Origin of the sequence: Kitasatospora phosalacinea (assembly GCF_000716545.1) — a bacterium.
Taxonomy (GTDB): domain Bacteria; phylum Actinomycetota; class Actinomycetes; order Streptomycetales; family Streptomycetaceae; genus Kitasatospora; species Kitasatospora phosalacinea.
This window is the reverse complement of record NZ_JNWZ01000018.1, coordinates 1-57,671: the sequence shown is the minus strand read 5'-3', so window position 1 is coordinate 57,671 and position 57,671 is coordinate 1. Positions and strand designations below refer to the sequence as shown.

Sequence of the window (57,671 nt, the reverse complement as noted above, 5' to 3'; positions counted from 1 at the left end):
CGGCCGTTCCCCGGCGGAGAGCACCGAGTTCGGCTACCACGAGTGGCTGCTGAACCTCGCGTTCGCCGAGTCCCCCACCTGGTGGCTGATGTGCCCCTACGACACCGCCGCACTGGAACCCGCCACGCTGGAAGCGGCCCGCCGCTGCCACCCCTTGCTCCTCAGCGACGGCACCCACGGCCCCAACGGCTCCTACGTCCAGGAGCCCTACGCCTTCCCCGAGTTCGCCCCCGCCGCCGACCACCCCCAGGAACTCCCCTACCAGCGGGGGCTGCTCTCGGCGGTGCGCGCCCACATCGCCGCCTGCGCGACCCGGCACGGCCTGGACGGCGCGCGCCTTCGCGAACTGCTGATCGCCGCCTGCGAGATCGCCGGCAACAGCATCAAGCACGGCGGCGGCCGGGGCGTCCTGCGGACGTGGGTGGAGGGCGAGGACCTGATCTGCGAGTTCCACGACTCCGGCCACCTCAAGGACCCGCTGGTCGGCCGGTTCAGGCCCACCGTCGACCAAGTGGGCGGCCGCGGGCTCTGGCTCGTCCACCAGCTCTGCGACCTCGTCCAGATCCGTTCCACCGCGGAGGCCGGCACCACCATCCGGCTGCACACCAGGCTGTTCCCGTGACCGCGGCCCGCCCCCTCCTCCGGTGTCCGCCCCGCCTCCTCGGGGTGCGAGCGGCCACCGGCACCGGGTGGGTCGCGGCGCCTCACGAGTGGCCGGGGGACGGTTCCGGTTCGTGCCGCGGTGTCCGGTCCGGCCGGGCGAGCAGGAGGGGTGCGGTCAGGGCGAGCAGTCCTACGACGGTGAGGGCGGTGCGGGGGCCGGTGGCGTCGGCGAGCAGTCCGGCGAGCGCGGTGAGGGTGGCGACGGACGCCTGCTGGCCGATCGACCAGGCCGTCAGGGTGCGGGCGACGAGGTGCCGGGGGGTGTGTTCGAGGCGGTGGGTGGCGAGTACCGGGGTGTACAGGCTCATGTTGACGATGATCGCGAGTTCGACGGCCATCACGGTGACGAGGCCGGGGGTGCCGGGGCGGACGAGTGCCAGGCCGATCAGCCAGATGCCGCGCAGGGCGCCGACGGTCCGGATGACCCGGGGCCGGCCGTAGCGGGCCACGACCCGGGGGGCCAGTCGGGAGCCGAGGAGTCCGCCGAGGCAGGGGGCGGCGAAGGCGAGGGCGTACTGCCAGGGCGGGAAGCCGAGTTGGCGCAGGAGCAGGACGGCGAGCAGCGGCTCGGTGGCCATGATCAGGCCGGAGACGAGCAGTTGGTCGAGGTAGAGCCGGCGCAGGCCGGGGTGGCCGAGGAGGTGTCGCCAGCCGTCGAGCAGGGCGTCCGCCCGGAGGGGGCCGCGGTCGGGCGGGTGCGGTGCTTGTTCCCGGTCGCGGATCGCGGTGATGCCCAGGGCGGAGAGCAGGTAGCTGAGCGCGTCGGCCAGCACGGTGACCACCGGTCCGAACAGGCCGATCGCCGCTCCGCCCAGCGGTGGGCCGATCGCGATGGAGCTCCAGTTCGTGGATTCGAAGCGGGAGTTGGCCACCAGCAGGTCGTCCGGTCGGACGAGGGCCTTGAGGTAGGCGCCACCGGCCGCGGTGAAGGCGATCTTGGCCGCGGAGGCCACGGCCGAGACCGCGAACAGCTGGACGAGGGCGAGCCGCTCGAAGGCGTAGGCGACGGGGATGGTCGCCATGGCGGCGAACCGGACCAGGTCCATCGTGATCATGACCGGGCGCTTGCGCCGGAACTCCACCCACGGCGCGAGCGGCAGCGCGATCAGCGCGCCCACCGCGGGGCCGACCGCGGACAGCGCGGACACCTCGGCGGGCCCGGCGTGCAGCACCAGCACGGCGATCAGCGGCAGCGCCCCGAACCCCAGCCCGGACCCGTACGCGCTCACCGCGTACGACGCCCACAGCCAGCCGAACCGCCGGCCCAGCCGCCTCCTGGCCACCATGCCCTGCACGCTCCCCTCGCAGCTCCACCCGGACAGACCGGCGTTGTGTGACGAGAGGTAAGCGGGTGGGGTGACGGCAGGTCAAACAAACGACCTGCCACGAATCCACAACCACCGGTTGTTCACCGAGGTGCGGCGCCGTGGATCCGTCCGGGCGCCTCCGTCACCGCCCGGTCCGGCCGGCGGTGGTGCGGGGGGCGTCCGCCGGCGCGAACAGCGCCCGGACGGTCGCGGTGGCGAGGTCGCGCAGCCAGGCGTGGGCGCGGTCCTCGTCGTAGCGCTGGTGCCACAGCAGGTGGAGGGGGATCCCGGGCAGTGGCAGCGGCACCGGCAGGGTGGTGAGGCCGAGCCGTTCCCGGGCGGTGCGGGTGACCGCGTCGGGGAGGGTGACGACCAGGTCGGTGTCGTGGGCGAGTTGCAGGGCGAAGGCCGCGGTGGGCCCGGCGGCGACGACGCGCCGTTGCAGGCCGCGGGTGGCGAGGGCGTCGTCGACCGGGTCGCGCAGGCTTCCGCGCCTGGAGACGGTGAGGTGGTCGGCGGCGGCGTAGCGCTCGACGCTCGGCGGGCCTTCGGCGAGGGGGTGGCCTGCCCGGACGGCGACGACGAGCCGGTCGGTGCCGAGGAGCCGGTGGCGGATGTCGGGGAGCGTCGGGGGGCCGGAGCTGGATTCGAGGTCGACCTCGCCCCGGCGCAGTTCGGCGTCGTCCGTGCCGGGTTCGGCCGGCAGGCGGAGCCGGACGCCGGGGGCCTGCCGGTGGACGGCGGTGAGCAGGGCGGTGCCGCAGGCGGCGGTCAGGGCGTCGTGCCAGCGCAGGGTGAAGACCCGGTCCAGGGTCGTCAGGTCGAGTTCCTGCCGCGCGGACAGCAGTTGGTGGGCCTGCTGGACGAGGGCGTGGACCTGGGCGTGCATGGCCAGGGCGCGGGTGGTGGGGACCATGGTGCGGCCGGTGCGGACCAGGATCTGGTCGCCGGTGGCCTTGCGGATGCGGCCCAGGGAGCGGCTCATCGCCGGTGCGGTGACGTGGAGCCGGGCTGCGGCGCCGGTGACGCTGCCTTCTTCCAGCAGCGCGTCCAGGGCGGTGAGCAGGTTCAGATCCAGTTGCATGGCGGTAACTCTACAAGTGAATAGCATGCACTTGTTGTTAACCATGGGGGAGCCTACCTTCGGAGTGCGGGCAGGGAACGAACCGCCCGCACCCACCGGATCCAGGGAGTCCCCATGAACGCCGCCACGCCTTTCGCCGCCGGTACCGCCCTCCTGCCCGAGGTGACCGCGGCGGTGGGGACCGCGGGCCGCACCCTGCGCGAGCGCCACACCACCCACGCCCGGGGCGTGAGCCTGGCCGAGATCGTCGCCGAGATCCACGCCAACGACGACGCGGTGCTGGACGTGCTGAAGGAGCCGCTGCTGCGGGCCCGTCCGGGATCGCGGTGGGTCGAGGACGAGCTGGCCGGCGGGGCGCTCCCGCCCGGCGAGTGGTGGATCGTCGACCCCGCCGAGGGCAACATCAACCACGTCCACGGCACGGACGACTGGGCCGTGACCGCGACCCTGGTGAGCGACAACCTGCCGGTGCTCACCGTCGTCCACCTCCCGCTGACCGGCGACACCTACACCGCCGTCGCCGGCGGCGGCGCCCACCTCGACGGCCGGCCCCTGCGGGTGTCCGCCAAGACCGACCTGGGCGCCGCGCTCGTCGGCACCGGCCAGGCCCGGCCCGGCGAGGACGAGCGCACCTTCCGGCGGATCGGCGACTCGGTCACGGCGATGCTGATCAACGGTCTGGTCGTACGGGTGTCGGTCCCCGCCACGATGCAGCTCATCCACGTCGCGGCCGGACGCACCGACGCCTTCTGGCAGTTCTCCGACGTCCGCTCCGGCCTGGTCGCCGGCGCACTGCTGGTCGCCGAGGCCGGAGGCACCGTCACCGACCTGGCGGGCGAGCCCTGGAACGCCGGCAGCCGCGACTTCCTGGCCGCCGCCCCCGGCATCCACACCGCCGCCCTCGACGTCCTGGCCGCGATCTGACCGCCCGCGACCTCCCCGCCCCGCCAAGACCCGCAAGGAGCACCGCCCCATGGCACACATCGGCATCCTGGGCGCCGGCCGCGTCGGCACCAACCTCGCCCGCGCCTTCGCCGCCGCCGGACACCACGTCACCCTCGGCCGCCGCGACGACGGCGAACCGGGCGCGCCGCCGGCGCACGGCGCCGGCATCCACCACGCCGACCACCGCACCACCGCCCGCACCGCGGACATCGTGATCAACGCCACCCCCGGCGACACCTCCCTGGAGCGCCTGACCGCCCTGCAGGCCGAACTGGCCGGCAAGATCCTCGTCGACGTCTCCAACGCCACCCGCGACGACGCCGACGGCCTGCCCGGCGACCTGTGCTACCCCGGCGGCAGCCTCGCCGAGCGGCTCCAGGCCGCCCTCCCCGACACCCACGTCGTCAAGACGCTCAACACCATGCTGTTCATGGTCATGACCTCCCCGGGCTCCCTGTCCACCCCGCCCACCGCCTACCTCTCCGGCGACGACGAGCGGGCGAAGAAGACCGTCACCGCCCTCCTCGGCGACCTCGGCTGGCAGCCCGGACGGGTCGAGGACCTCGGCGGCGTCACCACCGCCCGCGCCACCGAGGCCATGATCCTCGTGGTCCCCCACGTCCTGCGCCGGCACGGCTTCGAGCCCTTCGCCGTCTCCCTGGCACGCTGACCCGGCCGGGCCCGGACGGCGCGGCGTCACGACGTGCCCGGGGGAAGGTCCGGCAGCGGCTCCCCGGCGAGGATCGCCGTGACCGCGCGGGCGGCGAGGCGCTGCCAGGCCCCGGCCCCGGCGATCATGGCGTGTCCGCCCCGGGGCATCGCGACGAACCGCACGTCCGCTCCCGCGCGCCGGGCCCGGGCCGCGAGGGCGCGGGAGCCCTCCGCGCCGGTGACCCGGTCGGACGGGTCGTGGAGGATCACGAGGCGCCTGCCGCGCAGGTGCTCCACCGGGTCGCCGGGTCGGCACCACGGCGCCAGCAGGACGGCGCCGACGACCTGCGGGTGACCGGCGACGGCGAGCGCCGCCCGTCCGCCCATGGAGTGCCCGAGCAGCACCACCTTCGCGTCGGGTGCCTGGAGCGCGAGTTCTCGCAGGGTCCGGTGCGCGTCGGCGGCGGGGTGCGCGTGCGCGCCGTTCCACCCCCGGTAGCGGTAGTTGACCTCGATCTCCGCGAGCGACGGGTCGGCGGCCAGGCGCCGGACCGCCGCGCCGAAGGCCCGCATGCGGAGCCGGGCCAGCCCCAGGCGGGGCTGGCGGGCGAGGCTCTCGGCCCTGCCCCCGTGCAGGACGAGCAGCACGGACCGGGTGCCGGCGGGGAGGTGACGGGTGCGTGGGGGCATGGGACTCTCCGTCGTGGTGGTCGGCGTACCGGCTCCCGGGGGCGCCGCCCCGTTCCCGGGCACGTGGGGTCGAGGACGTGTGGCGCGTCGTCAGTTTCCGTGCCGTTCCGCGGGTCTGACGGTTCGGTCCGCGTCGCCGGGGCGGCGGGCGAGGATCTGGTCCACACCCATCCGCCCTTCGGAGAAGGCCAGCGAGCTCCCGGCCAGGTAGAGGTCCCACAGCCGTACCGCGGGCCGCCCCACCAGGGTGGTGAAGCGGTCCCGGTGCTGCGTGAGGGTGGCCCGCCAGGCGTCGACGGTGCGGGCGTAGTGCGGGCGCATCGCCTCGGCGTGCAACACCTCCAGGCCGGCGGCCTCGATCAGGTCGACGGTCTGCCCGAGCGGACGCATGTGCATGTCGGGTGCGACGTACGCCTCGATGAACGCGCCGCCGCCGGGCGCGGCGGCCCCGCGGGACATCTGCTGGACCAGCAGCCGTCCGCCGGGGCGCAGCAGCGCGTGCAGGCGGGCGGCGAAGGCGGGGTACTGGTCCTTGCCGACGTGTTCGCCCATCTCCACGCAGCTGACGGCGTCGTAGGCGTCCGGGACGATCTCCCGGTAGTCGCACAACCGGACGTCGACCAGGTCGGCGACGCCCGCCCCGGCCACCAGGGAGCGGGCGTGCGCGTGCTGGCGGGCGGAGAGGGTCACGGCGGTGACGCGGGCCCCGTACTGGCGGGCGGCGTGCCGGGCGAGCGCGCCCCAGCCGCAGCCGACGTCGAGCAGGCGCGTGCCGGGGCGCAGGTCGAGCTTGCGGCAGATCAGGTCGAACTTGGCTTCCTGGGCCTCCTCCAGGGGCTGTCCGTCGGAGGTGTAGTAGGCGCACGAGTAGGCCATGGCCGGTCCGAGCAGCAGGGCGTAGAACTCGTTCGACAGGTCGTAGTGGTGGCTGATCACCGCCCGGTCGCGGCTCCGGCTGTGCAGGGCCCCGCGCACCCGGGCCCGGCCGCCGGGCCCGGGTGGCGGCGGGCCGAGGACGCCGAGCCGCAGGGCGGCGGTCGCCAGGGCCGGCCAGCCGCGCGGGGAGGGGCGTCCGACCGTCCGTCCGGCGAGCCCCTGCCGGACGGCGGACAGCGCCTGCGCGAGGTCGCCCTCGACGTCGAGCTCGCCGCTGATCCAGGCGTCGGCGAGTCCGAGTTCGCCCGGCTGCCACAACAGCCGCCGCAGCGCCCGGCGGTGGCGCACCACCACCCGGGGCCCGTCCGCCGGTCCGGTCGTCGAGCCGTCCCAGAGCCGGAGGGCGAACGGCGGCGGCCCGCCGAACAGGTCGGCGAGGGCCGGTTCGAGCACCCCTGCCGCGCTCATCCGCGCTCCCCCGGCGGTCGTGGCGTCGTCGTGCCCGCGTTCGCGGTCATGGTTCCCCTCCGTGGGACGGGGCCGCCGGGCGGCCGTCGCGGTCGTCTGCCTACCGGCATTCGGAGCGGCGCCCGGCGCGGATCGGTCGTTCCTCGCGCCGTCGTCCCGGTCGGCCCCGCGTACGACCGGCGCACCACCGGCGGCGAGCGGTTTTCCGGCAGCCGCCGACATGGCCGCACCGGTCCGGGGCAGACGCCCCGGGCAGGTCCCCGCCCGTTCCCAGGAGGTGCACGTGCCCGCAGCCATGGTGTTGTTGCTGACTCCCCTCGCTCTCGCGGCGATCCTCACCGTCACCGCCCCCTCGCTGGCCCACCGCCACCGCCGCCCCCGCGCCGCCGCGCTCCGCGGCGAGCGGGCCCGCGCGCCGCGCCACGCCCGGCCCGGCACCGGGGCCGCGGAGTAGGCCGCCGCGCTCGGACCCCCCGTTCCGAGCACGTGATGCCGGGACGCCTTCTCCGCGCCGTACGACGCGGCGTCCGGACAGGTGCTCGGCCTGGTGGGCCGGACGGGGCGGACGGGCCGGACGGGGCGAACGGGGTGAACAGGGCCCGGAACGCGGAACCCCTCGCGGAGACCGACCGCCGCGGAACTCCGGCTCCTCGCCCCCGTCCTGGGTCCGAGCGAACCGAACCCGGTGCGGCCCGCTCCCCCGGCCCCCGGCGCCCGACGTCCGGTCAGCTCCGGGCGACCCGGACCGCCCAGGCGATCAGCGGCGCCTGGAGCGGCAGCCGGGCCAGGGCGGCCGCGCGCTGCGGAGCCGGGCGGTGGCGCCAGTCGTAGGCCATCTTCACGTTGGCGGGGAAGACCGCCGCGAACAGGCCCACGGCCGCCAGGCCGCCCGTGCGCCGGCTGCGCGGGTGGAGGACGGCCGCGCCGACGGCCAGTTCGGCGACGCCGCTCACCCGGGTCCAGGTCCGGGGCGAGCCGGGCAGACTGCGCGGGACGATCGCGTCGAAGGGCTTCGGTGCCGCGAAGTGCGCGATCCCGGCGGTCAGCAGCAGTCCGCCCAGTAGGCGGGCGGAACGGTCGGATGCCATCGGTGCTCCCGGTGCGGGTCGGCGGAGGGATTTGCTACCGAAGAGTAGCTTCGGCGGCTCGGGAGCGGAACACCACCGGGCCGCCGGCGCCCCGGCAGAACGCCTCCCGGGCCGGGGGCGCCTGGAGCGGGTCGAACCGCGGATCGGTGGCGAGGGCCTGGACCAGGTCGGTGCGGAGCCGGGATCGGCCATCTCGCGCACAGCGGGGACGGGACTCACCGGCTGGCGCCACGGGTCCCGTCCCCGGCCGTTCGAGGCCGGGCCACGTCACCGGCGGTCGTCGGCGGGCGCGGTGGCGGTGAGGACGAGGACGGCCTGGTCGTCGTCGGTGCCGCTGTCGCCGGTGAAGGCGCGGACCGCCTTCGTGATCGCCTCCAGGGCGGTCGGGGCGTTTCCCGGGGACGGGGTGAGGGCGTGGAGCAGGCGGTCCTCGCCGAACTGTTCCCCGTCGCTGTTGCGGGCTTCGGTGATGCCGTCGGTGTAGAGGACCAGGCTCTGACCGGGGTCGAGCCCGATCACCGTCGGCATCGGCCAGGCCGGCGAGGCGCTCCAGCAGGGACGCGACACGGCCGTCGACGAGCTCGCCACCGACGTCATGGCCCGCCTGGCGCCCGCCGACGGCTACGACGACGACGTCGCCCTGCTGCTGTACCGGCACCCCGCCCCGCTGGAGATGTCCTTCCCCGCCGAGTCCTCGCAGCTCGCCCCGGTCCGCAAGGCCCTGCGGGGCTGGCTCGCCCGGTGCGGCCTCCCGCAGGCGACGGTGCAGAACGTCCTCGTCGCCGCGGGCGAGGCGTGCGCCAACGCCGTCGAGCACGGCCACCGCGACGCCCCCGGGGACACCGTCTGCTTCCGCGCCGAGGCGCTCGTGGACGACCTGCGCCTCACCATCGTGGACACCGGGTGCTGGAAGCCGCCCCGGCCCGAGCGCGACGCCCGCCGGGGACGCGGCATGGACCTGATGCGCGCCCTGATGCACCACGTCAGCGTCACCCCCGGACCGACCGGAACCACCGTCGACATGCGCACGAGGATCGCCTGATGACCACGCCCCTGACCCTCACGCCCGGCCGACGGTCCGACGGCACCGCCGTGCTCGCCGCGGTCGGCGAGATCGACATGAGCAACACGCACGAACTGGCAGTGGCCATCGACAGCACGACCGGGCCCCTGGTGCTCGACCTCTCCGGGGACGAGTACCTCGACAGCGCGGGCCTGAGCGTGCTCTTCTCCCGAGCGGGCCGCATCGAACTCGTCGCCAGTCCCCTGCTGGACCCCGTCCTGGCGATCTCCGGCCTCACCGACCTCATCGCCAGGTCCGCCACCGGGAGGGGAGCCGGCGGGGACGCCGCCGGACCGGGGCGTTGACGCCCCGCCGACGGGCGCGGGCGGTGGAGAAGGAGCGGCGGGTGGTCCGGTCGACCTGCGCGGTGATCCGGTGGACGCCGTCGGCGACGAGGCCGCGGACGGCGACCGCCGGCGGGTCACCGGACGGTCAGGACCAGGCGGTCAGCCGGAGCACCGCGAGCAGGCCGACCGCCGCGATGGTCCAGCGCAGGCCGGCGGGGGGCAGGCGTCTGCCGTAGCGGGCGCCGAGCAGGCCGCCGACGGTGGAGCCGGCCGCGACCAGGGCGGCCACCGTCCAGTCGACGGAGGTGGCGCAGACGAAGACGACGGCGGCGACCAGGTTGACCGTCAGGGCGAGGACGTTCTTCACCGCGTTCAGGCGCTGGAGGTGCTCGGTGGTCAGCGCTCCGAGCAGGCCGATCAGCAGGACGCCCTGGGCGGCGCCGAAGTAGCCGCCGTAGACGCCGGTGCCGAGGACGCCCCACCGGAGCGGACCCGGGCGGGGGGCCCGGGCGGGGGGCGCGGCGCCGCGGCGGGAGAGCACCGGTTGCAGCAGCACCAGCAGGCAGGCCGCGACGACCAGCACCGGGACCACCGCCCGGAACCAGGTCGGGGGCAGGGCGAGCAGCAGCAGGCTGCCGACCAGCGCGCCGACGCCCGCCACCGCCGCGAGGCCGCGCACCAGCGGGCCCTGGCCGCGGAGTTCCCGCCGGTACCCGTACGCGGCGGCCCCCATGCCCGGGACCAGTCCGACGTTGTTGGACACGGTGGCGAGGATCGGCGGGTACCCCATCGCGACCAGGGCGGGGAAGGTGATCAGCGACCCCGAGCCGACCACCGCGTTGACGGCGCCCGCCCCCGTCGCGGCGGCGGTCAGCAGCCCCAGGTCCCATCCGTGGGCGGTCACCGCGGCGGCCCCGGCGGGACGGCGAGGGCCGGTTCGGCGAAGTCCGGTTCGGCGCCCAGGCGGCTGCGGCTGAACAGCAGGGCGGGCTCCTCCGACAGCGGGCCGAACGCCCGGACGGCGCCCACCAGGACGGTGTGGTCGCCGGCCGGGTGGACGGCGTCGACCGTGCAGTCGAAGTACGCGACGCCGCCGGTGAGGACCGGCGAGCCGGTGCCCGGGGCCGGGGCGTGCGCGACGCCGTCGAACAGCGAGCCGTCGCGGGCCCGGGCGGAGTCCGCGAACGCCCGGGCCACCGCCTCCTGGCCGGCGCTCAGCACGGTCACCGCGAACCCGTCGCCGGCCAGCAGCCGGCGGGTCGTCAGGGAGCGGTTGCCGAGCACCGCCAGGACCAGCAGCGGGTCGAGCGAGACGGTGCTGAAGGCGTTCACCGTCATGCCGTGCGCCTGCCCGTCGCGCACGCAGCTCAGCACCGTCACCCCCGTGGGGAAGCGGCCGGCCGCGCGCCGGAACTCCGTGGCGGGGAGTTCCGGCAGCCGCAGCCGGTCCGCACCGGCGGCCCGGGTCACCGGCCGGCGTCCGCGGTGGCCTCGCGCAGCCGGGCCAGCGGCCCGAAGCCCGCCACGACCTGCTCCCGGGCCACCCCGAAGTCGATCAGGCAGGCGATCTCGTCGACGTCGGCCTTGCGGACCCGCTCGACCACGTCGACGGCCTTCTCGACGGTGCCGAGCAGGCCGCCCTCGTCGAAGTACCGCTCGAAGGAGCGCTCGACCATGGCGTCGAAGTGCCGGGGGCTGAGCGTGGCCGGGTCGATCCGGCGGCCCTTCGGCCCGGAGGTCATGGTGAGCCCGGCGAAGCTGCGCAGGTAGGCGGTGAGCGGCGCCCGGACGGCCGCCCGGGCGGTCTCCTCGTCCTCGTGCAGGTAGGTGTGCAGCATCAGGACGACGTGGCCGCGGTCCTGCGGATCGCCGGAGCGGGCCGCGTACTCCTCGCGGTAGAGCGCGACCTTGTCGGCGAGTTCGTCCAGGCTCTGCCCGACCAGGTGGGTGAGCAGCCCGGCCCCGGCGCGGCCGGCGGCCCGGAAGGTCTCCGGGCCGCCGGAGCTGGTGATCCACACCGGCAGTTCGGCCTGGAGCGGGCGGGGGTAGGAGCGCACGTGCTGCTGTTCGCCCGCGCCGTCGAGCACGGCGAGCGTGCCGCCGCGCCACAGTTCGCGGACGTCCGCGATAGTGCGCTCCAGTTTCTCCTTGCGGTCGGCGAAGTTCTCCGGGCGCAGGGCGAAGTCCTGCGGGTGCCAGCCGGAGGCGAAGGACACGCCGACCCGGCCGCCGGACAGGTTGTCGACCACCGCCCACTCCTCGGCGATCCGGACGGGGTGGTGCAGCGGGGCGACCACGCTGCCCGCGCGGATGCCGACCCGTTCGGTGACGGCCGCGACGGCCGCCCCGAGCACGGCCGGGTTGGGGTAGATGCCGCCGAACTCGTGGAAGTGCCGCTCGGGCGTCCACACGGCGGTGAAGCCGTGGGCGTCGGCGAACTTCGCACCCTCCAGCAGGAGGCCGTACCGGTCGGTCGAACCGGTGTCCTCCTGCTCGTTGGCGAAGTAGAAGAGGCTGAACTCCATCGTCTTGCCGCCCTCCGTCAGATGTCGAGTGTCACGTCGTAGGCCGACAGCCAGCGGTTCAGCCACAGCGCCATCTCCAGGCCGCCGCGGCTGTACGGCAGGCTGGTGGCGCTCAGCGAGCGGTCCAGCACCTTGCCGAGCCGGGCCCGGTCCAGCAGCGGCAGCACCGGCGCGTTCGGGTCGGCCAGCACCTGGGCCATCTCGGCGCGCAGCGCGGCCTCGTAGCCGGGGTCCTGGGTGGCCGGGTACGGGGTCTTCTTGCGCTCCAGGATCGAGGCCGGCAGCAGGTCGCGGGCCGCGGCGCGCAGCAGGCTCTTCTCCTGGCCGTCGAAGGTCTTGGTCTCCCACGGGGTGTTGAACACGTACTCGACCAGGCGGTGGTCGCAGAACGGCACCCGGACCTCCAGGCCGACCGCCATGCTCATCCGGTCCTTGCGGTCCAGCAGGGTCTGCACGAACCGGGTGAGGTTGAGGTAGGTGACCTTGCGCATCCGCCGGTCGGTGTCGCTCTCGCCGGGCAGGGACGGGACCTCGGCGAGGGCCTCGGCGTAGCGTTCGGCCCGGTAGCCGGGTATGTCGAGCTTCTCCCGCAGACCGCCGTCGAGCAGCGAGGTGCCGCCGAAGTAGCGGGCGGAGCCGGAGGTGAGCCAGGGGAAGGTGTCGGCGTCGACCGCCTCGGGGCGGTGGAACCAGAGGTAGCCGCCGAACAGTTCGTCGGCGGACTCGCCGGACAGCGCCACCGTGGAGTGCCGGCGCACCGCGCGGAACAGCAGGTACAGCGAGGGCCACATGTCGCCCCAGAACGCCGGGGGCACGTCGGTGGCCCGCAGCACCGCGGCCCGGACCTCGGGCCGGGACAGGTCGGCGCTGTCCAGCAGGATCTCCTGGTGGTTGGTGCCGACGTGCGCGGAGAGGTCCCGGACGAACGGGGCGTCGGGCGCGCCGCGCACCGCGTCGGGTTCGAAGCTGTCGACCGAGCCGCGGAAGTCCACCGAGAAGGAGTTGACCCGGCCGCGGCCCTCGCGTTCGAGCACCTGGGCGGCGAGCGCGGTGATGGTGGAGGAGTCGAGGCCGCCGGAGAGCAGGGTGCAGACCGGGACGTCGGAGATCAGCTGGCGGGCGACGATGTCTTCCAGCAGTTCGCGGACGTGGCCGATGCTCTGCTCGCGGGTGTCGGTGTGCGGGGCGGCTTCCAGGGTCCAGTAGCGGGACCGGTGGATGCCGTTGGCGTCGACCCGGACGATCTCGCCGGGGATGACCTCGTGCATGCCGCTGAACACGGCCGCGCCGGGCGTCTTCACCATGTCCAGGGCCTCGCACAGGCCGACCCGGTCGACGGTGCGGCGGGCCTGCGGGTTGGCGAGGATCGCCTTGGGCTCGGAGCCGAACAGCACGCCGCCCGGCGTCGGGTAGTAGTGCAGCGGCTTGACGCCCATCCGGTCGCGGACCAGGACGAGTTCCTGGCTGCGGGCGTCCCAGATGCCGATGGCGAACATGCCGTTGAGGCGGGAGGCGAAGTCGGTGCCCCACTGCAGGTAGGCGCGCAGCACGACCTCGGTGTCGCTGTCGGTCCGGAAGCTGTGCCCGTGGGCGACCAGTTCGGTCCGCAGCTCGCGGTAGTTGTAGACCTCGCCGCAGAAGGTGAGGGCCGCCAGCGTGCGGTCGCCGTCCTGGTCGGCGACCATCGGCTGCTTGCCGCCCTCCAGGTCGATGATCGACAGGCGCCGGTGCCCGAGCGCGACCGGACCGGAGATCCACATCCCCTCCTCGTCCGGCCCTCGGCACTCCATGGTCCGGGTCATCTGTCGGACCAGTTCGTGCGAGCGCTCCAGTCCGCCGTCCCGGTCGTACCAGCCGGTGATTCCGCACACGTCGGTGTTCCTCCGTTCTTCGAGTGTCGTTACGCGGTGGTCGTCGCGCGGTCGCCGCGGGCGGCGGTGCTCACGCGGCGGGGGCGGAGTTGACGGCGGCGAGCAGCTCGCGGGGCGTCTTGGCCTCGGAGGTGATGGTGGCGGGCAGTTCGATGCCGCGGGCGCGCTCCAGCTTGGAGATCGCGTTGAGCAGGGTCAGCGAGTCGTAGCCGAGGGCGTCGTACGGCTCGTCGAGGACGTCCTCGGTCGGCTCGACCGGGTCCTCCCAGTCGTTGCACTCGTTGAGCAGCTCGATCAGTTCCGCGAGCGTCAGGTTCGCCATGGCGGGGCCTTCCGTGAGGGTGGGACCGGGGTGGGTCCGCGGGTGGGTTCGGTGGGTGGGTTCAGTGGGTCGGGCCGGGGCGGAGCACCTCGTCGACCGAGGCGACGAGGGCCCGCTGGAAGTCCGGGTCGAACGGCCCGTAGGTGCGCAGTCCGTCCGCGGTGCGGGGCGACATCAGGTGGCCCAGCCCCGGGTGGACGTGCAGCTGCGAGCGCAGGCCGCGCGCCAGCGCGGCGCGGTGCAGCAGGTGGGCCTGCCGGGTGGGGGTGGTCCAGTCCTCGGCGCCCACGTGGACGGCGAGCCGGCCGGTGATCCCGGCCAGGCGGCGGTACGGGGCGGGCTGGGCGAACCAGTCGCGCCAGAACGAGGCGGGCGCGGTCTCGTCCTTCCCGGCCAGCGCCGCGTCCTCCCAGGCGTCGTACTCCAGCGCCAGTTCGGCGCGCAGCACTTCGAGGCCGGCCTGCGGGCCGAAGCGCTCGACCAGGTCGAACGGCTCCCACCAGCCGCTGCGGCCGGTGGTGTCGGCCAGCGCGGCGGCGAGGTCGACGGTGCCGTCGGCGGCGGTGAAGCCCGCGGCCAGCCACTCCAGCCGCCGGTCCAGGCCCATCCAGCGCTGGAACACCGGGCGGGCCTCGGCGCTGGGCGCCACCACCACCAGGCGGCTCTCGCCGCCGAGGCGTTCGGCGGCGGCCAGCGCGACCTCGGCGCCCATCGAGACGCCCAGGAGCAGCACCCGGTCGGCGTCCACCGCGGGGTGGGCGCGCAGCTGCTCGACCGCCCGGACGGCGTCGTCGACCAGCCCGGTGAAGGTGAACCGGGGCGAGCCCGCGCCGCCGTGCGGGTCCTCGGTGAGGAAGCGGGTGTCGTAGGAGAGGGCGCCCGTCCCGGCGGCGGTCAGGGCGGTGCCGAGGTCGGCGAAGAGCCGGACCGGCCCGTTGCCGGAGGCCTCGGCGGGCAGGTAGGCGTCGCGGTCCCAGACCCCGTACGGGTGCAGCAGCACCACGGCCGGGGCGGGGCGGCCGTCGGGCCCGGCGACGGGCAGCCGCAGCCGGGCGGTGCGGCCCTGGTCGAGGGGGATCTCGTCGGTGCGCTCGGTGGCGTGGTCGTCGATCATGCCTGACACCGTCTCAGACCCGCACCAGGCTGCAGAACCACTGCATGCCGCCGGAGAGTCCGGCCAGCGCGACCAGGTCGCCGGCCTCCAGGTCCCCGCGCTCGTCGTACAGGCTCAGGCAGAGCAGTTGGTCGGCGCAGCCGACGTGGCTCAGCTCGGCGGAGAGGTCCGCGTTGGTGCGCTCCAGCGGGATGCCGGTGGCCTTGGCGACCCCGGCCAGCGAGTGCTGGTTGTCGTTCAGGTAGATCAGCCGCCGGATCTCCGACGGGGAGACCCCGGCGCGCTTGCAGGCGCGCTCCACGACGGCGGCGACCTTGTGGTCGACGTCCTTGACGAACTCGGCGAGCTGCTCCGGTTCGCGGCGGAAGTACTGGTGGACCAGGGCGAGTTGGTCGACCTCCAGGTTGGCGCCCTCCGGGGCCGCGCCGCCGCCGTACTCGACCCGGAAGAAGTCGACGTAGCGCGGGTCGACGATCTGGTCGGTGGCCAGCCAGCGCAGCCGCCCGTGTCCGCGCTCCAGCACCGCGGCCGCCGCGCCGTCGCTGCCCAGGCAGGTGTTGTTGCGCATCCGGTTGATGTGCGCCTCGCTGACCCGGTGGACGGCGACCAGCAGCACCCGGTGGACGTCCTCGCGGACCGCCATCAGCCCGGCGACCTGCTGCAGCGCCGTCACCGCGGAGGAGCAGCCCTGGGTGGCGAGCAGGGTCGGGGTGGGGCCGAGGCCGAGTTCGCGGGCGACGGCGGCGGAGGCGTCCCAGTTGAGGTACTCCGGCACGCCGCTGTCCGCGACCACGAGGTAGTCGATGTCGGCGGGGCCCAGCCCGGCGGCGTCCATCGCCCGCCGGGCGGCGTCGGCGGCCATCAGCGTCTGGCCGACGCCGGGGGCGGCCCGGTGGTAGGTGCGGTAGCCCCAGCGGATCACCCGCTCGGGGTCGTCGACGTACGAGCCGGCCGTGGCGGCCACGTCCTGGGGCTCGCCCAGGACGTGCGCGAGGGCGGAGATTCCGAGCGTCACGGGCGCGGTCATGCCGCGACCTCCTTGGCTTCGAGCTTGGGGGCGGACATCTGACGGGTCGCCAGCACGAGCAGCACGGTGGTCTGCGTGCCGGCGTTGACGATCATGGCGATCCAGGCGCCGGTCAGGCCCAGCGGCGTCAGGGCGAGCAGCGGGGCCAGGACGAGCTGCAGGACGGCGCCGGCGGTGGTGGAGGTGGCCAGGGCCTTGCCGTGGCCGCCGCCGAGGAAGATGCCGCTGAGCGTGACGTTGCACAGCAGCAGCGTGATGTAGACCGCCAGCCACGGGACCTGGCCGTGGGCGGCGCTGCGCACCGCCGCGTCGCCGGTGACGGCGTCCGCGGCGAGGCCGCCGAGGGTGAGCACCGCGAGGCCGCCGAGCAGCGACCAGGCGATGCCCAGGCGCACCGAGGAGGTGCGGCTGGCCGCCAGCAGTTCCTCGTCGTCGGCGCCCTTGGCCCGGGCGGCGATGATGGTCGCGGCCTGCCGCATCGCGTACGCGGCCATGGTGAGGAACAGCAGGGTGCGGGTCACGGTGCCGTACGCGGCGACCTGGTCGGTGCCGAACCGGGCCACCACGCCGACGATCAGCATCCCGGCGGCCATCCGCACCAGGAAGTCCACCCCGAGCGGGAGTCCGGCCGCCAGGATCTCGCGGACCGGGCCCTTCCCCGGACTCTCGGTGGCGGTCTCGGGCGCGGCGGCCAGCTGCGCGGCCAGCGCGGACCTGCGGTACAGCCACCAGGTCACCGCCAGCGTGACCGCCCGGGAGCCGACCAGGGCCAGCGCGGAGCCGGTCACCCCCAGCTTGGGCGCGCCCAGCCAGCCGTAGATGAGGACCGGGTCGGCGACCACCAGGATCAGGTTCGACAGCAGGGCCATCCGCATCGGCGTGCGGGTGTCGCCGTTGGCCTTGAAGGTGCTGTCCACCAGGTACTGGCCGTAGAAGACCGCGATGCCGGGCACGGTGACGGTCAGGTAGTCGACCGACAGGCCGACCGCGTCGTGCTCGTCGGAGCCGAGGATCAGCTTCGCCAGCGGTTCGCGCAGCACGAACAGCACCGCGCAGATCACCACGGTGACCAGCAGGGTGAGGCGGAAGGCGGCCCGCAGCACCGGGCGCAGCCGGGCGTGGTCGTTCGCGCCGACGGCCTGCGACAGCAGGATGGTGGTGCCGCCGCTGACCGCCAGGACGACGCTGGTCAGGACGTTCTCCAGGGTGCTGGCCATGGTGACGGTGGCCAGCGCGGACGCGCCGAGCCGGGCGATCCAGACCACCGAGATGATGCCGGCGATGACGCCCGACATCAGCTCGATGTAGACCGGCCAGGCGACCGGCAGCAGGCGCGCCGGGTCCAGCCGGCCGAACACCGTCCGGTTCTCGGCCGGTGCCGCGGTGGGTGCGGGTGGAGGTGTCATCGGGGGGTGCTTTCCTTCGCTGTGCGGAACCGTTCGGGGCTGAAGGCGGCGGGGACGGCGTCGGTGCCGGTGGCGACCAGGTCGGCGAGCAGGTCGGCCGTGAGGGGGGCCAGCAGGACGCCGTGCCGGTAGTGGCCGGTGGCCGCGTAGGTGTCCGGGCGGCCCGGGACGCGTCCCATGACGGGCAGGTGGTCCGGGGTGTCGGGCCGCAGCCCGACCCGGGTCTCCACCACCCGGTGCCGGGCCAGGGCGGGCACCAGGGCGACCGCGCTGCGCAGCAGTCCCTCGGTGGCCTGCGCGGAGGGCCGCACGTCGAAGCCGGTGTGGTCGAGGGTGGCGGCGACGACCGTCTCGTGGCCGTGGCGGCCGGCCAGGAACACCGGTTGCCCGTCCACCACGCCCCGGATGCCGTGCCGGAGCCCGGGGCCGCCGTCCGGGTCGCGCAGCAGCACGACCTGGCCGCGCACCGGGGTGACCGGCCACGGGTGCAGGTCGGGCGACCAGGACCCGGCGGCGACCAGCACCGCCCCCGCCCGCACCTCGTCCAGGGCGCCGACCCGGCCCGCGACGAAGCGAACCCCGGCCGCCTCCCCGGCCGTCCGCAGGGCCGCGCGGACGCGCTGGGCGTCCACGTGGTGGTCCTCGGTGACGAAGCCGCCGCCGTCCGCGTCGGGCGACAGCAGGGGTTCCAGGGCGCGCAGCCCGGCGGCGTCCAGGGCCTTCGGCGGGGCGTCGTGGCCCTCCCGGAAGGCGTACATGGCGGCGACCCGTTCGCGGTCGGACGGCCGGTGGGCGACCAGCAGCATGCCGTCGGCCCCGTACCCGAGGTCGGTGCCGCTCGCCTCGGCGAGTTCGGCGGCGAAGGCGGGCCAGCGGTGCCGGGCCCGGTGGGCGAAGGCCAGCAGTTCGGGGGCGGGGAAGTCTGCGGCGCTGACCGGCGAGAGCATGCCGGGCGCGACCGCGGAGGCGGTGCCGGGGAGCTCCTCGTGGTGCACCTCGACGGTCAGGCCGCGCTGCGCGCACCGCCAGGCGACGGACAGCCCGACCACGCCGCCGCCGATCACGGCGAGGTCCGGTCGGGGCGTCACCGGGCCCGCCCGGCGGGCTCGGGCGCGGGGCCGGTCGCGGGGCCGGTCGCGGGGCCGGTCGCGGGCTCGGGCTGGGAGATGGCCAGTCCGCGGCCCAGGCCGGTGAGGACGTCACGGACGGCGCCGGCCAGGTCGAACCAGCGCTCCCGGTCGAGGGCCTGGTCGGCGTCGCAGAGCGCGGCGGCCGGGTCGGGGTGGATGTCGACCAGCAGTCCGTCGGCGCCGGCCGCGGCGGCGGCCAGCGCCATCGGCTTGACCAGGTGGCGGTGGCCGACCCCGTGGCTGGGGTCGACGATGACGGGCAGGTGGCTGCGGTGCTTGACGACCGCGACGGCGCCCAGGTCCAGGGTGAAGCGGGTGGCCGGTTCGAAGGTGCGGATGCCGCGCTCGCAGAGCACCACGTCGGGGTTGCCCGCGGCGAGCACGTACTCGGCGGCCTGCAGCCACTCGCCCACGGTGCAGCCGAAGCCGCGCTTGAGCAGCACCGGGCGCCCGGCCCGGCCGACGGCCTTGAGCAGGCTGAAGTTCTGCGCGTTGCGGGTACCGACCTGCAGCACGTCGGCGTGCTCGGCGACCAGGTCGACGGTGGCCGGGTCCAGGACCTCGGTGACCACCGGCAGTCCGGCCGCCCGCCCGGCCTCGGCCATGATCCGCAGGCCCTCCTCGCCCAGGCCCTGGAAGCTGTACACCGAGCTGCGCGGCTTGTAGGCGCCGCCGCGCAGCGCGACCGCGCCGCCGTCCTTGGCCAGCCGCGCCGAGGCCGCCATCTGCTCGGCGCTCTCGACCGCGCACGGCCCGGCGATCAGCGCGAAGTCGACGCCGCCGACGGTGGCCTGGCCGCCGAGGCGCACCAGCGAGCCGAGCGGTGCGGCGGCCCGGTCGGTCAGCGGCGCGTCCGAGTGGTCGTCCAGCACCTGCTGCACCAGGCCGGAGTCGTGCAGCACCTCGGCGGCCACCGACCGGCCGTCGGGCACGTGCACCAGCAGCCGGTCGCCGACCCGGCAGACCACCGCGCCGTGCGGGGTGGGGACGCGGGCGTGGATCCGCTCGCGCACCGCGTCCTCGTCGACAGCCCTGCAGATGAACAGCACCGGAACTCCTTCGTGTACTGGGGAAGTTGGCTGGGCGGGATGGTGCTCAGTGCAGGAAGCGGCCGCCGTCGACGACCAGGGTCTGGCCGGTGACGCCGGTGGCCGCGCCGATCGCGAACACGGTGTCGGCGACCTCCTCGGGCGTCACCACCCGGCGCAGCGCGGTGGAGGCCAGCAGCCCGGCCAGCACCTCCGCGGGCAGCGAGTCGGTCATCGCCGAGGCGACCGGGCCGGGCGCGACGCAGTTGACCCGGATGCCGCGCTCGCCGAGCTCGCGGGCGGCGGACCTGGTCAGGCCGACCACGGCGGCCTTGGCGGCGGCGTAGTGCGGGCCGAAGGCGCCGCCGGTGAACGCGGCGACGCTGGAGAGGTTGACCACCGCGCCGCCGGCCGCGGCCAGCGGGCCGAGCAGTTCGCGGGTGACGGTGAACGGCACCTCGACGTTCAGCTGCAGGGAGTCCCGCCAGGCGGCGGTGCCCAGTTCGCCGAACGGGGTGGCCCGGGCGCCGCCGACGCAGTGCACCAGCAGGTCGACGCCGTCCCACGGGACGGCCGCGGCGAGTTCCGCGGGGCCGCCGTCCGCGGTCAGGTCCACCCGGACCGGGGTGACCGCGGGGTGGGCGACGCCCGGCGGCCGGGAGTGGTACTGGGCGAGGACCTCGGCGCCCGCGGCCACCGCCCGGGCGACGACGGCGGTGCCGAGGTCGCCGGACGCGCCGGTGACGACCACGTGCTTCATGTCAGGGGCTCCTTGTCGGAGAGCAGCGCCTTGGGCTCCAGCAGGAAGTCGAGCAGGCTGCCGTCGTGCGGTAGTTGGGGTGCGCCGGTCCACGGCGGCGCGCCGCCGACGACGACCCGGCGCACTCCCGGTTCGGCGAGCGCGGCGTCCGGCAGGTCGGGGTCGTCGCTGTGCAGGGAGAGCACCAGGGTCCGGCCGAACTGCCGCGGTCCGGCGGCGGGCGCGTAGGGCGCGACGACGACGAACGGGAACGGCAGTTCGGTGCCGATCGCCGGGTGGTCGGGGTCGCCGGTGCTGAGCACCACCGGGCGCCCGACCCAGGTGCCGTCGGGCAGCGGGGCGGGGCCGTCGGCGGCGGTGTGGCGGCGCAGCCCGGCGCGTTCCAGGTCGGCGAGGGTCTGCCGGAGCCGGGCCGCCTGGGTGGCGGGGAACACCGGCAGGACGGCCTCGGGGTGGGTCGCCGGGTGCGCGGGCAGCGCGTCGAGCCGTTCGGCGAGCGCCTCGGCGGCCCGCGCCGGGGATCCGGTGGTGCGGATCACCGAGGTGTTGGCGCACCGGACGCCCGCGTCGGCGGCGACCGCGCGGGCGAGGGCGTCGAGCAGGTCGGGCGTCAGCGGCCGGTCGAGCAGGGCGGCGCTGCGGCCGGGCCCCCGGGTCAGCACCCGGGGCCGGTCGGCCCAGCGGGCGACGGCGCCCGGGCCGCCGTACACGATGCCCAGGTCCGTGGTCTCCAGCAGGCGTTCGCCGAGGGCGTGGTCGCCGGGCAGCACGGCCAGGGCGGCCGGGGGCAGTCCGGCCGCCAGCAGGGCGGCGGCGAGCCGGAAGGGCGTGAACGGATCCCGGGTGCCGGGCCGGACGACGACGCCGTAGCCGAGCGACAGCGCCCGGGCCCAGGTCAGGTGCGGGTCGACGTGGTTGGACGGGGTGACGACGCCCAGCGTCCGCCCGCGCGGCAGCCAGCGCACGCCCGGGGCGGGCGCCGGGAGTTGGCGGGCGTTGCTCTCGGCCAGCCGGGCCAGTCCGGTGCGGACGCTGTGCAGCCCGGCGGCGACCACCCGCTCCGGCAGGCCGGTGGCGGCGACGGTCCGGGCCCGGTAGGCGTCGGCGCTCTCGCCGGCCAGTTCGGCCTCGGCGAACAGCGCGCCGGCCCGGTCGAGGACCTCGGGCGGGACGGCCGCGCCGCGCAGGCGCCGCACCGCGAGGTGCAGCAGCAGGGTCGGGGCGGCGCCGACCCGGGCCAGCGGGGTGCCGTCGGTGGCGGGCAGGTCCACGGTCTCGTCGCAGGCGAGGTGTTCGCCCGCGACGAGCGGTTGGAGGGTGGGTGCGTCCACTAGTACACGCCCTCGATCACCTGGGTGTCGGCGGTGGCCCGGTAGGGCTGCACGTCGGCGAGGTCGTCGCCGGGGAGGTCCGGGTCGTCGGGGACGATCCGGACCGCGGTGTCGCGCTCGGCGACGTTCGGCAGGAACAGGTCCTCGGTGAGCAGGTGGACCAGGACGCGGCCGCGTTCGCCGGGGGCGACCCGCTCGCCGGTGGCGGGGTCGACGACCTCGACCACCGAGCGGGGCCGGAAGGTGCGGAAGACGCACGGGTGGGTGTCGCCGGGCCGCGGCGGGCGCTGCGGGGCGATGCCCATCAGGCTGTTGCCGTAGATGCCCCGGACGCGGGCGTTCGGGAAGAACTCGGTCTCCAGCAGGCGCAGCGCGGTGCCGCTGATGCTGGTGCCGCTCCAGATGATGCCGGTGAGGCGGTCGGCGAGCAGGCCGTACAGCCGGTCGCGGGCGCACAGCGCCTCCAGCACGGGCGGGGTGACGAACAGCACCCGGACGTCCTGGGACTCGGCGATCGTCTCGACCTGGTCGAGGACGTGCTGCACGTACTCGTCGGCCAGCGGGCGGCGGTCGGTGCGGATCAGCAGCTTCACCCAGCGCGGGTCGAAGTCCACCGTGAGGAACTTGGCGCCGCGCAGCTGGGCGAGGCGGCGCACCGAGCGGCCGACGATGTGCGGGCCGGTGGGACCGATGTGCAGCCAGTGGCCGCCGCCGTCGAAGTCGGGGAGGACCGTCTCGACCCAGTCGACGCCCTCCTGCCGGGAGAGGTGCTCGACGACCCGCTTGGGCGCGCCGAGCGTGCCGCCGGACTCGTAGACCTCGAAGGGGAGGTGGGCGGAGCCGGCCGGCACCAGGTCGTCGACCGGGACGGTGCGCAGTTCGTCGCTGAGGTCGGGGAACTTCCGCAGGTCGGCGAAGTCCCGGACGTCGCGCAGCGGGTCGAAGCCGAGGGAGTCCAGGCGCTTGAGCCAGAACGGCGAGCCGGTCTCGGGGCCGAAGTGCCACTCCAGCACGGAGCGCAGGTGCGCGAGCGCTTCGGTGTCCCGGCGGCCGCTCACGCGAGCACCTGCTCGGCTGCCTGCAGCGCGTTGGCCACCATGTCGAAGCCCCTTTCGGTGAACAGCGATTCGGGATGGAACTGCACGCCTTCGATGGGCAGTTCGCGGTGGCGCAGTCCCATGACCTCGCCGGTGTCGGTCCAGGCGGTGACGACCAGTTCGTCCGGTACGGAGTCCGGGTCGACGGTCAGCGAGTGGTAGCGGGTGACCTCGATCGGGCTGGGCAGCCCGGCGAAGGCGCCGACGCCCCGGTGCGTGACGGGGCTGAGCTTGCCGTGCATCGGCACCGCGGCCCGGACCACCCGGGCGCCGAACGCCTCGGCGATGCACTGGTGGCCGAGGCAGACGCCGAGGATGGGCACCCGGTGGCCGCGGTCGCGGATCAGGTCGAGCGAGATCCCGGCGTCCTGCGGGCCGCCGGGGCCGGGCGAGATCAGCAGCAGGCTCGGATCGAGCCGCAGGACCTCTTCGGCGGTGAGCTCGTTGTTGCGCACCACCCGGCACTCGCGGCCGAGTTGGCCCGCGTACTGGGCGAGGTTGTAGACGAAGGAGTCGTAGTTGTCGATGATGACGATCACGGGCGCACTCCCGGTCCGAGGCTGACGTCGGCGGCGCGGGCGGCGGCCCGGAGCTTGGCCACGCACTCCTCGCGCTCGGCGAGCGGGTCGGAGTCGTGGACGATGCCGCCGCCGGCCTGCAGGTGCAGTTCGCCCCGGTGCAGGACGAGGGCGCGGATGGTCAGGTAGAGGTCGGCGTGGTGGGTGCCGAAGGAACCGACCGCACCGGAGTAGAGGCCGCGGCCGACGGGTTCGAGCTCGTCGATGATCTCGATCGCCCGCAGTTTGGGGGCGCCGGTCATGGTGCCGGCCGGGAAGCCGGCCCGCAGCAGGTCGTCGGTGCGGCACTCGGGGCGCAGCAGGCCGTGGACGTCCGAGGTCAGGTGCATGACGTGGGAGTACCGTTCGACCTCCATCAGCCGCGGCACCCGGACGCTGTGCGGCACGCAGACCCGGCCGAGGTCGTTGCGGGCCAGGTCGACCAGCATCCGGTGCTCGGCCAGCTCCTTCTCCGAGGTGACCAGGTCGCGTTCGGCGGCCAGGTCGGCGGCCCGGTCCGCGCCGCGCGGCCGGGTGCCGGCCAGCGGGCGGATCAGCACGTCGCCGTCGGTGAGCGTGACGCACGGCTCCGGCGAGGCCCCGACCACCTCGAAGTCCCCGCCGCGGTACCAGAAGTGGTACGGCGAGCGGTTGAACTCCGCCAGCCGCCGGTAGAGCGTCAGGCCGTCGGCCTCGCCCGGCGCCGAGTACCGGACCGAGAGCACCACCTGGAAGATGTCGCCCGCCAGGATGTGCTCCTTGGCCCGGCGCACCGACTCCAGGTACTCGCCCGGCTCGTGCGCGAACGCGCCCCGGCCGACCCGGGACTCCGGGGCCGGGAAGCGCCCGGCCCGGGCGAGGGTCCGCTCGGTGCGCTCGGCGGCGGCGCGGGCCGCCGCGGCGGTGGCCCCGCGGCCGATCACCGTGGTCCCGGTCGGGCCGAAGCGGACCAGCACCTCGGGCAGGAACAGGTCGTAGGTCGGCAGCGTCGACGGCTGCAGGACGAGCCGTTCGAAGCCGGTGACCGCGTCGTAGCCGATGCACCCGTACCAGCTGGTCTCGTCCGGCTCCGCCCCCGTCCCGAACTCCAGTCCGGCCAGGAAGTCGACGGCGGCCGTGACCGGGTCGGGCAGCTCCGGGGCGGCCCCGGCCCGGTGGACGACGGCCAGCTCGCCGACGGCGAGCAGCACGACCGGTCCCGCCCCGGTGGCCCGGCTGCTGAGCATGGTGCGCTCCGAGCCGCGCAGCGCGGCCGCGGCGGCGACCGGGTCGAGGTCGGGCCCGGGCAGCTCGTGCCGGTGCACGAGGTCGCCGGCCCGCAGCCCGCTGCGCAGCGGGGCGGGCGGCTCCACGGTCACGGTCATCTCAGCGACCCGCCCCGGGCACGGCCCCGTCCGGGTACTCCACCGCCACGACGCGGGCCGGCGCGGCCTCCACGTCGGACACCTTGATCGGCAGCGCGATCAGCTGCACCACCGACTGCTGCAGCTCGTGCAGGTTGGTGACGTACTCCAGGATCGGGATGCCCGCCGCCAGCAGCGCGTGGTGCACCGGCGACTCGGCGTCGCCGGGGCGCTCGGTGAGGCAGTCGAAGCCGACCAGCGAGGCGCCGTGCTCGATCGCCCACTGCGCGGCCGACGGCGTCATGTACGGCGGGCGGTCCCAGTAGTCCTCGGCGCCCCAGTTGTTGCGCAGGTAGTCGGTGCGGATCAGCAGCCGGTCCCCGGGCGTCCACAGGTCGCCGACCGTCTTGTCCAGGTCCTCGCCGGTCACCGGCTCCAGGTCGCCCTTGTGCGAGAGGTCGGCGACGCAGGCCCGGCCGATCAGGGTCTCCAGCGGCACCTCCTCGATGCCCTCGGTGCCCGGGTAGAAGTGCAGCTTGTACTCCACGTGGGTGCCGTTGTGCGGGAAGATGTGCAGCGTGGAGAAGGTGCGCTGGGTGCCGTACGGGTCGGTCTGGGGCGTCATCGCCCGGTCGTAACTGAACTGCGGGAACCAGTCCGCCGGGTAGGACGGCATCCCCTCGTAGAAGCCGTGGGTGAGGTCGACAATGCGCATGGTTCAGCCGTTCTGCTCGTGGTGTTCGACGTCGTAGAAGCCGGCGCCGTCGAGGTACCTGACGGTGTTGAGGTCCCGTTGCAGGACGCCCTCGGACTCGTGGTGCAGCGTGACGGTGAGCGGGTAGGTCAGGTCGTCGACGGTGGGCCGCAGGGTGCCGCCGGGCTCGACGAAGGTCCGCAGCCCGCGGAAGCTCTCCAGCGCCTCGATCCGCTCCACCCCGCGGTAGCCGCGGAGCGTGCCGTGGTACGGGGAGGCCAGCGCCGCCCAGGCGAAGTGGCGCCCCAGCCGGTACGGCGCACCGCAGCGCTCGTCGAAGCGCTCGGGCCGGACGTAGCTGTCGACGGTCCAGTCGAGCTGGGACTCGCCGATCGCCTCGGCCGCGTAGTAGGGCAGTTCGCCGCCGGAGATCCGGGCGCCGACCTCGACCAGGCAGGGGCCGTCCGGGGTGAGCTTGATCTCCAGGTGGGACGGCCCGAACCGGATGCCGAGCGCGTCCAGCACGTCGAAGGCGTAGCGGGTCAGCTCCGCCAGCCCGGGCGCGTCCGCCTCCAGCAGGACGCTCTCCACCAGCAGGTCGGTGACCCCGTTGACGGACAGCCGCCCGGAGCCCCAGCAGTCGGTGACGTGGTGCCGCCCGGCCCGGCTCACCGTGTTGACGATGTACTCGGCGCCGACCAGGTACTCCTGGGCCACCACGCCGTGGTTGGGCAGCGAGAAGATGTTCTCCCGGCCCATGATCTCCACCAGGGCCGCGGCGGACTGCTCGGGGGTGTCGCAGAACGTCACGCCGTCGCCCGCGGCGCTGCGCAGCGGCTTGACCACGATCCGGCCGCCGTGCGCCCGGTGCCAGGCGGCCAGCTCCTCCGGGTCGCTCAGCTGCGCCTGGCGCGGCGCGCGCAGTCCGGCGGCGGCCACCTGCTCGATCATCCGGAACTTGTCCCGGCGGGTCTCGCTGAGCTTGGTGCCGTTGCTGTCCAGGCCCAGCGACTCGCTGATCTCGTCCGCGAGTTCGACGCCCAGTTCGCTGCCGGTGAGGACGGCGACCGGCTCGTACCCGGCCAGTTCCGCCAGGGTCTCGCGGACGTCGCCGCGGTGCACCACGTTGGCCACGTAGCCGTCCAGGTCCAGCGGGCCGCGGTACACCAGCGGGATCTCGGGCGTGCTCTGCAGGCGCACGCAGCGGTACCCGGCCGCCAGGAAGGCGGGCGGCAGGCCCCGGGCGGGGGCGTACGGATCGACCAGCACGACGTGCTTCATGCGACGTCTCCCACGGGTTCGGCGCTGACCCGGAAGTCAGCCGCGGCGGTCCGGATGGCGTCCTCCACCGTCCGGCTGGTGGCCCCCCGGAACCGGAACCGGCCACCCACGTGCTCGTAGTAGGCGTCGGCGAGCGGCAGCACCTCGCCGGGCTCCAGCAGCGCCTCCGCGTACAGCCCGGGGACGGAGCCGGCCAGCGGGGTGACCTCGGTGATCCGGCAGGGGCGGCTCGCGGGCGAGGGAGCCAGCAGCCAGCCCGCCACCTCACGGCCCGTCAGGACCGGCGGCTGCACCGGCTCCCCCAGCTGGACGCGCAGCGCCGCCGCCATCAGGTCGTAGCCGTGCACCTCCCGCCACAGGAACGGGATCTCGCTGCCGCCGACCCGGGCCCCGACCTCCAGGAAGGCGCACTCGACGGCGCCCGTCGCGGGATCGGTCCCGACGAACAGCTCCAGGTGGAACACCAGCGGATCGGTGTCGAAGGCGGCGAGGAAGCGCTCGGCGGCGGCGCCGACCGCGGCGACCACGGCCGGGTCGTCCTCCTCGACCGACCCCAGGTAGGCGCCGGTCCGGAAGTCCAGGCAGGTGTTGACGTACCGGGAGGTGCGGAACGCGGCCAGCCGGCCGTCCAGGAACACGCCGTCCACGTGGTGGATCGGGCGCGGGTCGTAGACCTGGGCCAGCATCGGCCGCGCGGAGAAGTCGACCCCGTCCGCGTCCTCGGGCCCCTCCAGCCGCACCACGCCGTCGCTCGAACTCCCGATCCGGGGCTTGACGATGACGGGCCATCCGTACTTCCCGCCGAACGAGCGGACCTCCTCGGCGCTGTCGACCGCCGCGAGGGCGGGCACCGCGAGGCCGCGGTCGGCGACCACCTCGGCCATCACCAGCTTGTCCAGGAACCGCAGCGCCTGTTCGGGCCGAACGCCCTCGCAGTCCCACTCGGCGCGCAGGAGGGCCGCCGTGAGCAGGTCGTCCTCCTTCAGCGCGACGATCCGCCGCGGCGGTCCGAACCGTTCGGCGAGCGCCGCGACCGCGCGGCGGACCGCCACCAGGTCGTCGGTGGCGTCGACGACCTCCACCCCGGCGGCGGCCGCGGGCACCCGGTCGCGACCGACTTCGGTCGTGACGTAGCTGACGCGGTCGGCGCCGTGGTCGAGCACCGTCGTGTAGTCGACGTACCCCGCCCGCCAACGGTGGAGGACCACCACGTGGCGCTGGGCCAACGTACTCATCGCGCATCCTTCGTCGTGGTTCGTCATGGTTCGTCGTGATTTGCGGTGGGAGGGAACGGCCGCTCGTCGACACGTCAATTCGTCGATTCATCGACATGGATGCGTGCGGACGCGCCCCACCGCACGGATCGTGAGGGAGGAACGGTCGACGGAGCGGTACGGAAACGGGTGCGACTGCCAGGAGGGACCTGACGCGGCCTCGACCGACCGGAACGGCTCGGGCCCGGACGACTCAGGCCCGGACCACGCCCCCCGCGCCCACAGTGTTCGAGGGGGCGGCCGAACTTCCCTGGCTGCCAAGCGCACTGAACACGTGATACATGAAGACCCCCGTCTTGATCACAGGTTGAACGCGGCGAGCGTAAGTCAGGCCAGGACGCTCACACAACCCCTTGACTCCGCGAACTGATCATGTCAGGTTCAAGATATTGATCATGTTGCACTCAAGGGGGGAAGCGTGCACACATCAAGACCGGCAGGGGCGCAGCGGCCCCCTCGCACCCCGCCCCACCTGGGGGAATTCCCCATCCGGAAGCGGGAGTTCCGCCTCCGCCGGGCCGGTTCGCCCGCCGCCGCCGCACCCCGCCCTTCACGTGCGGACATGCTCACGACACAATCTCTTCAGCTTTTCGCAAAGCTCCGGGAGTGCCGGGCGGCGCCCGGGCGACCCGCCGCGGCCTGATGGACGGGACCCGGCGTCGTGCCACGGGAAACGGGGTCAGGACTGCTGCGGCTCGGGCACGTCCTTGAGCTTGACCGGTGCGGGCTCGCCCCGGCGCACGGCGCCCGGGGCGCGGCGGGCCGGCCGGTCGGCGCGCGGCGCGGAGGCGAGTTGCCACGGCACCGAGATGACCATCACGCCCGGGGTGAACAGCAGCCGGGACTTCAGCCACAGCGCGGACTGGTTGTGCAGCAGGTGCTCCCACCAGCGGCCGACCACGTATTCGGGGATGAACACCGCCACCGCCTCGCGCGGCGAGGAGCGCCGGTGCTCGCGGACGTACTGCACGACGGGCTTGGTGATCTCGCGGTACGGCGAGTCGAGGACCTTCAGCGGGACCTCGATCCCGTGGGCGTCCCACTGCGCCTCCAGTTCGTCGGTGGCGTCGTTCTCGACGGCGACGGTGACGGCCTCCAGGGTGTCCGGGCGGAGCGCCTGGGCGTACCCGAGGGCGCGCAGGGTGGCCTTGTGCAGCTGGGAGACGAGCACCACGCCGTGCACCCGGGACGGCTTGGCCGACTCCTCGCGCGGGTTCTCGACGGCCAGTTCGGCCGAGACGGCGTCGTAGTGCCGGCGGATGCCGCGCATCATCAGCCACAGCAGGACGGCGGCGACCACCGCCAGCCACGCTCCCTGCGTGAACTTGGTGATCAGCACGATGACCAGCACCAGCGCGGTGGTGACCGCACCGAGCCCGTTGATGATCCGGGAGCGCTGGGCCGCGCCGCGCACCGCCGGGTCGCTCTCGGTGGCGAGCGTTCGGTTCCAGTGCCGGACCATGCCGATCTGGGAGAGCGTGAAGGAGGTGAACACGCCCAGGATGTACAGGTGGATCAGGCTGGTGACGTCCGCCCGGTAGAACCACAGCAGCCCGCCGGCCACCACGGCGAGCGCGATGATGCCGTTGGAGAAGGCCAGCCGGTCACCCCGGGTGTGCAGCTGCCGGGGCAGGTAGCGGTGTTCGGCCAGGATCGAGGCGAGCAGCGGGAAGCCGTTGAACGCGGTGTTCGCGGCCAGGATCAGCACCAGCGCGGTGACCGCCTGGATGAAGTAGAACAGGACGCTGTCGTCGCCGCCGAGGAAGGTCGAGGCGAGCTGGGCGATCACGGTCTGCTGGGTGTGGGAGTGGCAGTCGCCGGATATGCCGACCAGTTGGCAGGCGTCCTCGACGTAGTGCACGTGCGAGGTCAGGGCCAGCACGGTGACGCCGACGAACATCACCACGGCGGTGATGCCCATGACGGCCATCGTGGTCGCGGCGTTCTTCGCCTTCGGCCCGCGGAAGGCCGGCACACCGTTGGAGATCGCCTCGACGCCGGTCAGCGCCGTGCAGCCGGAGGCGAACGCGCGCAGACCGAGCAGCAGCAGGCCCAGGCCCTGCAGGGTGTCCTTGCCGTCTTCCGGGTTGATGCCGAAGGCGGCGGTCGGGGCCTGCGGATCGTCACCGAGGACCACCCGGACCAGGCCGGTGACCACCATCAGCAGGATGCCACCGATGAACAGGTACGTAGGAGCGGCGAACGCCTTCCCGGACTCCCGCACCCCGCGCAGGTTCATCGCCGCCAGGAGCGCCACGAAGCCCAGCGCCAGCGCGACCCGGTGGTCCGCGAGGCCGCCGAACGCCGAGACGATGTTGTCCACGCCCGAGGCGACCGAGACCGCGACCGTCATCACGTAGTCGACCAGCAGTGAGGCCGCCACCACGAGGCCGGAGTCGGCGCCGAGGTTCTTGGACACCACCTCGTACGAGCCGCCGCCGGACGGGTAGGCGTGCACGACCTGCCGGTAGGACATCACCACGACCGCCATCAGCGCGACGACGCCCGCCGCGATCCACGGCGTCAGGTACAGGAAGGCGGTACCGCCCGCGGTCAGGACGAGCAGGATCTCGCCGGTCGCGTACGCGACCGAGGAGAGCGGGTCGGAAGCGAAGATCGGCAGGGCCAGCCGCTTGGGGAGCAGCGTCTCGCCCAGTTCCTCGCTGCGCATGGCCTTGCCGATCACGAGGCGCTTGAGCGCCTGGGGCACGTTGAACACGTAAGCGAGAGTAGGGGCCGCCCGCGCCGGGACGGCGCCCCCGAGGAGTGCGCCCCAGCAGGCTCCGCCCGCTCACCCCTCCCGGGTTTCCGCAGGTCACACGGCATCTCGCCGTCCGGGGGCGGGATCACGCGAGGGCGCCGGGAGGGGCCGTTAAGGAATCGTCAATATCGGCCCTCGAACGCCGCCGCTCGACCGGATCCGGTCATTTCGCCCTCGGTGCGGACGATTGCGCCACGCGACGGCCACAACTCCTCCAAATCCCGGGATGGTTTAGACCATTGACCGCGTGGTCCGTGCCTCCCTAGCATCTGAGCCGTCACGGCAGCCCCACGAGAGCCCCCTGACCTCACACATCACACATCACGCTGTCCGGCGCGTTCCGCCATCCGCCCGCGCCGATCGGCCTGACGGCCCCTCTGCCTGCCGCGCGGCGGCGACGCGCACCGAACACCGGACCGGAGTCGACTTGACGATCACAGCTGACGGCACCGCCGGTGTCCCCCACGACGCGGCGGACCGGCTGTCCGTGGGGCAGGAACGGCTCTGGTTCCTCGACCAGTTGGAGCCCGGCACGGCCGCCTACAACGTCCCGCTGGTCCTCCGGCTGACCGGACGGCTCGACGTCGCCGCCCTCTCGGGCGCCCTGGACGCCGTGGCCGCCCGGCACGAGGCGCTCCGCAGCCGCTTCCCCGCGGTGGACGGTCGGCCGCGGGTCGTCGTCGACGGGCCGGCGCCGGTGCGGTTGGGCTCGGTCGACCTGCGGGGCGGGGGCGAGGGCGAACGGGCGGCGGCCCTCGCGGCGCTCACCAACCGCGGCTTCGACCTGGCCGCGGGGCCGCTGCTGCGGGCCGACCTGCTGCGGACGGGCGAGGAGGAGCACCTCCTGTGCCTCGTGCTGCACCACATCGTCGCCGACGGCTGGTCGCTCGGCCTGCTGCGCTCCGAGCTCGCCCACCACTACGCGGCCGGACGGGGCGGAGCACGGCCCGACCTCCCGGCCCCGGCGTCGTACCGGGCGCTCGCGGCCGCCGAACGCGCCTGGCTCGACGGGCCCGAGGCGGCCCGGGCCAGGGAGTTCTGGCGCGACCGGCTGACCGGGGCGCCCGCCCTGGAACTTCCGCTGGACGCGCCCCGGAGCGACGCGTCCCGGGCCGACGGGACCGGCGGCGGGGGCGCCGGCGACTACCGCACGCGGGTGCTCCACGGCCTCGGCCCGGAGCTCGCGGCCTTCGCCCGCGCCCACCGCGTCACCCCGTTCATGGTGCTGGCCACCGCCTACCTGAGCCTGCTGCACCGGATCACCGGCCAGGACGACTTCTGCGTCGGGGTGCCGACCGCCGCGCGCGACACCGTCGGCAGCGAGGACGCCATCGGCTACTTCTCGTCCGCCCTGGTGCTCCGTGCCGACTTCTCTACGGCGCCGACCTTCGGCAAGGCCCTGCGCCGCACCCGCTCCGAGTGGACGGGCGCCCTGACCCACCGGCGCGTCCCCTTCGAGCGGCTGGCCGAGGACCTCCGGCCGGCCCGGGACACCGGGCGCACCCCCGTGTTCCAGACCGTGCTCACCGTGCACACCCAGGACGGCGGCGCGCTCGGCGTCCAGCCCTTCGCCGACCTCACCTGCGCCGAGGTCGACGGCGGGCACCGCGCCGTCAAGTTCGAACTCGGCATGGACGTCCGCGCCCACGGGGACGACCTCCACGTCGTCCTGGGTTACCGCTCCGACCTGCTGAGCGGCGACACGGTCGCCGCGACCGGCCGCCGGTTCGAGACCCTGCTGCGCGGCGCGCTGGCCCGCCCCGACACGCCCGTGCACCGCCTCCCCCTGCTGGACGCCGACGACCTCGCCCGGCTCGCCGGGGCGGGCCGCGGCCCGGACCTGCCCCCGGCCTCCTGCGTGCTCCCCGCCATCGACCGGGCGGCGGCGGCCCGTCCCGGCGCCACCGCGGTCGTCGGCCCGGACGGGTCCCTCACCCGCGGCGCGCTGTCCGGGGCGTCCCGGGCCCTGGCGGCCCGGCTCGCGGCGCACGGCGTCGGCCGCGGGGACATCGTGGCGCTCTGCCTGCCGCGCGGCCCGGAGGCCGTGGTCGCGATGCTGGCTGTCTGGCGCCTCGGCGCCGGCTACCTGCCGCTCGACCCCGCCTACCCGGCCGCCCGGCTGGCCTTCGCGTTGGCCGACAGCGGGGCCGTCCTGCTGCTCACGGCGGACGGCCGCGCGCCGGACGGGGTGGAGGCACGGGTACCGGTGCTGTCCGCCGCCGCGGACGGCCCGGCCGCCTCCACCAGCGGTACCGCCGCCGGGGAACCGTCCGGGCCGCTGCCCGACGACCCGGCGTACCTGATCTACACCTCCGGTTCGACCGGCCGGCCGAAGGGCGTGCTCGTGCCGCACCGGGCGCTGGCCGCCCGGGTCGCCTGGATGGTCGAGGGCTACGGGATCGGCGAGGACGACCGCGTCCTGCAGTACGCCACGCTCGCCTTCGACACCAGTGCCGAGGAGCTCTTCCCCGCGCTCGCCGCCGGGGCCGTCCTGGTGACGGCCCGGCCCGGCGCCGCGCTCCCGGACCAGTTGGCCGAGCCGTACGCCGCCGGTGTCACCGTCCTCGACCTGCCGACCCCCTACTGGCACCACCTCGTCGCCGACCTGGACGAGACGCCGTGGCCGGAGCGGCTGCGGCTGCTGGTCCTGGGCGCCGACCAGGTCCGTCCCGACGCGGTCGCCGCCTGGCGCGCCCGGTTCGGGGACCGGGTGCGGGTGGTCAACTCCTACGGCCCCACCGAGACGACGGTCATCGCGACCACCCGGGAGCTCGGCGCGTCCGACGGACGGGCGCGCCCGCCGATCGGCCGGCCGATCGGCGGGACCACCGCGGCCGTCCTGGACCGGCACGGCAACCCGGTGCCGCCCGGCACCCCGGGCGAGCTGGTGCTCGGCGGGGCCGGGCTGACGCACGGTTACCTCGGCCGTCCCGGGGCGACCGCGCGGTCCTTCGTCCCCGATCCGGACGGCCCGCCGGGCGCCCGCCGCTACCGCACCGGCGACCTGGTCCGCTACCGCGCCGACGGCGCCCTGGAGTTCCTCGGGCGCATCGACGACCAGCTGAAGGTGCGCGGCTACCGGATCGAGCCCGGCGAGGTCGAGGCGGCCCTCCTCGGGTGCCCCGGCGTCGCGCACGCCGCCGTCGCCGCGCACGGCGACGTCCTCGCCGCCTACACCGTCCCCCGGCCGGGCGGCCCCGCCCCCGCCCCGGACGCGCTGCGCGCCGCCCTCGCCGCCGTCCTGCCGCAGCACGCCGTCCCGCACGCGTTCGTCGTGCTCGACGCGCTGCCCCTCACCCCCAACGGGAAGCTGGACCGCCGGGCGCTGCCCGCCCCGTCCCCCGGCGCCGGGCCGTCGGCGGCGCACGTGCCGCCGCGCACGGAGGCCGAGGAACTGGTCGCCGAGGTCTGGCAGGAGGTGCTCGGCGTCGACGGGGTCGGCGCCCACGACGACTTCTTCGACCTCGGCGGGCACTCCCTGCTCGCCACCCGGGTGATCGCCCGGCTGCGGGCCGCGGTCGACCTCGCCGTCCCGCTGCGGACGCTGTTCACCCACCGCACCGTGGCGGCCTTCGCCGAGGCCGTCGAGGCCGCGCTCGCCGCCGAGATCGACACCCTGTCCGACGCCGCCGCCGAAGAACTCCTGGCCGCCCAGGACGCCCTGGAAGGACCCCGCCCGACCCCATGAGCACCGCCGACAGAACCACTCCGGCCGGGCCGTCCCCGGCCACCGCTCCCCCGTCCGCCGGGGCGGCGCTCTCCGACCCCAAGCGGGAGCTCCTGCGCCGCCGGCTGGCCGCCCGGAACCGGCCCCGGACGACCGCGGTGCCCCGGCGGGCCCCCGGGACGCCCGTGCCGCTCTCCTTCGCCCAGGAACGCCTGTGGTTCATGGAGCAGTTCGCCCCCGGCACCTCCGCGTACAACATCCCGGTCGTGCGGCGGTTGCGCGGCCCGCTCGACGCCGACCTGCTGCGGGCCGCGGTGGACACCTGCGTCGCCCGGCACGAGACGCTGCGCTCCCGCTACCCGGCGACCGAGGACGGGCGCCCGCTGCTGGTCGTCGACCCGCCCGCCCCGACGCCGGTGCCCGTGGTCGGGGCCGCCGATGGGCCCGCCGCCGAACGCCTGGTGGACGAGGCCGCCGCCGTCCCCTTCGACCTGGAGAACGGTCCGCTGCTGCGGGTGCTGCTGGTCCGGCTGGCCGAGGACGACCACGTCCTGCTGATCGTCGTCCACCACAGCGTCGGCGACGGCTGGTCGAGCGAGGTCCTGCTCGGCGAAGTCCTGCTCGGGTACGCCGCCCGGGCGGCCGGCGCGCCCGACCCGCTGCCCGAACTGCCGGTGCAGTACGGCGACTTCGCCCTGTGGCAGCGCGAGCGGCTGAGCGGCGACCGGCTCGCGGCGGAGCTCGACCACTGGCGGCGCGAACTCGCCGGCGTCGAGCCGCTGCAGCTGGCCTTCTCCCGGCCCCGCCCCCCGCGCCAGACCTTCGAGGGCGCGGGCCACGGCTTCGCGGTCGACCGGCCGCTGCTCGACCGGCTGTCCGCCCTCGCCGACCGGCACCACGCCACGCCGTACATGGTGCTGCTCGCCGCCTTCCAGCTCCTGCTGGCCCGCTACGGCGGCCACCGCGACTTCGCCGTCGGCTCACCGGTCGCCGGCCGCCCGGAGCCCGAACTGGAGCCGCTCGTCGGCATGTTCGTGAACGTGCTCGCGCTGCCCGCCCGGCTCGGGGGCGACCCGACGTTCGGCGAACTGGTCGACCGCACCCGCGAGACCTGCCTGGAGGCGTACGCGCACCAGGAGTTGCCGTTCGCCCACCTGGTCAGCGAGCTCAACGTGGCCCGGGACGCCTCCAGGCCGCCGGTCTTCCAGGCCGTGCTCGCCGTCCAGAACTACGCCACCCAGCGCTCCGCGGCCATGGAACTCCCCTTCGAGGTCGAGCCGTTCGGCGTCCGGGCCAGCGGTACCCGGTTCGACGTCGAGCTGTTCCTCCAGGAGTGGCCGGACGGTCTCCGGGGCTCCTTCAACTACAACACCGACCTGTTCGCCGAGCAGGACGTCGCGGCCCTGGCCGGTCACTTCGACCGGCTGCTGCGGGCCGTCACCGCCCACCCCGACACGCCGGTCTCCGCGCTCGACACCCTCACCCCGGCCGAACGCGCCTTCGAGACCGAGCGCTTCAACGACACCGCGGTCGACCGCCCCGCCACCACCCTGCCCGCCCTGGTCGCCGCGCAGACCGCCCGGACGCCGGACGCCGTGGCCGTCGCCGTCGAGGGGCGCCCCGCGCTCACCTACCGCGAACTCGACGCCCTGTCCGGGCGGATCGCCGCCCGGCTCGCCGCCGAGGGCGTCGGCCCCGGCAGCCTCGTCGCGGTGAGCGCCGAACGCTCGCCGGAACTCGTCGCCGCGCTGCTCGGCGTCCTGCGCTCCGGCGCCGCCTACACGCCGGTCGAACCGGACCACCCGGCGGAGCGCCGGGCCCTCCTCCTCGCGGACAGCGCCGCCACCGTCCTGCTCACCCAGCGGGGCCTGCCGACCCCGGTCGGCTGCACCGCCCGGGTGCTGCTGCTCGACGACCCCGCCGAGTGGCCCCGGGCCCGCGACCTGCCCGCCGGGCCGGAGCCGGACGACACCGCGTACCTGATCTACACCTCCGGCTCCACCGGCCGCCCCAAGGGCGTGCCCAACACCCACCGGGCCATCGCCAACCGCGTCCAGTGGATGCAGGACGCCTACCGCCTCGGCACCGACGACGCCGTCCTGCAGAAGACCCCGACCGGCTTCGACGTCTCGGTCTGGGAGTTCTTCTGGCCGCTGACCGCCGGGGCCCGGATCGTGCTGGCCCGGCCGGGCGGGCAGAAGGACAGCGGCTACCTCCGCGACCTGATCGTCTCGGCCGGCGTCACCGTCGCCCACTTCGTCCCCGCGATGCTCACCGCGTTCCTCGCCGAGGACGGCGTCGAACGCTGCACCACGCTGCGCCGGGTGGTGTGCAGCGGCGAGGCGCTGCCGCCCGACGCCGCCCGGGAGCTGACCTCCCGGCTGCCCGGGCTGGCGCTGGCCAACCTCTACGGGCCGACCGAGGCCGCCGTCGACGTCTCCGCCTGGGAGTGCGCGGGGCCGCTGGAGAGCGTGCCGATCGGCCTGCCGATCCACAACACCCGGCTGTACGTGCTCGACGAACGGCTGCGCCCGGTGCCGCCCGGCGCGCCCGGCGAGCTCCACATCGGCGGCACCGCCGTCGCCCTCGGCTACCACCGGCGCGCCGGGCTCACCGCCGCCAGGTTCGTCCCCGACCCCTGGGGCCCGCCCGGCTCCCGGCTCTACCGGACCGGCGACCTGGCCCGCCGCCGCGCCGACGGCACCCTCGAACACCTCGGGCGGATCGACCAGCAGGTCAAGCTCCGCGGCATGCGGATCGAGCCCGGCGAGACCGAGGCCGCGCTCCGCGCCCAGCCGGGCGTCGCCGACGCCGCCGTCGTGCTGCGCGAGGACCGCCCCGGCGACCAGCGGCTGGTCGGCTACCTCGTCGTCGCCGACGACGCCGAGGAGCCCGACCACGCGGCGCTCCGGACGGCGCTGCGGCGGAGCCTCCCGGAGCACCAGGTGCCGACGGCCTTCACCACCGTGCCCGCCCTCCCGCTCACCCCCAACGGGAAGCTGGACCGGCGCGCCCTGCCGGTGCCGCTGGTCCGGCGCTCGGCGCGGGCCGCCGAACCCGCGACGCCGGCTGAGCGGGTGCTCGCGGAGATCTGGGCGGAGGTCCTCGGCCTGCCCTCGGTCGGTGCCGACGAGAGCTTCTTCGACCTCGGCGGCCACTCGCTCCTGGCCACCCAGGTGGTCGCCCGGGCCCGCAAGCGGCTGGTCGGGGCGGGGGCCCGGCCGATCAGCGTCATGGACCTGTTCACCCACCGGACCGTCCGGGAGCTGGCGGCCGTCGCGGACCGGTCCGAGGGCGACCGCGCCCCGCGCGGCCTGCTGCACCGGCTCACCCGGGCGGTGCCGGCCGACCGGCGCCGGCTCACCCTGGTCTGCGTCCCGTACGGCGGCGGCAGCGCCGTCGTCTACCAGCCCGTCGCCGACGCGCTGCCCACCGACACCGAGCTGTGGGCGGTGTCCGTCCCCGGCCACGACCTCGGGGTGACCGAGGAGCACCTGGCCTTCGACGACCTCGCGGCCAGGATCGCCGCCGAGGTCCGCGAGCGCGTCGAGGGCCCGCTCGTCGTGTACGGCCACTGCGCGGTCGGCACCGCGCTCGCCGTCTGCGTGGCCCGCATCCTGGAGGCGTCCGGCCGCGAGCTGGAGGGCGTCTACGCCGGCGCCCAGTTCCCGTTCGCGCGACCGCGCAGCCGGGTGCTCTCCGCGCTCGGCCGGATCGCCTCGCTCGAACCGCTGGTCGGCGACCGCACGTACGCCAACTGGCTGACCGGCATGGGCGTCGACACCTCCGAACTGGACGAGGAGCAGGTCCGGTTCGTGGTGGGCAACATGCGCCGGGACACGAAGGCCGCCGAGGACTGGTTCACCCGGGCCATCGCGGAGGTCGCCGACGGCGCGCCCCGGCTGCGGGCGCCGCTGGTCTCGCTGGTCGGCGACCGCGACCCGGCGGCCGACTTCTACCAGGAGCGCTACCGCGAGTGGCTGCTGCTGGCCGAGCGCTCCGCCGTGGCCGTGCTCGACGAGGGCGGGCACTTCTTCATCGCCTACCGCGCGGCCGAGGTCGCCGCCGCCGTCACCAGCGTGCACCGCGCCGTCGCCGACGGGACGACCGGGGCGCTGCCCGCGCCGGGCCCCGAGAACTCCTGGTGGTTCCACGCCGAGACCGGGCCCGCCGCCCCGGAGGACGACACCGCCCGGCCGGACGGTGGAACCCCGGCGGACGACGGGCCGCAGCCCAGCATGCGGCGCTTCCTGCTGGTGGCCGGCGGCCAGTTGGTCTCCATCACCGGCTCGGCGCTCACCGAGTTCGCCCTGCCGATCTGGATCCTGCTGCAGACCGGCTCGATGACCCGCTACGCCCTGTACGCGGTCGTCGCGATGCTCCCGGGCATCCTGGTCGGCCCGCTCGCCGGGGCCGTCGTCGACCGGGTGGACCGCCGTGCGGTGATGCTCGGCGGCGACCTCGCCGCCGCCGCCACCCAGGCCGCGCTGCTGGGGCTGCTGCTGGCCGGCCGGCTGCAGTCGTGGGAGGTGTACGCGCTGCTCGGCGTGCTCTCCGTCGCCCTGACCTTCCAGCGGCTCGCCTACGCCTCCGCCGTGCCGCAGCTCGTCCCCAAGCAGTACCTGGGGCATGCCAACGGGATCGTCCAACTCGCCTTCGGGACTGCGCAGTTCGTCGTTCCGCTGGGTGCGGTGGCGCTGCTCGCCGCGATCGGGCTGCGGGGCATCCTGGTCATCGACGTGGTCAGCTACGCGCTCGCCGTCGGCGTCCTGCTCGCGGTCCGCTTCCCGCGCACCCTCCCCTGGACCAGGCGCGAGTCGCTGGTCGCCGAGATCCGCAACGGCTTCGCCCACACCTGGCGCCACCGCGGTTTCCGGGCGATGCTCCTGTGGTTCGCCGGCCTGAACGTCTTCCTGTCGCCGCTGTTCCTCCTCACCACCCCCCTGGTCCTCGCCTTCGCGGACCTCGGGGCGGCCGCCCGGGTCGCGGTCGCGGGCGGCGTCGGCGCCCTGCTCGGCGGCGTGGCCATGGGGTTCTGGGGCGGGCCGCGCCGGCACCGGCTGCGCGGGATGCTGGCCCTGGCGGGCGTGCTCGCCGCGGCGGGCGCCGTCACCGGGCTGCGCCCGAACCTGTGGGTGGTCGCGGCCGGGGCGTTCGGCATGTCGTTCGCCCTGTCCCTGGTCAACGGCGTCTACGCGACGATCGTCCAGACCAAGGTCGCGCAGCGCTTCCACGGCCGGGTGTTCGCCCTGAACACCCTCGTCGCCTGGTCCACCCTCCCGCTGGGCCACGGGGTCGTCGCCCCGCTGGGCTCCGCCCTCCTCGGCCCGCTGATGGAGCCCGGCGGCGCGCTCGCCCCGGTGTTCGGCCCGATCGTCGGCACCGGCCCGGGCCGCGGCATCGCCCTGATGTACGTGCTGTTCGGCCTGGCCATGATGGCGCTGGTCGCCCTCGGGCTGCGGCTCCCGGCCCTGGCCCGCTTCGACCGCGACGTCCCCGACGCCGAACCGGACGACCTGGTGGGCCTGCGCGAACGGGCCCGGACCGCCGCGGCCCGCCGCGCCGAAGGGGGCGCCGCATGACCGCGCCCCGCACCACGCCGGCCCCGGCCCCGGCCCCGGCCACGCTGCCCGCCCTGCTCGCCCACCGGGCCGCGGCGCACGGGGAGCGGACCGCGATCGTCAACGGCGAGCGGCGCCTGGACTTCGCCGGCTGGCAGCGGCGCAGCGGCGCCCTCGCCACCGTCCTGCGCGCGGCCGGCCTGGCCACCGGGGACCGGGTCGGCCTGTGCTACGGCACCGGCGGCTGGACGGAGTTCGCGGTGGCGTTCCTCGCCGTGCTGCGGGCCGGCGGTGTCGCCGTGCCGTTCTCCGACCGGACGCCGCCCGCCGGGGTGCGCCACGTCCTGGCCGACTCCGGGGCGCGCTTCCTGCTGCACGGCCCCGCCGGGGCTCCGGCGGGCGTGCCGACGGGGGTGCGGACGCTCACCGAGCGGGCCGCGGACGACCCCGACCCGCCCGGCCTCGTCCCCGAGCCGCCCGACCCGGAGCCGGGGGCGCCCGCCCAGATCCTGTACACCTCCGGCACCACCGGGACCCCGAAGGGCGTCACCGCCTCCCACGCGAACCTCGCGCACGGCTGCACGCTCGACGAGCGCCGCCGGCCGCTGCGCCACTCGGCCGCGTTCCTGCACACCTTCCCGGTCGGCACCAACGCCGGCCAGACCATGCTGGTCAACGCCTTGAACGCGCACGCCCGCTGCGTGGCCGCGCCCCAGTTCACCCCGGCCCGGTTCCTGCGCCTGATCCCCGAGCACGAGGTCGGCAGCGTGTTCCTGGTGCCCGCCACGGCGATCGAGATCCTCGCCTCCCCCGCCCTGGCCACGGCCGCCGGGAGCGGGGCCCTGGACGGCGTCCGCCTGGTCGGCTCCACCGCCGCGGCCCTGCCGCAGCCCGTCGCGCTCGGCCTGAGCCGGGTCTTCGCCGGGGCCCAGATCGTCAACTACTACACGTCCACGGAGGCCGCCCCGGCCCAGGTCACCCTGCTGTTCGACCCGGCCCGCCCGCAGTCGCCCGGCCGCCCCGCGTCCCTGGCCGACCTGCGCGTCACCGACGGCGCGGGCCGCCCCGTGCCGCCGGGCGAGGCGGGCGAGCTGTGGCTGCGCTCGCCCGCCGCGCCGCGCGGCTACCTCGGCGAGCGGGACGACGAGACCTTCCGGGGCCGGTGGACCCGGATGGGCGATCTCGGCCGGGTCGACGAGGACGGTTTCCTGCACCTCCTCGACCGGGAGCGCGACGTCGTCAAGTCCGGTGCCCACAAGGTCTCCACCCTCCAGGTCGAGAACGCGCTGCACGCCCACCCGCTGGTCGCCGACGCGGCGGCCGTCGGCGTCCCGCACCCCGTCCTCGGCAGCGTGGTGGCGGCGTTCGTCGTGCCCGCCGGCGAGCTGACCCCGGCCGCCCTGCGCACCTTCCTGCTGGACCGCCTCGCCGTCCACGAACTCCCCGCCACCGTGCACTTCCGCGACGCCCTCCCCCGCAACGAGGCCGGCAAGGTCCTCAAGCGGGAGCTGCGCCGCGCCCTCGACCCCGACACCCGTGAGGCCGCCCCGTGACCCTCCCGACCTCCCCCGCCCAGCACGGCGTGCGGCTCACCGAGCACGCGCTGGACGTCGGCTCGGCCTACCACCTGGCCGTCGCCGTCGAACTGACCGGCCCGCTCGACGTCCCGGCCCTGGACCGCGCGTGCGCCGCCGTCACCGCCCACCACCCGGCCCTGACCAGCGTCCCGGCGCTGGACGGCGGCACCGGCCGGACGGTCGCCGTGCCCGCCCCGCGCCGCGTCGAGTGCGCCGCCGGGGAACTGCCGGCGCGGCTCGCCGAGGAGCGCTCGGCCGCCTTCGACCTGCTCGCCGGCCCGCTGTGCCGGTTCGCGCTGCTGCGGACCGGACCGGAGCGGCACGTCCTGCTGTTCACCGCCCACCACCTGGTGTTCGACGGCGAGTCCAAGGACCGGCTGGTCGGCGACCTCGCCGCGGCCTACCGGGGCGATCCGCTGCCGCCGGTGCCCGACTCCGTGCACCCGGCCGCGGAGCCCGCGCCGGAGGACCTGGCGGACGCCCGCGCGCTGTGGGCCGACCACGGACCGGACCCGGCCGCCCCGGTCCTCCCCGGCCTCGTCCCGCCGGCCGACGGCGGCGTCCTGCCCGCGCCCGGCGCCGAAACCGCCTTCCGCCTCGACGGGCGGCGCTGCGCGGCCCTCTCCGACACCGCGCGCCGGATCGGCGTCACCCGTTTCGAACTGCTCACCGCGGCCTGGCACGCCCTGCTCGTCCGCTACGGCGACCCCGCCCCCACCACCGCGGTCGAGCTCTCGCTGCGCCCGCCGGGCGCGCCGGTGGCCGTCGGCCTGGCCGTCAACGAACTGCCGCTGCGGGTCGCCGCCGCGGGCGCCGCCCGGCCGGCCGAGCTGCCGTTCGCGGACTGGGCCCGCGCCGTCCGGGCCGCCCTGCGGGCGCTGTACCGGCACCGGGCGACGCCTTTCGGCCGGGTCGTGCGGGGCCTGACCCCCCGCACCGCGCTCGCCCCGCTGTCCGTCAGCTACCGGCGCCGCCCGGCCGCCGCCGCGCCGGACTTCGGCGCCGTCGCCGCCGAGGTGCAGTGGATCGGCTTCCCGGACACCGCGCGCAACCTCCTCAACCTCCAACTGGTCGACTGCGGCGACGAGGTGCGCGGCAGCCTCCAGTACCGCCGCGGGGCGCTGCCGCCGGGCACCGCCGAGCGGATCGTCGAGCACTGGACCCGGCTGCTCGACGGGGCCCTCGCCGACCCCGGCGCGACGCTCGGCGCGCTGCCCCTGCTCGGCCCGGACGAGCTGCGCGCGCAGGTGGTGCCGCCGGTGGCGCGCACCGGCCCGGCCCCCGCGACCGTCACCGAGCAGTTCTTCGCCCGCGCGGCCGAGCGGCCCGACGCGGTCGCCGTCGTCGCGGCGGGCACCGCCCTGACGTACGGCGGGCTCGCCGAGCGGGTGGAGCGCGCGGCGGCGGCACTCGTCCGGCACGGCGCCGGGCCGGGGACGCTGGTCGGCGTCGAGCTGCCCCGGGGCCTGGACCAGCTCGTCGCGGTGCTCGCCACCCTGGCCGCCGGCGCCGCCTACCTCCCCCTCGACCCCGGGTACCCGGCGGAGCGGCTGGCCCTGGTCCGCTCCGACGCCACCCCCGCCCTGCGGGTCACCCGGACGCCCGAGGGCCCCGGCGACCTGGCCCCGGCGGACCTCGCCGGTCCGGGCGGCCGTCGCCCGCTGCCCCCGCCGGACCCGGCGCTGCCCGCCTACGTGCTGTACACCTCCGGTTCCACCGGCCGTCCCAAGGGCGTCGAGGTGCCGCACGCGGCGCTGGTCTACGTGCTGGCGGCCCTGCGGGAGCGGCTCGGCTCACGGGCCGGGGACCGCTGGCTCGGGCTCACCTCGCTGTCGTTCGACATCTCCGCCGTCGAGCTGTTCCTGCCGCTCACCACCGGCGGCCGCGTCGTCCTCGTCCCGGAGGAGGAGCACCGCGACGGCCCGGCCCTGCTCAAGCTGCTCCGGGACGAGCGGGTCACCCACGTGCAGGCCACGCCCAGCGGCTGGCGGCTGCTCCTGGACGCCGGGCTCCCCGGCCCGGTCCCGGGCCTCACCGCGCTCACCGGCGGCGAGGCCCTGCCCGCCCCGCTCGCCGCCGAGCTCACCGCGGCCACCGCGCGGCTGGTGAACGTGTACGGGCCGACCGAGACGACCATCTGGTCCACGCTGGCCGATCCCGCCGTCACCGGCGACGGCGCCGTCCGTCTCGGTGACCCGCTGGCCGGCACCGGCGCGTACCTGCTCGACCCCGGCCTGCGGCCCGTCCCGTACGGCGTCGCGGGCGAGCTGTACCTCGGCGGGGCGGGGGTGGCGCACGGCTACCTGGGCCGCCCGGGCCTGACCGCGAGCCGGTTCCTGCCCGACCCGTACGGGCCTCCCGGCAGCCGGATGTACCGGACCGGCGACCTGGTGCGGCGCGCCCCGGGCGGCGCGCTGGAGTACCTCGGCCGCACCGACGGCCAGGTGAAGCTGCGCGGCCACCGGATCGAACTCGGCGAGGTCGAGGCCCGGTTGGCCGGCCACCCGGGCGTGGCGCGGGCGGCCGTGGTGGCGCACGGTCCGGAGGGGGACCGCCGGCTCACCGCCTACGTCGTCCCGGCCGGGCCGGCCCCCGCCCCGGAGGAGCTGCGCGCACACCTGGCCGGCGTGCTGCCCGCCGCCGTCCTGCCCGGCGCGTACGTCGTCCTCGACGCCTTCCCGCTGACCCCCAACGGCAAGCTGGACCGGGCCGCGCTGCCGGAGCCGGCGGCGGACCGCCCCGGGCGCCCGGCCGGGGCCCCGGCGGGGGCGGACGCCACCGACGCGGCGGTCCTCGACATCTGGCGCGAGGTCCTCGGCCTGGACGACCTGGGGCCCGACGAGGACCTCTTCGACCTCGGCGGGCACTCGCTGACGATCACGGCCATCACCGCCCGGATCCGCCACCGCCTCGACGTCGACGTCCCGCTGGACGTCTTCTTCGACACCCCCACCGCACGGGACGTCGCAGCCGCCGTCCGTGCCCTCCGAGAGGAATGACCCGTGACCCACGAGATCCGCTACCGCGTCGTCGTCAACGACGAGGAGCAGCACGCCCTGTGGCCGGACGGCGCCGAGCTGCCGGCCGGCTGGCGGCCCGAGGGGTTCGTCGGCTCCGAGGAGGAGTGCACGGCGCACGTCGACCTGGTCTGGCCGGACATCCGGCCGCTCTCGGTGCGCCGCCGCCTGGAGTCCGGGGCGGACGCCCGGTGAGCGCCCCCGGCACTCCCCCGCCCCCGGACACCGACTCGCTCCGGCTCCGCCTCGCCGAGTCGGTCGCCCGGGCCTGCGACGGCGCCGTCGGCGCGTCGGAGGTGCTGGCGTCCACCGAGTCGCTCGCCGCGCTCGGGGTCGGCTCGCTCGCCCTGCTGCGCCTGGCGGACGCGGTGGAGGAGGAGTTCGGGGTCCTCCTCGACCTCGGCGACGGGGCGCTGCACGCGGACGGGTTCGACGGGCTCGTCGCGCAGTTGCTGCGGCTCGGCGCGGCGGAGCCCCGGTGGGCCCCGTGACCGGGGCGGCGGTGCGGGACGACGTCCTCGCCGTCCCCTTCGCCGGGGGCCGCTGCGGGACGGCGCCGCTCACCTGGGGGCAGCGCGCCATCTGGCACGCGATCGGCCGGACGGCGCCGAACGACCACTACTTCAACCTCGGCCGGGTGCTGCCCCTCGCCGACCGGGGCGCCCCGGTGGACGCCGCGCGCCTGGTGGCCGCGCTGACCGCCCTGGTGCTGCGGCACGAAGCCCTGCGGACCCGGCTGGCGGACCTGCCCGACGGCGCCCCCGGCCAGCGGCTGCACGGGGAGGGACGGTTCGACCTGCTCGTCCGCGACGAGCCCGACCCCGACCGGGCCGGTCGGACGGCCGAGGAGCTGCTGGCGGAACTGTCCGGGCGCCGCTTCGGGTACGCGGAGGAGTGGCCGGTGCGGTGGGGGGCGGTCCGCTGTTCCGGGCGGATCACGCACGCCGTCCTCGCCCTGTGCCACCTGGCGTCCGACGGGCACGGCGCGGAGGTCCTGGTGCGCGACCTGCGGCTGCTGGTGCGCCGCGGTTCGGCCGGGCCGGTCTGCCCGGAGACGCCGCTGGACCTGGCCCGCCGACAGGCCGGCCCGGCCGGGCGGCGGGCCGGCGCAGCCGCGCTGGCGCACTGGGAGCGGGGCCTCGCGCAGGCCCCGCCGACGATGTTCGCCGCCCCGGTCGCGGCGCCGCGCACGCCCCGGTTCTGGACCGGCCGGCTGGTCTCGGCGGCCCTGCCCCGGGCCGTGGACGCCCTGGCCGCCGGCCACGGCGTCAGCGGGTCGGCGGTGCTGCTGACCGCGGCGGCCGCCCTGGTCGCCGCCGGTCAGGGGCACCGGACGGCGGCCGTCATGCCGATCGCCGGGAACCGGGCCGCGGCGGACCGCCGCACCATGGTCAGCACGCTGTCGCAGGACGCCCTGGTGGTGCTGCCGCTGCCGGACGACCCGGCGGGGACCGCGGTCTTCACCGACCTGCTCCCCGGCGCGTTCGCCGCGTCCCTGGCCGGCTACCGGGCCGCCTCCTACGACCCGGCCGGGTGGGACGCGCTGCTGGAGCGGCTGGCGCGGGAGCGCGGCACGGAGGTCCATCCGTACTGCTGCTTCAACGACATGCGGCTGACCGAACGGGTCGCCGCCCCCGGCGGCGCTCCGGACGCCGGGGAGCTGGAGCGGCTGCGCGGGCGCACCGTCCTCGACTTCCCGGCCACCCAGGAACGGGTGGCCTGCCGGTACTGCCTGCACCTGACCGGCGACGACGCCGAGTTGACCGTCACCCTGACCGCCGACACCGCGTACCTGCCGCCGGAGGCGATCCACGCGCACCTGCGCGCCCTGGAGGAGGTGGTGGTCGCCTCGGCCGCCGGTTCCCCGCCGAAGCTGGCCGACCTGGGCGGGCTGCTCGGCCCGTCGCGGGCCCGCGCGTGACGGCCGCGCCCGTCCCGCGGCCCGTCGTCCACGCGGACGCCACGTCCTGCGCGCAGGGCGGCCGGATCCGCTGCCGGACGGCGGCCGGCGACGGCGGTCCGCTCACCGGCCGGGTGGTCGTCACCGACGTCGTGGCGGACCGCACGGTGCTCGTCGCTCGGGTGCGCGGCTCCGTCCACGACCTGGACGTGCCCGCGGCGTGGCCGAGTTCGCTGTACCGGGCGAGCTTCCACGACCACCGCCCCGAAGTGCCGCGGCCCGAGCGGGACGCCGAGCACGAGGTGTGGTTCGCGGTGCGGGCGGGGCGCCCGGGCGGTACCTCCCCGGTCCTGGTGAGCGTCCCGTTCCCCACCTGGCGCGCCTACCACCGGGCCGGTGAGCCGGGCCGGAGCCTCTACTACTCGGAGCAGCCCGCGCGCGCGGTCCGCGTCCCGCTCGACGCGCCCGGCGGGGGTCCGCCGCCGGAGCGGTGGGAGGAGCCGCTGCTGCGCTGGCTGCACCGGACCGGCCGGCCGGTCGAGTACTGCTCGGGCTTCGACCTGGACGACGGGGCGGAACTCCTGGCGGCCTACCGGGTGCTGGTCGTGAACGGTCACGACGAGTACTGGACGGCGGGCATGCGGGACGGCGTCGAGGGGTTCGTCCGCCGGGGCGGCAACCTCGCGGTCTTCGCGGGCAACACCGCCTGGTGGCAGTTCCGCCTGGAGGACGGCGGCCGCACCATGGTCTGCCACCGCGACGCCGCGACGGACCCGGTCGCCGCCACCGACCCGGCCCGGACGACGGTGGAGTGGTCCAGCGCACCGGTCGACCGCCCCGAGAACGCGATGACGGGCGTGAGCTTCCGCCGGGGCGCGGGGGCGTGGGGCGAGGGCATGGCGGTGATGGGCCGCGAGGCCTACACGGTGCGCTTCGCGGACCACTGGGCCTTCGAGGGGACCGGTCTGGCGGACGGGGACGCCTTCGCCCGGGGGGCGCTGGGCTACGAGACGGACGCGGCCGAACTCGACTGGTCGCTCGGCGTGCCGCGGGCCACCGGGCGGGACGGGACGCCGCGCTCCTTCGTCGTCCTGGCCACCGCCGACCTGGGGCACTGGCGCGCCTACGGGCAGGGCGGGTGGGCGACCATGGGGACCATGCGGCTCGGGGCGGGGTCGGTGTTCAACGCCGCCACCATCAACTGGGGGCGGGCGCTGGACGACCCGGCGGTGGCGCGGGTGACCCGCAACGTCCTCGACCGGTTCTCCGGGGCGCCCGCGCCCCGCTGGCACGCCGTCGGTCCGGCACCCGGGCTCCGGGCGCTCGCCGCCTGCGAGGGCCTGCTGTTCGCCGTGGCCGGGGACGGGACGACCCTGCTGCACCGCGAACCGTCCGAGCAGAACCTGCCGTGGACGCCCTGCCCGGACGGCCCGGACGGCCCGGAGGGTCAGTTGCGGCTGCGCTGCCTCACCGCCCCCCGCGAGGCCTGCCACCCGCTGCCGCTGGCGCTCCTGGCGGTGACCGAGGACGACCGGCTGGTGCACCGCGCGCCCGTCGCCGGTACGGCGCCGTGGGTCCACGCCGGGTCCGTCCCCCGCGGCACGACGGCGCTCGCGATGTGCGACAACACGCTCTTCGCGGTCACCGGGCACGACGACGTGCTGCACCACCGTCCGGCCCACCTCCCCGGGGCGGCGTGGACCGCGCTGGGGCCGGCCGGCGGCGCGACCGCGCTCGCCGTCCTGCACGCCCGGCTGCACGCCGTCACCCCCGGCGGGCTGCTCACCCGCCCCCCGGTCCTCACCCGGGCACCGTTCGCGCCCTTCGCCCCGCCGGTGCCCGTCCCGTCCGCCGGACCGCTGGCCCCGCACGCCGGCCGGCTGCTGATGGCGGCGGCCGACGGCCGGCTGCTCAGCCATCCGGGCGGCATGACGACGGGGCCCGCCCGGGAGGGCGGCTGAGCCGGTCACCGGACTCCGCCGCCGTTCCCGTTCCGTCGGGGGCCACGGCGGAGGCCCCCGGCTCCCCCCTCGGGCCGGGAGCCGGGGGCCCGGTCCTGCGGGCCGGTCCTACGGCCGGTCCGGGCGGGTCAGGAGATGGAGAAGACGGACGCCCACTTCTGGCTCGCCGAGCCGGCGGAGGCGGTGTTGGCGGTGACGGCCTGGCCGGCGGTCGCGGTGCCGTCGAGGACGAAGCCGGTGGCCGGGTTGGTCAGGGTGTAGGTGCCGGCGGCGTTCTGCGTCACCTGCCACTTCTGGTTGGCGGCACCGAGGTTGACGGCCAGCAGGGAGACCTGGCCGCCGGCGGTGGTCGGCGCGGTCAGGTAGAGGGGGATCGGGCAGCTGTCGGAGACGCGCACGGTGCCGTCGCCGTTGGCGATGAACTTCCAGCGCTGCGAGGCCCGGGTGGTGTCCAGCGCGGCGAACTCGGCCCCGGAGGAGAGGCTGAGGCTGCAGGTCCCGCCGCGCTGGAGGGCGACACCACCGCCGTTGCTGAGCGCGTGGTAGGCGTTGTCTCCGACGATCGTGGGGCCGTAGTTGACGGCGTGGGTGTCCAGGGCGGTCAGCGCGGCGCCGGTGGTGGACAGCGGCGGCACGGCCGTCGGGCGGACGTTCTTGAACCAGTCGGCGAAGGTGGCCGGCGTGTGCGAGGCCAGGGTGGCGATGGTGCGGTCCCAGCTGCCGTCCACCTGGTTCCACAGCTGGAGCAGCGCGCCGTCCACGTTGCCCTGCACCTGGTCGCCGGTCTGCCAGCCCGCGGCGGCGGTGAACGGGTAGGACGAGCCGTCCGGCCACACGTAGCGCTGGTCGCCCAGCAGGTAGGCGGCCAGCGAGTCGCCGAAGCCCTCGGTCCAGGCGCAGGTGGCGGACGACACCCTCTCGATGTAGTGCGGGCTGCAGTTGGTGACGGCCGGGAAGGTGCCGTTGTACAGCCGGTTCTGGAAGAAGTGGCCCGCTTCGTGCAGCACGGTGTGCTCGGAGTCCGGGTCGGCGTCGGCGAGGTGCACGGTGTTCGACAGGTCGTAGTACGGGCCGTCGGTGGAGCCGGACTGCCAGCGGACGGTCAGGGTGGTGCAGGTGGCGGCGTTCGCCTCGGCGGTCGTCCAGCACGGGGTGGTGGAGTTGGCCCGGCGCGACCAGAGCAGGTTGACGGTGTCGAAGGCGTGCCAGGCGCGGGCCGCGGTGGTCGGTTTGACGGTGCCGAGGGAGAGGCTCGTCGATATGTTCGTCTGGGTCGGCGTGTTGTGGGTGTAGACCGCGCCGGTGGCGTCGGTGACCTTCCACACCTGGTTGTCGCGGGTGGCGAAGCGGACGTACAGGTGGTCCATCGAGGCGGTGGTGACCGGGGTGTAGCAGAGGTTGAACGAGCCGTCGGCCGCCCCGGTCAGCTGGGTGTCCGGGTTCAGCTTGTGGTCGGTGTCGGTGGACTTCTCCCGGCCCCAGAGCTCGACCGAGGCGTTGCGGGCGGCCCGGGTCCGGGTCGGCTTGGTGGTGCCCTCCTCGGCGGACTGGTAGTCGAACTGGAGGTTGCCGCTCAGGCAGATCGGCTGCGCGGCGGCGGCGGTGCCGGCCGAGAGCGGCACGACGACGCCGGCGGCGAGCGCCGCGGGTACCAGCAGGCGGAGCAGGGCGGTGGTCCGGTGTGGCATGGACGTCCTTCCGGGAGGTGCCCGGCCCGCCGGTCGGCGGGCGGGGCGCGGGGAGGCCGGGCGGGCCCCGGCCGGCCCGGGACGCACCGTTTGGTGACGGTCCGTCAGGGCTGCGAGCCATCGTCGGTTCGGCGCCGCGCCGACCACCAGGGGCGCACGGAATCACCACCGCCGTTTGTGGATTTTGCGTGTACGCCCGCGCGCGTCCGGCCGCGCCCTGCGCTCCGCTTCCCGTCGTAGTCCCCGGGCCGGATCGCGCCGACGGGGGTGTCGGGCCGACGTGCGGCCGAGCGGGGGAGGCGGCAGGAACGTCCGAACTCGCCCACCCGGCAAGGGCGTTCGGCGGGCGCGCGGCCGGAGGCACCGTGCGCCCCCGGCCGCCGGCGGCGGATGGGCGGGCGGGGGAAGCGGCGCCGGGCACCGCCGGCCGAGGAGGCCGGGCGGGGCGAGGAGGGGAAGTCGCCCCGCACCGCGAGGCATGAAGGCTCGCTCGCGGGGCACGCGTCGGGTGCGGCGGACGAGGGCCCGGCCGACTCCCCCCCTGAGGCCGGGCCCCCCGCCGTACGGAATCCGGCCTGGGTGGCCGATCGCGGTTCCCTGCCGGGAACCGCGATCGGCCACGGGAACCGCCTTCCTCCGCTCGTGTGCCGCCGTGTCGACTCCCCCGCCGCCGGGGCCGTCCCGCACCCGGACGCCGAGAAGCCGTCGAGAAGCCGTCAGGACTCCGTCGAGACGGAGCGGACCGAGGGGCGTTCGGAGAAGGACGTCCTCGTGCCGGCCGGGCGGCTCGGCGCTGGACCCTCCCACGGGGGGAGGGTCCACCATGAGGGCGTGCGAGACGAACTCCTCACCATCGGGCGCTTCGCCCGCCTCTGTCGCCTCAGCGTGAAGCAGCTACGGCACTACGACGACTCGGGGCTGCTGGTCCCCGTCCGCGTGGACGCCGGTTCCGGCTACCGCTACTACGCGCCCGAGCAGGTGCGTGACGCCCTGACCATCGCCCTGCTGCGCGAGATGGACCTCCCCCTGGCCGTGATCGCCCGGGCACTGGCCGCCGGGCCCGGGAGCAGGGCGGCGATCCTGCGGGCCGAGCGGGACCGGCTGGCCGAGCGGATCAGCCGGGACCGGGCCCGGCTGGAGCTGCTGGAGCGGCTGGCGACGGACGGCCTGCCCGGCTACGAGGTGACGCTGGGCAGGGAGCCGGAGCGGCGGCTGGCGGTGGTGCGGACGGTCTGCACCCCTGCGGGGATCGGCGCCGGGTTCGAGGAGTGCGCAGGTCGGCTGCTGCCCGCGCTCGGCAGGACGGGAACCGCGTGGGAGCCGCCGCTGTGGGGGCTGTACCCGCTGGATCTGGAGGAGCGGACGGAGATCGCCGTCGGAGCGCAGACTCCGCGGGGGGAAGGCGTGCCCGGCCTGGAGTTCGAGGTGCTGCCCGGCGGACTCGTCGCCGAGACCGTGCACGTCGGGCCCTACGGGCAACTCCCCCTGGCCTACCACGCGCTCTTCGCCGCCGTCCACGAGCGCGGTCTGCGCCCGCGGGCACCCGTCCGCGAGGCGTACCTCGTCGGACCGGCGCAAGCACCGCCAGGAGAGCTGACGACCCGTCTGGTCGTCCCCGTCCAGGAGGCCACGACATGAGCACGGTGGTGGACATCGACGCCCGCGGCACCCGGCACTGCGAGACGTCGACCCTGGGGGTGCTGTTGCGGCACCAGGGGCTCGACCTGTCCGAGCCCCTGCTGTTCGGCCTCGGCTCGGGCCTGTCCTTCGTCTACTGGGACGGCAAGAACCTGGACTTCCCCTTCCTCGGGGGACGGGTCAAGCCCTTCGACCTGACCCGCAACCTGGCCACCGCGCTCGGGCTGGAACTCCTGGTCCGGGAGACCACCTCCCCGCGCAGGGCGTGGGAGGACGTGGCGGCCTCCCTCGACGCCGGCCGCCCCGTCGGGCTCCAGCTCGACAGCTACCACCTGGACTACTTCGATTCGAAGGTCCACTTCGGCGGCCACGTCGTCGCCGTGTACGGCTACGACGACCACCGGGCCCACCTGGTGGACACCGACCAGCAAGGCGGAGCCGTCTCCACCAGCCTGACCGGTCTCGCCCGGGCCAGGGCCGCGACCGGCCCGATGACCGCCAGGCACCGGTCCTTCACCCTCACCGTCCCGCGCAACCCGCCCGCCCTCCCCGGACTCGTCGTCCCCGCCATCACCTCCTGCGCCGACGCCTTCCTCGACCCGCCCATCGCCAACCTCGGTTACCGCGGCATCGCCAAGGCCGGCAAGCTGGTGCGCACCTGGCTCCGGCGCACCGACGACCCGCGACGCGACCTGCCCCGGGCCGCCCTGCTGATGGAGCGGGCCGGCACCGGTGGCGCCCTGTTCCGCAACCTCTACCGCGACTTCCTCGCCGAATGCACCGAGCTGCTCGACAGCAGCCACCTGCGCACCGGCCACGCGCTGTACACCGAGGCCGCCCTCCTGTGGACGGAAGTAGCGGCACTGATCGAGAAGGCCGGCGAATCGGGCGACGCGCGGTGCCTCGTCCAGGCCGGATCGGTCCTCGACGATCTCTCCCGGATGGAGCGCGAGGCCATGCAGGCCCTGCGCCGCCTGGGGAGCGAGACCCCGAAGTGAGAGAGAGGAGCTCGGCCACCGGATCGCCGCCCGGTGGACGGCACGCCTCGGTGACGGGGACGCCGCCGGGTTGCTGGGACCGGACGGTGGCGCGGACCGGGCGGGCGGCCTGCCGATCGCGCTCGTGGCGCCGCGCGTGTTCCTGATCGCGCATCAGGAGCGACTGTTACAGCGGGAGTTGCGTAAAATCCCGCTCGGCAGGGTGTCCGCAGGGGAGGCAGCATGTCCAGCTCGAATGATCACACGGCCGACCCGACCGGTTCCGCGGGATTCGGCCGGACCGGCCACGGCCACGGCGCCCGGGACACGAGTGCGGGGGTGCGATGAACTCCCCGGTCTGGCCGAAGCCGCTGCGGCAGGGGGATCCGCACGCGGTGGGCGGTTTCCGGCTGGAGGGTCGGCTGGGCGGCGGCGGGATGGGGCAGGTGTTCCTGGGGCGCTCGCCCGGCGGCCGCCCGGTCGCGGTCAAGCTGGTGCGGCCCGAGCTGGCCGACGATCCCGGGTTCCGGCGTCGGTTCGCCACGGAGGTCGAGGCGGCCCGCCGGGTCGGCGGGTTCTACACCGCCCAGGTGGTCGAGGCCGACCCGGACGCCGACCCACCGTGGCTGGTCACCGCCTACGTACCCGGCCCGTCCCTGCACCAGGCCGTCGAGACGCACGGCCCGCTGCCCGCGGAGGGGATCGCCGTGCTGGGGGCGGGACTGGCCGAAGGGCTCCGTGCGATCCACGCCTGCAACCTGGTGCACCGGGACCTCAAGCCCTCCAACGTGATCCTGGCCGCCGACGGTCCCCGTGTCATCGACTTCGGCATCACCCGCGCGCTGGACGGCACCTCCGCCACCGCCTCCCGCGTCGTGGTCGGCACCCCGGCGTTCATGTCCCCGGAACAGGCCCGGGGCCACGAGATCGGCCCGCCCAGCGACGTGTTCTCCCTCGGACTCGTCCTGGCGTTCGCCGCCACCGGCCGCAGTCCGTTCGGCACCGGCCCGGCCGAAGCGATCGTCTACCGCGTCGTCCACGACGAACCCGACCTGGCCGGCCTGCCCTCCCACCTGACGGGCCTGGTGCGCCGCTGCCTGGCCAAGAGCCCCGGGGACCGCCCCGAAGTGGCCGACGTCCTCGGGGAGTTGACCGACCCCGCCCGGACGACCGTCCACTGGCTCCCCGAGCCGGTCACGACGATGATCGCCGAGCGCCAGGTGCAGACCCTGACCGCCCCGTCACCGGCGACACCCCCCGATCCCGGTTCCGGTCCCGGCGACGGCCGTCCCGACCGACCGTCCCCACCACGGAGGCGGTTCGGCTCCGGCCGGGCACGGATCGGCGTCGCGTGCGCCGTCCTCGTCCTCGGCCTGCTCACCGCCTTCGCCTTCACCGGCCTGCCCTCCTTCTCCCACCCGCAGGCCGACGCCACGGCAAGCTCTCCCGCCACGCCCACCCCCACCCCCACCCCGAGCCCCACCCCCAGTCCCAGTCCCAGCTCCACCCCCACACCCAGTCCCCCGCCCAGCCCCAGTCCCACCCCCAGCCCCACTCCGAACGCCGTCGGCCAGGCGTTCGCGGCGGTACGGGAGGGCGACTGCTTCCACGTAGGGGACGGAGACCCGAGCGACTTCGGTCTCGGCCAGCCGAACGACACCTTCAAGCCGGACTTGGTGCCCTGCGACGCGTGGAACGCGTACTACCGAGTCACCAAGGTGGTGCCCACCGGCACCGAGTGCCCGGGCCCTCCCAACGGGGGCAGCGCGGACTGGGTCCACGAAGGCGGCCCTCCCGACATCACCCTGTGCCTCGACCGCCAGTTCCGCGCCGGCGACTGCGTCCTCGGCGACGGCGAGGGCAAGCTGGACACCATCCACTTGCTGGACGGCTGGAACTGCTCCGACTCCGACACCCCCGGCGACGAGTACCGCGTGCAGATCTTCCGGATCCTCGGCCCCCACCAGGGCGACGAGTGCGGCACGAGCTCGGTCCAGGCCCTCCACGGCACCGTGACGCTGTGCCTCAAGGTGCTCTGAGCTTCTGAGCCCCTTCGGACCGCCGCCCCGCCCGCCCACGGGGCGGGGCCTGGTCAGCCGGCTGTCGGGGAAGCCCGGCGTCCGCCCGGGCGGACGCCCTCCGTCGGCCCCCGAGGATCTTGACTCAAGGTAAAGGCGAGCCTAGGTTACTCACGAGTCAACCGGTGCGGCGACGGCGCGTGAGCCGCCACGGCGCCGCTCCGCGCGGGTGCCGCACGGAACCGAGAACCGTCCCCACGACCAGCTGCCCGATTGGACGCACCGCCATGGACTCCCTCCTGCTGTCCCGCCGCGACCTGGACTTCCTGCTCCACGACTGGCTGGACGTCACCGCCCTGACCGCGCGCGAGCGCTACGCCGAGCACGACCGGGACACCATCGACGCGGTGCTCGACCTCAGCGCGGAGATCGCGGCCCGGCACTTCGCCCCGCACAACAAGAAGAACGACGCCCAGGAGCCGACCTTCGACGGCGAGCGGGTGCACGTCATCCCGGAGGTCGGGCAGGCGCTGCGGGTCTTCGCCGGGTCGGGGCTGGCCGGCGCGGCGATGGACCACTCGGTGGGCGGGCAGCAGCTGCCGCAGGTGGTCGCCCACGCCTGCATGGCCTGGTTCCAGGCGGCCAACGTCGGCACCGCGGCCTACCCGTTCCTGACGGTGGCCAACGCCAACCTGCTGCTGGCGCACGGCAGCGCGGAGCAGGTCGACACGTACGTGCGGCCCATGGTGGAGGGCCGCTTCTTCGGCACCATGTGCCTCTCCGAGCCGCAGGCGGGCTCCTCGCTGACCGACATCACCACCCGCGCGGTGCCCCGGCCGGACGGCACGTACCGGATCACCGGCACCAAGATGTGGATCTCCGGCGGCGACCACGACCTGAGCGAGAACATCGTCCACCTGGTGCTCGCCAAGATCCCCGGCGGGCCGGCGGGCGTGAAGGGCATCTCGCTCTTCGTCGTCCCCAAGTACCTGGTGGCGCCGGACGGTTCGCTCGGCGAGCGCAACGACGTGGTGCTGGCGGGCCTCAACCACAAGATGGGGTACCGGGGCACGACCAACACGATGCTCAACTTCGGCGAGGGACGGCACACTCCGGCGGGCGCGCCGGGCGCGGTCGGCTTCCTGGTCGGCGAGCCGCACCACGGCCTGGCGTACATGTTCCACATGATGAACGAGGCCCGGATCGGCGTCGGCCTGGGCGCCGCCGCGCTCGGCTACACCGGCTACCTGCACGCCCTCGACTACGCCCGCACCCGCCCCCAGGGGCGCCCGCCCACCGGCAAGGACGCCGCCGCCCCGCAGGTGCCGATCATCGAGCACGCCGACGTCAGGCGGATGCTGCTGGCCCAGAAGAGCTACGTCGAGGGCGGCCTCGCGCTGAGCCTGTACTGCAGCCGCCTGCTGGACGAGGAGCGCACCGCCGCCGACGCGGACGGGCGGGCCCGGGCCCGGCTGCTGCTGGACGTGCTGACCCCGATCGCCAAGAGCTGGCCCTCGCAGTGGTGCCTGGCCGCCAACGACCTCGCCATCCAGGTCCACGGCGGCTACGGGTACACCCGCGAGTACGACGTCGAGCAGTTCTACCGCGACAACCGGCTCAACCCCATCCACGAGGGCACCCACGGCATCCAGGGCCTCGACCTGCTCGGCCGCAAGGTCGTCATGGGCGGCGGCGCGGGCCTGCGGCTGCTGCTGGAGACGATCGGCGCCACCGTCCGGCGCGCCACCGACGCCGGCGGTGAAGCCGGGGCGCTGGGCGCCGGGTTGGCCGCGGCCGCCGCCCGCGTCGAGCGGACCACCGCCGCGCTGTGGGCGGGCGGCGACCCGGACACGGCGCTGGCCAACGCCTCCGTCTACCTGGAGGCGGTCGGGCACGTGGTGCTGGCCTGGATCTGGCTGGAGCAGTTCCTCGCCCTGCCCGAGGGCGGGGACGGCTTCCACCAGGGCAAGCGGCAGGCCGCCCGCTACTTCTTCCGCGTCGAACTCCCCCGTACCGGGCCGCAGTTCGACCTGCTGGACGCCCTCGACCGTACGGCGGCCGACACCCGCCCCGACTGGTTCTGACCACCCGCGCACCGCCGCCCGCCCACGGTGGCGGCGGATCCGGGGCCCGAAGCGGGCGGGGCCTCCGCTTCGCCCCGAACGGGGACACCCGCGTTCGTACAATGAGCCGGTGTCCGCGCAACCAGCCACCAGTCTCAGCGGCCGCCGCTTCGAGGAGGACCACCTCCTCGACGCGGCGCTCCGCGTCTTCCACGCCGAGGGGTACACCTCCGCGCAGATCGCGGACATCGCGCACCGGGCCGGGACAACCAAGCCGACCCTCTACGCCCGGCTCGGCACCAAGGAGCAGATCTACCTCCGCGTCGTCCAGCGCGAGGCGGAGGCGTTCCGCAGGTCGGTCGCCGACGCCTACGAACGGGGCGACCGGCTCCCCCTCCGCGAGCTGACCGAGGTCGGCATGGAGCCGCTCTTCCGCTTCGCGGCGGAGCGGGCCGAGGGGTTCGGCCTGCTCTTCCGGGGCGACGAGACCGGCGACCGGACCGCGGCCCTGCGCAGGGAGGTCGTCAACGACGTGACCGAACAGCTCACCGCGCTCATCAGGCGCCGGCAGGACGCCTTCGGACCCGACTTCGGGCCCCGGGCCGACCTGCTCGCCGCCGCCTGCGTCGGTGTGGCCCGCCAGGTCTGCGAGCACGCCATCGACACCGGCACCGACCTGGGCGCCGCCCAGCACCTGGCGGCCCGCTTCGTGGAGAACGCCCTCCGCAACCTCCACCGCGCCGCGCCGACCGCCTGATCCCGCCCGCGGTCGCCCTCCCGTGACCGAGGTCCGGCGGGTCCGGCGGCGGTCTGGTGCCTCCGCCGGGCCCCACCGGATCACCGGGTCACCGGATCACCGGGTTCAGCCGGTCTGGACGGCGGTGTCGTCGATCACGAAGGAGGTCTGCAGCGAGGAGTCCTCGACCGCGTTGAACTTCACCGTGACGCTCTGGCCCGCGTA

Annotated in this window: 44 protein-coding genes and 2 pseudogenes (1 of these 46 running past the window's edge); 19 read left to right on the top strand and 27 right to left on the bottom strand. The window is 75.4% G+C overall.

Annotated features, from left to right (window positions below):
• Positions 1 to 622 carry the 3' portion of a sensor histidine kinase gene (locus tag OO48_RS11740; protein ID WP_033214971.1) on the top strand. 344 nt of this gene lie to the left of the window's left edge, so the window shows 622 of its 966 coding nt (coding positions 345-966); the start codon falls outside the window, past its left edge; it ends in the stop codon at positions 620 to 622.
• A gap of 82 nt (positions 623 to 704) precedes the next feature.
• On the opposite strand, the gene OO48_RS11735 is transcribed toward OO48_RS11740, so the two are convergent.
• Complete coding sequence (locus OO48_RS11735) at positions 705 to 1,949, bottom strand: MFS transporter (RefSeq protein WP_051732026.1); 1,245 nt, start codon at positions 1,947 to 1,949, stop codon at positions 705 to 707.
• Between the two features lie 163 nt (positions 1,950 to 2,112).
• Positions 2,113 to 3,054 (bottom strand): LysR family transcriptional regulator, encoded by a 942-nt coding sequence (locus tag OO48_RS11730; protein ID WP_033214970.1) that lies wholly within the window; start codon positions 3,052 to 3,054, stop codon positions 2,113 to 2,115.
• A 114-nt stretch (positions 3,055 to 3,168) separates the two neighbouring features.
• Between OO48_RS11730 and OO48_RS11725 the strand changes: the two genes are divergently transcribed.
• The gene (locus OO48_RS11725) at positions 3,169 to 3,978 is read left to right on the top strand and encodes an inositol monophosphatase family protein (RefSeq protein ID WP_033214968.1); all 810 of its coding nucleotides are present in this window, start codon (positions 3,169 to 3,171) and stop codon (positions 3,976 to 3,978) included.
• Between the two features lie 49 nt (positions 3,979 to 4,027).
• Positions 4,028 to 4,669 (top strand): NADPH-dependent F420 reductase, encoded by a 642-nt coding sequence (locus OO48_RS11720; RefSeq protein ID WP_033214966.1) that lies wholly within the window; start codon positions 4,028 to 4,030, stop codon positions 4,667 to 4,669.
• A 26-nt stretch (positions 4,670 to 4,695) separates the two neighbouring features.
• Here the strand turns inward: OO48_RS11720 and OO48_RS11715 are convergent, their stop codons facing one another.
• On the bottom strand, positions 4,696 to 5,340 hold the full coding sequence (locus OO48_RS11715; protein WP_033214964.1) for an alpha/beta fold hydrolase: 645 nt from the start codon (positions 5,338 to 5,340) through the stop codon (positions 4,696 to 4,698).
• A gap of 90 nt (positions 5,341 to 5,430) precedes the next feature.
• Positions 5,431 to 6,684: a class I SAM-dependent methyltransferase gene (locus OO48_RS11710; protein ID WP_051732025.1), complete on the bottom strand. Its 1,254-nt coding sequence runs from the start codon at positions 6,682 to 6,684 to the stop codon at positions 5,431 to 5,433.
• A gap of 283 nt (positions 6,685 to 6,967) precedes the next feature.
• Here OO48_RS11710 and OO48_RS38205 point away from each other — a divergent pair, with 283 nt between their 5' ends.
• Positions 6,968 to 7,138, top strand: coding sequence for a hypothetical protein (locus OO48_RS38205; RefSeq protein ID WP_157845431.1), 171 nt, complete (start codon positions 6,968 to 6,970; stop codon positions 7,136 to 7,138).
• A gap of 271 nt (positions 7,139 to 7,409) precedes the next feature.
• Here OO48_RS38205 and OO48_RS11705 read toward each other — a convergent pair whose 3' ends face one another.
• Positions 7,410 to 7,772 (bottom strand): DoxX family protein, encoded by a 363-nt coding sequence (locus OO48_RS11705; RefSeq protein WP_033214962.1) that lies wholly within the window; start codon positions 7,770 to 7,772, stop codon positions 7,410 to 7,412.
• A gap of 267 nt (positions 7,773 to 8,039) precedes the next feature.
• Positions 8,040 to 8,300, bottom strand: coding sequence for a PP2C family protein-serine/threonine phosphatase (locus OO48_RS11700; RefSeq protein ID WP_033214960.1), 261 nt, complete (start codon positions 8,298 to 8,300; stop codon positions 8,040 to 8,042).
• Here OO48_RS11700 and OO48_RS11695 point away from each other — a divergent pair.
• Positions 8,284 to 8,814 (top strand): annotated as a pseudogene (locus tag OO48_RS11695) (ATP-binding protein); the annotation flags it as partial. The gene OO48_RS11700 and the pseudogene OO48_RS11695 sit on opposite strands and share 17 nt — an antisense overlap.
• The gene (locus OO48_RS11690; RefSeq protein ID WP_033214957.1) at positions 8,814 to 9,140 is read left to right on the top strand and encodes an STAS domain-containing protein; all 327 of its coding nucleotides are present in this window, start codon (positions 8,814 to 8,816) and stop codon (positions 9,138 to 9,140) included. The pseudogene OO48_RS11695 and the gene OO48_RS11690, both read left to right, overlap by 1 nt.
• Before the next feature lie 127 nt (positions 9,141 to 9,267).
• On the opposite strand, the gene OO48_RS11685 is transcribed toward OO48_RS11690, so the two are convergent.
• From OO48_RS11685 to OO48_RS11595, 19 genes are all read right to left on the bottom strand, one after another.
• Positions 9,268 to 10,026: a sulfite exporter TauE/SafE family protein gene (locus OO48_RS11685; protein ID WP_245194600.1), complete on the bottom strand. Its 759-nt coding sequence runs from the start codon at positions 10,024 to 10,026 to the stop codon at positions 9,268 to 9,270.
• Positions 10,023 to 10,592 carry a flavin reductase family protein gene (locus OO48_RS11680; RefSeq protein WP_051732024.1) on the bottom strand — a complete coding sequence of 190 codons (570 nt, stop codon included), beginning with the start codon at positions 10,590 to 10,592 and terminating at the stop codon, positions 10,023 to 10,025. The genes OO48_RS11685 and OO48_RS11680 overlap by 4 nt, the downstream gene beginning before the upstream one ends.
• The gene (locus OO48_RS11675; RefSeq protein WP_033214955.1) at positions 10,589 to 11,647 is read right to left on the bottom strand and encodes a MupA/Atu3671 family FMN-dependent luciferase-like monooxygenase; all 1,059 of its coding nucleotides are present in this window, start codon (positions 11,645 to 11,647) and stop codon (positions 10,589 to 10,591) included. The genes OO48_RS11680 and OO48_RS11675 overlap by 4 nt, the downstream gene beginning before the upstream one ends.
• A 17-nt stretch (positions 11,648 to 11,664) precedes the next feature.
• Positions 11,665 to 13,518 carry an asparagine synthase (glutamine-hydrolyzing) gene (asnB, locus tag OO48_RS11670; RefSeq protein ID WP_033214953.1) on the bottom strand — a complete coding sequence of 618 codons (1,854 nt, stop codon included), beginning with the start codon at positions 13,516 to 13,518 and terminating at the stop codon, positions 11,665 to 11,667.
• A gap of 70 nt (positions 13,519 to 13,588) precedes the next feature.
• Complete coding sequence (locus OO48_RS11665) at positions 13,589 to 13,840, bottom strand: acyl carrier protein (protein ID WP_033214951.1); 252 nt, start codon at positions 13,838 to 13,840, stop codon at positions 13,589 to 13,591.
• Positions 13,841 to 13,901: 61 nt separating this feature from the next.
• The gene (locus OO48_RS39220) at positions 13,902 to 14,954 is read right to left on the bottom strand and encodes an alpha/beta hydrolase family protein (protein WP_033214949.1); all 1,053 of its coding nucleotides are present in this window, start codon (positions 14,952 to 14,954) and stop codon (positions 13,902 to 13,904) included.
• A 13-nt stretch (positions 14,955 to 14,967) separates the two neighbouring features.
• Positions 14,968 to 15,981: a 3-oxoacyl-ACP synthase III family protein gene (locus tag OO48_RS11655; protein WP_033214948.1), complete on the bottom strand. Its 1,014-nt coding sequence runs from the start codon at positions 15,979 to 15,981 to the stop codon at positions 14,968 to 14,970.
• Entirely contained in the window at positions 15,978 to 17,387 is a 1,410-nt protein-coding gene (locus OO48_RS11650) for an MATE family efflux transporter (protein WP_081952054.1), read from the bottom strand. The genes OO48_RS11655 and OO48_RS11650 overlap by 4 nt, the downstream gene beginning before the upstream one ends.
• Positions 17,384 to 18,475 (bottom strand): glycine oxidase ThiO, encoded by a 1,092-nt coding sequence (gene thiO, locus OO48_RS11645; protein ID WP_033214946.1) that lies wholly within the window; start codon positions 18,473 to 18,475, stop codon positions 17,384 to 17,386. Before thiO ends, OO48_RS11650 begins: the two co-directional genes overlap by 4 nt.
• Positions 18,472 to 19,566: a 3-deoxy-7-phosphoheptulonate synthase gene (gene aroF, locus OO48_RS11640; protein ID WP_167346438.1), complete on the bottom strand. Its 1,095-nt coding sequence runs from the start codon at positions 19,564 to 19,566 to the stop codon at positions 18,472 to 18,474. Before aroF ends, thiO begins: the two co-directional genes overlap by 4 nt.
• A gap of 46 nt (positions 19,567 to 19,612) precedes the next feature.
• On the bottom strand, positions 19,613 to 20,305 hold the full coding sequence (locus tag OO48_RS11635) for an SDR family NAD(P)-dependent oxidoreductase (RefSeq protein ID WP_051732021.1): 693 nt from the start codon (positions 20,303 to 20,305) through the stop codon (positions 19,613 to 19,615).
• The gene (locus OO48_RS11630; RefSeq protein WP_033214944.1) at positions 20,302 to 21,636 is read right to left on the bottom strand and encodes an aldehyde dehydrogenase family protein; all 1,335 of its coding nucleotides are present in this window, start codon (positions 21,634 to 21,636) and stop codon (positions 20,302 to 20,304) included. The genes OO48_RS11635 and OO48_RS11630 overlap by 4 nt, the downstream gene beginning before the upstream one ends.
• Positions 21,636 to 22,694 carry a phenylacetate--CoA ligase family protein gene (locus OO48_RS11625; protein WP_033214942.1) on the bottom strand — a complete coding sequence of 353 codons (1,059 nt, stop codon included), beginning with the start codon at positions 22,692 to 22,694 and terminating at the stop codon, positions 21,636 to 21,638. The genes OO48_RS11630 and OO48_RS11625 overlap by 1 nt, the downstream gene beginning before the upstream one ends.
• Positions 22,691 to 23,272, bottom strand: coding sequence for an anthranilate synthase component II (locus OO48_RS11620; protein ID WP_033214941.1), 582 nt, complete (start codon positions 23,270 to 23,272; stop codon positions 22,691 to 22,693). The genes OO48_RS11625 and OO48_RS11620 overlap by 4 nt, the downstream gene beginning before the upstream one ends.
• Entirely contained in the window at positions 23,269 to 24,654 is a 1,386-nt protein-coding gene (locus OO48_RS11615) for an anthranilate synthase component I family protein (protein WP_081952053.1), read from the bottom strand. The genes OO48_RS11620 and OO48_RS11615 overlap by 4 nt, the downstream gene beginning before the upstream one ends.
• Before the next feature lies 1 nt (position 24,655).
• Entirely contained in the window at positions 24,656 to 25,348 is a 693-nt protein-coding gene (locus OO48_RS11610) for a cyclase family protein (protein WP_033214940.1), read from the bottom strand.
• 3 nt (positions 25,349 to 25,351) lie between these two features.
• The gene (locus OO48_RS11605; RefSeq protein WP_033214939.1) at positions 25,352 to 26,608 is read right to left on the bottom strand and encodes an ATP-grasp domain-containing protein; all 1,257 of its coding nucleotides are present in this window, start codon (positions 26,606 to 26,608) and stop codon (positions 25,352 to 25,354) included.
• Positions 26,605 to 27,843: an ATP-grasp domain-containing protein gene (locus OO48_RS11600; protein WP_106970298.1), complete on the bottom strand. Its 1,239-nt coding sequence runs from the start codon at positions 27,841 to 27,843 to the stop codon at positions 26,605 to 26,607. The genes OO48_RS11605 and OO48_RS11600 overlap by 4 nt, the downstream gene beginning before the upstream one ends.
• 718 nt (positions 27,844 to 28,561) lie before the next feature.
• Entirely contained in the window at positions 28,562 to 30,553 is a 1,992-nt protein-coding gene (locus tag OO48_RS11595; protein ID WP_106970299.1) for an APC family permease, read from the bottom strand.
• Positions 30,554 to 31,070: 517 nt separating this feature from the next.
• Here OO48_RS11595 and OO48_RS11590 point away from each other — a divergent pair.
• The 8 genes from OO48_RS11590 to OO48_RS11555 are packed head-to-tail and all read left to right on the top strand — an operon-like array spanning position 31,071 to position 48,326.
• Positions 31,071 to 34,331, top strand: coding sequence for a non-ribosomal peptide synthetase (locus OO48_RS11590; protein WP_033214935.1), 3,261 nt, complete (start codon positions 31,071 to 31,073; stop codon positions 34,329 to 34,331).
• Positions 34,328 to 39,892: a non-ribosomal peptide synthetase/MFS transporter gene (locus OO48_RS11585; RefSeq protein ID WP_033214934.1), complete on the top strand. Its 5,565-nt coding sequence runs from the start codon at positions 34,328 to 34,330 to the stop codon at positions 39,890 to 39,892. The genes OO48_RS11590 and OO48_RS11585 overlap by 4 nt, the downstream gene beginning before the upstream one ends.
• The gene (locus OO48_RS11580; protein ID WP_051732020.1) at positions 39,889 to 41,424 is read left to right on the top strand and encodes a class I adenylate-forming enzyme family protein; all 1,536 of its coding nucleotides are present in this window, start codon (positions 39,889 to 39,891) and stop codon (positions 41,422 to 41,424) included. Before OO48_RS11585 ends, OO48_RS11580 begins: the two co-directional genes overlap by 4 nt.
• Positions 41,421 to 44,447, top strand: a complete 3,027-nt coding sequence (locus tag OO48_RS11575; RefSeq protein WP_033214933.1) for a non-ribosomal peptide synthetase — start codon at positions 41,421 to 41,423, stop codon at positions 44,445 to 44,447. The genes OO48_RS11580 and OO48_RS11575 overlap by 4 nt, the downstream gene beginning before the upstream one ends.
• Positions 44,448 to 44,450: 3 nt before the next feature.
• On the top strand, positions 44,451 to 44,660 hold the full coding sequence (locus OO48_RS11570) for an MbtH family protein (RefSeq protein ID WP_033214932.1): 210 nt from the start codon (positions 44,451 to 44,453) through the stop codon (positions 44,658 to 44,660).
• Positions 44,657 to 44,956: a phosphopantetheine-binding protein gene (locus OO48_RS11565; protein WP_051732019.1), complete on the top strand. Its 300-nt coding sequence runs from the start codon at positions 44,657 to 44,659 to the stop codon at positions 44,954 to 44,956. The genes OO48_RS11570 and OO48_RS11565 overlap by 4 nt, the downstream gene beginning before the upstream one ends.
• A complete protein-coding gene (locus OO48_RS11560) occupies positions 44,944 to 46,386 on the top strand; it encodes a condensation domain-containing protein (RefSeq protein WP_209439461.1) in 1,443 nt (480 codons plus the stop codon). Before OO48_RS11565 ends, OO48_RS11560 begins: the two co-directional genes overlap by 13 nt.
• Entirely contained in the window at positions 46,383 to 48,326 is a 1,944-nt protein-coding gene (locus OO48_RS11555) for a N,N-dimethylformamidase beta subunit family domain-containing protein (RefSeq protein ID WP_245194599.1), read from the top strand. The genes OO48_RS11560 and OO48_RS11555 overlap by 4 nt, the downstream gene beginning before the upstream one ends.
• A 128-nt stretch (positions 48,327 to 48,454) precedes the next feature.
• Here OO48_RS11555 and OO48_RS39215 read toward each other — a convergent pair whose 3' ends face one another.
• The gene (locus OO48_RS39215; protein ID WP_051732018.1) at positions 48,455 to 50,014 is read right to left on the bottom strand and encodes an RICIN domain-containing protein; all 1,560 of its coding nucleotides are present in this window, start codon (positions 50,012 to 50,014) and stop codon (positions 48,455 to 48,457) included.
• Between the two features lie 831 nt (positions 50,015 to 50,845).
• Between OO48_RS39215 and OO48_RS11545 the strand changes: the two genes are divergently transcribed.
• The 5 genes from OO48_RS11545 to OO48_RS38865 all read left to right on the top strand — a co-directional run bounded on the left by OO48_RS11545 (position 50,846) and on the right by OO48_RS38865 (position 57,467).
• Positions 50,846 to 51,652, top strand: coding sequence for a MerR family transcriptional regulator (locus tag OO48_RS11545; RefSeq protein WP_033215014.1), 807 nt, complete (start codon positions 50,846 to 50,848; stop codon positions 51,650 to 51,652).
• The gene (locus tag OO48_RS11540) at positions 51,649 to 52,650 is read left to right on the top strand and encodes a BtrH N-terminal domain-containing protein (protein ID WP_033214930.1); all 1,002 of its coding nucleotides are present in this window, start codon (positions 51,649 to 51,651) and stop codon (positions 52,648 to 52,650) included. The genes OO48_RS11545 and OO48_RS11540 overlap by 4 nt, the downstream gene beginning before the upstream one ends.
• A 323-nt stretch (positions 52,651 to 52,973) precedes the next feature.
• On the top strand, positions 52,974 to 54,668 hold the full coding sequence (locus OO48_RS39210; protein ID WP_051732017.1) for a serine/threonine-protein kinase: 1,695 nt from the start codon (positions 52,974 to 52,976) through the stop codon (positions 54,666 to 54,668).
• 266 nt (positions 54,669 to 54,934) lie between these two features.
• Positions 54,935 to 56,731: an acyl-CoA dehydrogenase gene (locus tag OO48_RS11525; RefSeq protein WP_033214925.1), complete on the top strand. Its 1,797-nt coding sequence runs from the start codon at positions 54,935 to 54,937 to the stop codon at positions 56,729 to 56,731.
• A gap of 109 nt (positions 56,732 to 56,840) precedes the next feature.
• Positions 56,841 to 57,467 (top strand): TetR/AcrR family transcriptional regulator, encoded by a 627-nt coding sequence (locus OO48_RS38865; protein WP_051732016.1) that lies wholly within the window; start codon positions 56,841 to 56,843, stop codon positions 57,465 to 57,467.
• A 105-nt stretch (positions 57,468 to 57,572) separates the two neighbouring features.
• Here OO48_RS38865 and OO48_RS41160 read toward each other — a convergent pair.
• A pseudogene (locus OO48_RS41160) lies at positions 57,573 to 57,671 on the bottom strand (neutral zinc metalloprotease); the annotation flags it as partial.

What these genes read in the sequence shown, in the direction of transcription:
- OO48_RS39220 (WP_033214949.1), bottom strand. Translation starts at nt 14,954, where the DNA reads ATGATCGACGACCACGCCACCGAGCGCACCGACGAGATCCCCCTCGAC.
- OO48_RS11710 (WP_051732025.1), bottom strand. Translation starts at nt 6,684, where the DNA reads ATGAGCGCGGCAGGGGTGCTCGAACCGGCCCTCGCCGACCTGTTCGGC.
- OO48_RS11715 (WP_033214964.1), bottom strand. Translation starts at nt 5,340, where the DNA reads ATGCCCCCACGCACCCGTCACCTCCCCGCCGGCACCCGGTCCGTGCTG.
- OO48_RS11540 (WP_033214930.1), top strand. Translation starts at nt 51,649, where the DNA reads ATGAGCACGGTGGTGGACATCGACGCCCGCGGCACCCGGCACTGCGAG.
- OO48_RS11650 (WP_081952054.1), bottom strand. Translation starts at nt 17,387, where the DNA reads ATGACACCTCCACCCGCACCCACCGCGGCACCGGCCGAGAACCGGACG.
- OO48_RS11675 (WP_033214955.1), bottom strand. Translation starts at nt 11,647, where the DNA reads ATGGAGTTCAGCCTCTTCTACTTCGCCAACGAGCAGGAGGACACCGGT.
- OO48_RS11580 (WP_051732020.1), top strand. Translation starts at nt 39,889, where the DNA reads ATGACCGCGCCCCGCACCACGCCGGCCCCGGCCCCGGCCCCGGCCACG.
- OO48_RS11720 (WP_033214966.1), top strand. Translation starts at nt 4,028, where the DNA reads ATGGCACACATCGGCATCCTGGGCGCCGGCCGCGTCGGCACCAACCTC.
- OO48_RS11705 (WP_033214962.1), bottom strand. Translation starts at nt 7,772, where the DNA reads ATGGCATCCGACCGTTCCGCCCGCCTACTGGGCGGACTGCTGCTGACC.
- OO48_RS11600 (WP_106970298.1), bottom strand. Translation starts at nt 27,843, where the DNA reads ATGAGTACGTTGGCCCAGCGCCACGTGGTGGTCCTCCACCGTTGGCGG.
- OO48_RS11615 (WP_081952053.1), bottom strand. Translation starts at nt 24,654, where the DNA reads ATGACCGTGACCGTGGAGCCGCCCGCCCCGCTGCGCAGCGGGCTGCGG.
- OO48_RS11635 (WP_051732021.1), bottom strand. Translation starts at nt 20,305, where the DNA reads ATGAAGCACGTGGTCGTCACCGGCGCGTCCGGCGACCTCGGCACCGCC.
- OO48_RS11725 (WP_033214968.1), top strand. Translation starts at nt 3,169, where the DNA reads ATGAACGCCGCCACGCCTTTCGCCGCCGGTACCGCCCTCCTGCCCGAG.
- OO48_RS11595 (WP_106970299.1), bottom strand. Translation starts at nt 30,553, where the DNA reads ATGCGCAGCGAGGAACTGGGCGAGACGCTGCTCCCCAAGCGGCTGGCC.
- OO48_RS11655 (WP_033214948.1), bottom strand. Translation starts at nt 15,981, where the DNA reads ATGACCGCGCCCGTGACGCTCGGAATCTCCGCCCTCGCGCACGTCCTG.
- OO48_RS11735 (WP_051732026.1), bottom strand. Translation starts at nt 1,949, where the DNA reads ATGGTGGCCAGGAGGCGGCTGGGCCGGCGGTTCGGCTGGCTGTGGGCG.
- OO48_RS11585 (WP_033214934.1), top strand. Translation starts at nt 34,328, where the DNA reads ATGAGCACCGCCGACAGAACCACTCCGGCCGGGCCGTCCCCGGCCACC.
- OO48_RS11525 (WP_033214925.1), top strand. Translation starts at nt 54,935, where the DNA reads ATGGACTCCCTCCTGCTGTCCCGCCGCGACCTGGACTTCCTGCTCCAC.
- OO48_RS11605 (WP_033214939.1), bottom strand. Translation starts at nt 26,608, where the DNA reads ATGAAGCACGTCGTGCTGGTCGATCCGTACGCCCCCGCCCGGGGCCTG.
- OO48_RS11730 (WP_033214970.1), bottom strand. Translation starts at nt 3,054, where the DNA reads ATGCAACTGGATCTGAACCTGCTCACCGCCCTGGACGCGCTGCTGGAA.
- OO48_RS11610 (WP_033214940.1), bottom strand. Translation starts at nt 25,348, where the DNA reads ATGCGCATTGTCGACCTCACCCACGGCTTCTACGAGGGGATGCCGTCC.
- OO48_RS39210 (WP_051732017.1), top strand. Translation starts at nt 52,974, where the DNA reads ATGAACTCCCCGGTCTGGCCGAAGCCGCTGCGGCAGGGGGATCCGCAC.
- OO48_RS11700 (WP_033214960.1), bottom strand. Translation starts at nt 8,300, where the DNA reads ATGCCGACGGTGATCGGGCTCGACCCCGGTCAGAGCCTGGTCCTCTAC.
- OO48_RS39215 (WP_051732018.1), bottom strand. Translation starts at nt 50,014, where the DNA reads ATGCCACACCGGACCACCGCCCTGCTCCGCCTGCTGGTACCCGCGGCG.
- OO48_RS11690 (WP_033214957.1), top strand. Translation starts at nt 8,814, where the DNA reads ATGACCACGCCCCTGACCCTCACGCCCGGCCGACGGTCCGACGGCACC.
- OO48_RS11665 (WP_033214951.1), bottom strand. Translation starts at nt 13,840, where the DNA reads ATGGCGAACCTGACGCTCGCGGAACTGATCGAGCTGCTCAACGAGTGC.